Here is a 56550-nt window from a genome sequence, read left to right as displayed (position 1 = left end):
CCCCTTGGGCGTGTCGCTGCAGATCGTGCCGTGGAATTTCCCGGTATCCATCTGCGCCCGCTCCCTGGCCCCTGCCTTGGCGGCCGGCAACGCGGTAGTGATCAAGTCGCCGGAACTGTCGCCACTGGGCCTGTGCGTGCTGATGCAGGCCATCGAGCGTGCCGGCCTGCCACAGGGGGCCGTCAATCTGATCTGCGGCCGTGGTCGTGAAGTGGGTGCCTACCTGGCCGGCCATCGCGATGTCGACCAGATCGTCTTCACAGGTTCCGTCGGCACCGGCCAGAGCATTCTGCGCAGTGCCGCCGAACACGCGATTCCCAGCGTCATGGAGCTGGGCGGGAAGTCGGCGGCCCTAGTGTTCCCGGATGCCGATCGTGAGCAACTGATCAGTAGCGTTAAAAGCGGCATCTTCTTCAATGCCGGCCAGGTGTGCTCTGCCATGTCGCGCTTGCTGGTACATCGCTCTATCTACGACGAGGTTGTAGCTGACGTGGTAGCGATGGCCGAGGGGCTGACCGTGGGCCTGGGCCAGGACAACCCTGACCACACCCCCGTGATTTCTGCTGCTCAGCTCGAAGGCATCGAGGCCTTGTGCCGACGTGCCCAGCAGCAAGGCGCGGTGGTCGCAACCGGCGGCGAGGCCATCAGCGGCCTGAGCGGGCATTACATGGCGCCAACCGTATTGCGCGATGTGACTGCGCAGATGGAGATAGCCCAGACTGAAGTCTTCGGCCCTGTGCTGGCAGTAATTCCCTTCGACAGCGAAGAGGAGGCCCTCGCCATTGCCAACGGCACCGTGTTCGGTCTGGTGGCCGGCGTATTCACCCAGGACCTCAATCGCGCCCTGCGCTGTGCCCGGCGACTGTGCACCGGCCAGGTGTTCGTCAACGAATGGTATGCCGGTGGCATCGAAACGCCGTTCGGCGGCGTCGGGCTCTCGGGCTTCGGACGGGAAAAAGGCCAGGAGGCGCTCTACAGCTACGTCAGGACCAAGAACCTGGCCGTGCGTATCAAGGGCGAGTGAGGAGGCAGCATGATGAAAACCTGGCTCTGCATCATCTGTGGTCTGATCTACGACGAAGCCAAAGGTTGGCCCGACGACGGCATTGCCCCCGGTACCCGCTGGGAGGACGTGCCCGAAGACTGGCTATGCCCTGAGTGCAAGGTCGGCAAAGCCGACTTTGAAATGATCGAACTCAGCACCCCGATCGCAGCAGTGGCTACCGCGCCGGTTATCCAGGCGCAACCACTGGTTACCGCTCGTCCCGCCCAACCGGTGGTCATCATCGGTAGCGGCCATGCCGGCTACGGCCTGGCACAGGCCCTGCGCAAGGCCGCCCCGCAGTTGGAGATTCGCGTACTGACCCAGGAGTCGGGCCATCTTTATTCCAAGCCCGCGCTATCCATCGCCCTGGCTCAGGGGCGCACCGCCGCAGCCCTGGCCACCGAAACGCCGCTGGCGATCGAACAGAGGCTTGGCATTCGTATCTATACCGGCTGCAAAGTCGAACGCATCGATGCCCAGGCGCAGCGCTTGTACACCAGCCTCGGCGAAATGGACTACGGTCAACTGGTGCTAGCCAGTGGTGCTTCTCCCGTGCGGTTGCCTATCGAGGGCCGCGCCGAGGCACTGCTCAGTGTCAACAACCTGCAGGATTACCAGGCGTTCCGCCAACGCCTTGATGGCGTGCGCAGAGTGGCCATTCTGGGCGACGGTTTGATCGGCTGCGAGTTTGCCAACGACCTTGCGAGCAATGGCTATCAGGTTCGGGTAATCGGCCTGGGTGCCTGGCCCATGGAACGCCTGCTGCCCGAGGCGGCAGGCCAGCACTTGCAGCAAGCGCTATCGGGGTTGGGGGTGCAATGGAGCCTGCGTACCACCTTGCAGTGCATCGAGCCGGACGGCGAAGGCTACCGACTGACCCTTGCCGACGGTCAGGTCGTCGGTGCAGACCTGGTGCTCAGTGCAGTGGGCTTGCGCCCCAACCTTGAGCTGGCGCTGGAAGCCGGCCTGGACTGTGGCCGCGGGATCAAGGTCGACGCACAACTACAGACCTCACAACCGGGCATCTATGCCTTGGGCGATTGCGTCGAGATCAACGGCCAGTTGCTGCCTTACCTCGCGCCGATCAACGAAGGCATTCGTGCCCTCGCCAAGACCTTGCTGGGCCAACCGACCGCCGCCCACTACCCATTGGCGCCCGTGACGGTGAAAACCCCGGTCGCCCCTCTGTGCCTGCTGACACCTCCCGGTGGTTGCGAGGGCCAATGGCGCTGCGATGCGACCAGCGATGGATTGAGCGCTGCGTTTCATGACCACGCAGGTGCCCTGCGCGGGTTCGTGCTGCTCGGCCGTCAGGCACAAATGCAACGAAATACCTGGCTGCAAAACTGCCAGGACACCCAACAAAATGTGGCCTGAGGCTGAACCATGAACAGTATCGTCAATCTGCCTCACGATGACCGCAATTGCGGCTGGTATGCCGCGCTGCCTGAACAGGCGCCGAGCAAGCGCCTAAGTGGCGAACATAACGCCGATTATGTGGTGATCGGTGCTGGCTTTGCTGGGCTTGCCGCCGCACGGCGCCTGGCCGAGCACCTGCCGCAGTCGCGCATTGTTTTGGTAGATGCCCAGCGAATCGCCTACGGCGCCTCCGGGCGCAACTCGGGTTTCGTCATCGACCTGCCGCACAAATTCGCCCTCGAACATCCCGATCCTCAGCATAAACAACGGCTCTTGGGCCTAAACCGCTCAGCCATCGATCAACTGCAAACATTGATCGGCCGTCACGGCATCGAATGCCAGTGGTCCCATGCGGGAAAATACCAGGGCGCGGTGGGAGAACGTGGCCAGGGTTATCTGGATCACTTTGAAAAACTGATGGCCGACCTGGGTGAGCCCTATCGCGTGGTCGGGCGTGACGAACTAGCCGGTGTACTCGGTAGCCGCTACTACAGCCGCGCCATCTACACCCCCGGTTGCTACCTGATGCAGCCTGCTGCCCTGGTACGTGGCCTGGGTAATTCGCTTCCCGGCAACGTCGAAGTGCTTGAAGAGTCGCCAATCCGCACACTCCAGAAAGACCCCTGCGGCACGTGGCTGGTGCGGGGCGACAACGGGCTGATCCGGAGCCCGCAGGTATTGCTGGGCACGAGCATCTTCACCCAGGAGTTCGGCTACTTGCGCAACCGACTCCTGCCGGTGATGACCTTCGCCAGTTGGACGCGACCACTGAGCGACGTCGAGATGGCGACGGTTGGTGCCCAGGCCGACTGGGGCCTCACCCCTGCCGACCACGCCGGTACCACCGTACGAATGACCCAGGACCGGCGCCTGATCATCCGCAATACCTACAAGCATGTCCCTCGCTACGGTCGCAGCGTAACCGATGCTACCCGCAACAAGATTCGCGATGACCATCGCAAGGCCTTCGAGGCGCGCTATCCGCAACTGGCCCAAGTGCCGTTTACCCATACCTGGGGTGGGGTCTATGCGATCTCACGCAACTTTACCAACTATTTCGGCCAACTCGATCAGGGTGTTTACGCCACCGCCTGCGACAACGGCGTGGGCGCGGCCTGGGGCACCATTTCCGGAACGCTCCTGGCAGACATGGCGGTGGGGGCGGACTCCCAGCAATTGAGTGACATCCGCGCAGTGACTGGCCTGCCCTCCCGTAACCCGCCTGAGCCGTTCTTGGGTATGGGGGTGCGGGCCCGGATCCGCTGGGCCGCGTTCAACAGTAGGAGCGAAGTATGACCCGCACACTCAGCGGAAAAGGCCCGGTGCGTCTAGTCGACCACCGGAACCTGGACTTTGTCCACCGGGGCGGGCCGCCTGGCGGCGCCTCGGTAGCGCGTGCTGTCAGTAATGAGGTGTCGCCCAACCTGGGTATCGGCTTTGCCCGCTGGGAAGGTGCTGAAGTGGCCTGGACGGTGCTCTATGACGAAGTGATTTTTGTCATTGAGGGCTGTTTTGAACTCCAGGCCAACGGCGAGGTGTACCGCGTGTCGCCAGGTCAGGTGCTGTGGATTCCCGAAGGCACGGAGCTGGTGTACGCAGGCCACGCGCTGTTCGGTTATGTGGTGTACCCGGGTGATTGGAAACAGCGCCACGGCCTTGCCTGACTACCGACCACCCTGGTCTGGGGAATCCAATTGTTCGCATTATCCAAACGGTTCGGCACGATTTATGTCGCTGCCTTGTTGATGCAGCTGGGTTCCAGCCTGCTGATGACCTACCTGGCCCTGCGCCTGAATGCTTCCGGTGTGGCGCAGGTATGGGGTGGTGCGCTTATGGCCGCCAACGCGCTGGGCATGGTGTTGGGAGCCCGCTCCGGTTATTGGCTGATTGGCCTGGTCGGCCATGCTCGGGCCTTTGTGGTGAGCGCCGGGGTGATTGTCACTGCGGTGCTCTCGCACCAGCTCAGTGATGGCTTACTGCTGTGGCTTGCCCTGCGATTTGTCGTTGGTGCTGCAATGATGGGCCAATTGATGGTCATCGAGAGCTGGCTCAACGATTGCGCACCGGTCAGCCGGCGAGGCGGCGCCATGTCGCTGTACATGGTGGCCAGCTATGTCGGCATGATGCTAGGGCAATTGATGCTCAGTCTGGGAGATGGGCTGCACACCTTGGCGTTGACGGGCGTGGCCATGGCTTTTGCCATTGGTTTGATCCCCGTGGCTCTGCACAACGGTACCCAGCCGAGCAACATCAACCAGGCCCGGATCAAACCCTTGCTGTACCTGCGTAGACTTCCTCAATCGTTGTTCACGATTCTTGCCTCGGGATTGCTGAACGGTTGCCTGTATGGGCTGACGCCGATCTTTGCTGCGCAACTGGGCTTTAGTCCGGCGCAGGTCGGGCAGTTCATGGCTGTCAGCATTGCTGCCGGGCTTCTAGCACAACTACCGCTGGGTAAACTGTCGGATCATATTTCCCGCATCACCTTGATCCGCGCTACCGCTGCATTGCTGTGCATAGCCTATTTGCCGCTGGCCTTCGGGCTGGCATCAGGGCAGCTGTGGATCATGTTGGCCGGGGCTGCCATCGGCTTCTTGCAGTTCTGTTTGTATCCGCTGGGCGTTGCCCATGCCAATGACAACCTAGAGCCGGAACTGCGTGTATCGCTGGCCGGAGTGCTGCTGATGACCTTTGGTATCGGCGCGACCATCGGCCCGCTGGTTGCAGGGGCGATGATGGAGCATGCCGGTCCACAAGCACTGTATCTGTTCGGCATTGGTGTAACGGCTATGGTTGTTTGCTTTATAAGGAATAAATCCGGCGTTGATGTGTCATTGGCAAGGTTGTCATGAAACGTCGGAGCCCAGGGATATGTCCGCCTCACTCCATTTGATGTCCGAACCAGTTAATTGAGCCCTGTTTTCGCTCTCTATGGTTAAGCGGTGAAGTGCCCCTGGCACTGCACCCTACCCATAACAAGAGCAAAAGCAGGGACCATAATGACTATGACGACGTCTGGGAAAGCCAGCGATCAGTTGGCTCAGGGATTCAAGCCTCGACATGTGACCATGTTGTCGATTGCCGGTGTGATCGGCGCGGATTTGTTCGTAGGGTCCGAACAGGCGATCGCTGCGGCAGGTCCGGCAGCAATCATTGCCTATGCGCTTGCTGGCGCTCTGGTGGTGCTGGTAATGCGAATGCTTGGCGAGATGGCAGTGTCACCGCCGAAAACCATTCGATCATCGGCGGCCTGGGCGAAGCGGTGGCGGGCCTGCTGCTGCGCAACGGGGTAACGCCGACATTCCGCCAGATCGCCTTGCCCGATGCCTTCCTCGATGCCGGCGCTCTGCCGACGCTGCATGACCGCTACGGTATCTCCACCGATGCAGTGAGCGCGCAGATCAAGGCTTGGCTGTGACTTGATACCTGAAGATAGAGCCGGCCGGAATTGAAGGCGGCTCTATCCCTGTATGCCCGCAAAGCGAATGCCGAAGGCAAGGGCATGGCCTGACGCAGCGAATGGGGCTCGTCAGATTTGCATGGCCATGCCATCCACATTCATCGCCGCCTGGCGCAGGGCCTCGGAGCGTGTCGGGTGAGGGTGGCAGGTGAGGGCGATATCTTCTGCCGAGGCCGAGAACTCCATAGCCACGCAGAACTCACCAATCATCTCGCTGACGCTTGGGCCCACCAGGTGCACACCCAGTACTTCATCGGTTTCGGCATCGGCGATGACCTTGGCGAAGCCTTCGGTCTCGTGGTTGATCTTGGCACGGCTGTTGGCGGTGAAGGGGAACTTGCCAACCTTGTAGGCACGCCCTTCGGCCTTGAGCTGCTCTTCAGTCTTGCCCACAGTGGCCATCTCCGGGCGGGTATAGATCACCCCAGGGATGAGGTTGTAGTTGACCTCGTGGGGCTTGCCGGCGATGCGTTCGATACAGGCCACCGCTTCGTCTTCGGCCTTGTGCGCCAGCATCGGGCCCGAAGTGACGTCGCCAATCACCCAGACACCCGGCACCGAGGTACGGTGGTGCTCGTTGCCGAGCATGCCGCGCTTGTCGGCTTCCAGGCCCACGCTTTCCAGGTTCAGCCCTTTGGTATAAGGGCGGCGGCCGATAGCCACCAGCACGTAGTCGGCTTGCAGCGATTCTGCGGTACCCCCGGCGGCAGGCTCCAGCGTCAGGCTGACGCCATCGGCACCTGCGGTAGCCTGAGTCACTTTACTGCCCAGCTTGAACACCATGCCTTGCTTGGCGAGCGCCTTCTGCAGGGTCTTGGCCGTTTCCGTGTCAGTGCCTGGGCAGATGCGGTCCAGGTATTCGATGACAGTGACCTGGCTACCCAGGCGGCGCCAGACCGAACCCAGCTCAAGACCGATCACGCCAGCACCGATGACGACCAGGTGCTTGGGCACTTGCGGCAGCGACAGCGCGCCGGTCGAGTCGATGATGCGCTGGTTGTCGACGGTCACACCTGGCAGAGGGGTGGGCTCAGAGCCGGTGGCAATGACGATGTCCTTGGCCTGCAACGCGGTTTCGCTACCATCTTCGGCCTTGACCACGACCTTGCCGATGCCATCCAGGCGGCCCCAGCCTTTGATCCACTCGACCTTGTTCTTGCGAAACAGGTATTCGATGCCCTTGGTCAGGCCTGTCACGCTCTCGTCCTTCTGTTTCATCATCTGGGCGAGGTTGAGGGTGGGCTTTACTTCGATACCGAGGTGGGCGAACTCGTCACCGCTGGCAGCTTCGTAAAGCTCCGAAGCATGCAGCAGCGCCTTGGATGGCATGCAGCCGACGTTCAGGCAGGTACCGCCCAAGGTCGAGCGGCCTTCCACGCAGGCAACGCTCAGGCCCAACTGGCCAGCACGGATGGCTGCGTTGTAGCCGCCAGGGCCACCGCCGATGATCACCACGTCATAGGATTTCATGGGTTCAACTCCAGGATGTAGAAGCGCGAGAGGGCACAAGGTTAAGCTGAGATGCAGTGATTGTATACAATCTGCTGTGTGGATAAGATCAGTTGGTTCTAGACCAAGGTCTTGCTTAGAGGAAACATCCTACAGATGAACTACTCTGATCCGGTGACGTTCGAAATATTAGGCGTCGTGGCCAATTACGGACAGGAGGGGTGTTTCATGCTTGCTCAACTTCCACCTGCATTGCAGAGCTTGCATCTGCCGCTGAGGCTGAAGCTGTGGGACGGTAACCAGTTTGATCTTGGGCCTAGTCCTCAGGTCACCATTCTGGTGAAGGAGCCGCAGCTGATCAGCCAGTTGACCCACCCAAGCATGGACCAGCTAGGCACCGCATTCGTCGAAGGCAAGCTGGAGCTGGAAGGCGATATTGGTGAGGCCATCCGTGTGTGCGACGAGCTGAGCGAAGCGCTGCTGGCGGATGAGGATGATACGCCGCCGCCCCGTTTGTCTCATGACAAGAGCACCGACGCCAAAGCCATCTCCTACCACTATGACGTGTCCAACGCGTTCTACCAGCTTTGGCTGGACCAGGACATGGCCTATTCTTGCGCCTACTTCCGTGAGCCGGACAATACGCTCGACCAGGCGCAGCAGGACAAGTTTGACCACCTGTGCCGCAAGCTGCGTCTGGATGCCGGTGACTACCTGCTCGATGTTGGCTGTGGCTGGGGCGGGCTGGCGCGGTTCGCTGCCCGTGAATATGGCGCCAAGGTGTTCGGCATTACCCTGAGCAATGAGCAATTGAAGCTCGGCCGCAAGCGTGTGCAAGCGGAAGGGCTTGCCGACAAGGTCGACCTGCAGATTCTCGATTACCGCGATCTACCCCAGGATGGTCGCTTCGACAAGGTTGTCAGCGTGGGTATGTTCGAGCATGTCGGGCATGCCAACCTGGCGCTGTACTGCCAGAAGCTGTTCGGGGCGGTGAGGGAAGGGGGGCTAGTGATGAACCACGGCATCACTGCCAAGCACGTCGATGGCCGACCGGTCGGGCGCGGGGCGGGTGAGTTCATCGATCGTTATGTATTCCCCCACGGCGAACTGCCGCACCTGTCGATGATCAGCGCCAGTATCTGTGAAGCCGGGCTGGAGGTGGTGGACGTGGAGAGCCTGCGCCTGCACTACGCTAAAACCTTGCACCACTGGAGCGAGAACCTGGAGAACCAATTGCACAAGGCGGCAGCGCTGGTGCCTGAGAAGACCCTGCGGATCTGGCGTTTGTACTTGGCCGGGTGCGCCTACGCCTTTCAGAAGGGCTGGATCAACCTGCACCAGATATTGGCCGTGAAGCCATACGCCGACGGGCATCATGACTTGCCTTGGACGCGGGAAGACCTGTACCGCTGAAATCGTAAGTGTCACAGCGCTGATATGGCTTTGCAGGAGTGGCCTTGTGTTGCGAAAGGGCCGCAATGCGGCCCCTGCATTTCATCTGTGCAGCCTATATTGCTGGGGCCGCGTTACGGCCCTTTCGCGGTAAAGGTCGCTCTCACAACGGGCGTGCTCACCTTAAAGAATCGGCGATATCAGCCGCGCAATCCGCATCCCCAACTGCTGTAGTCGATGGGTGTCTTGGGTGTCTTCTGCAGTAATTTCCCGCGCGTGTTCGAAGTCTTCGTGGAGCATGTGCTCGACCTGGTCGGCGAAGCCGCGATCGACTGTCAGCAGGGTAATCTCGAAGTTCAGACGGAACGAGCGGTTGTCCAGGTTGGCACTCCCAATCGCGCTGACGTCATCATCCACCAGCACCACCTTCTGATGCAGAAACCCGGGTTGGTAACGGAACATACGTACCCCCGCGCGCACCGCTTCGAAGGCAAACAGGCTGGAGGCGGCGTAGACGATGCGGTGGTCCGGCCGTGACGGGATGAGCACCCGCACATCGACTCCTCGTAGTACCGCCAGCCGCAAGGCGGCGAACACGGCCTCGTCAGGGATGAAGTAGGGGCTGGTGATCCACACCCTGCGGGTGGCCGAATGAATCGCCTCAAGGAAGAACAGCGAGCAGGTTTCTTGTGGGTCTGCCGGGCCGCTGGCCAAGGCCTGACACAGCACTCCGTTGTCCGGGTACGTATCGGGCAGGATCAGCGGCGGTAGCTGGCGCGTGGCCCAATACCAGTCCTCGGCGAACGACTCTTGCAGGCAGGCCAGTACCGGCCCGCTGATCTGTACGTGGGTGTCACGCCAGGGTGAAAGCTGTGGGTGTTCACCCAAATACTCGTCTCCCACGTTGTGACCGCCAATGAAGCCGAGCAAGCCATCCACCACCACAATCTTGCGATGGTTGCGGAAGTTCACCTGGAAGCGGTTGAACCAGCCGCGACGGGTGGCGAATGCATGGATCTGCACGCCGCCGTCACGCAGCATCTGGCTGTAGCTGGCCGGCAAGGCGTGGCTGCCGACACGGTCGTACAGCACGAACACCTGCACGCCTTCGGCGGCTTTGCGTAGCAAAAGTTGCTGCAGTGCCTTGCCGAGGGTGTCGTCATGAATGATGAAGAACTGCACCAATACCACATCGCGTGCTTTTTCGATGGCTGCGAAGATGGCATCGAAGGTGGCCTTGCCATTGATCAGCAGTTTTACCTGGTTATTTGCCAGGCATGGCATGCGACCCAGCTTGGGCATCGCTCGCAACGCGGCGTAGCTTTCGGACTCGCGGGCGGTAAGGGCTTCTTCAACCCAAGGTCGCCAGTTGAGGTTGGCCATGGCCACGTGCATTTCCTGGTTGGCCTGACGCCGAGCCTTGATGTAGGCGTAGAACGAGCGGGCGCCGAAGATCAGGTAGGGGATCAAGGTGAGGTAGGGGATGAAGAGCAAGGGCATCGCCCACGCAATGGCACCCTGAGCTGTCCGCACGGTGAACAGCGCATGCAGTGCGGCGACTATACCCAGCAGATGGATCAGGCCGAGTAGGTAACCAAAGAAGTAGGGGCTGTGGTAATCCATATGCATCCTGCTTGCCGAGTACACTTGAGGTAACAGAACACGTTCCCGGTCCGCCTGCAACCCGCAGGCGGATTTGGCGTCTAAGGCTCAGTCCGGCCCGTTTGACCGGTTTTTTCCAGGAGCGTTCGTCCATGAAGATTCGTCTGCCACTGTTGGCGTTGGCCCTAGGCATGAGCAGTCCGCTGGTGCAAGCCCAGATGCTGCAACCGGGGTTGTGGGAGCTGACCACCAGCAACATGCAGGTCGATGGCAAGCCGCTACCCGACATGGAATTCATGCTTGGCCAGTTGAAGAACCTGCCGCCAGAGCAGCGCGCAATGATGGAGGGGGTGTTGGCCAAACAAGGGGTCAGTGTAGGTGGCAAGGGTGTGCGTTCGTGCCTGACACCAGAACAGGTGGCAACGAATGACATTCCGCTGCAGGACCCGAAATCGGGCTGCACTCAGAAGATTACCGACCGTACCGGTAACGTGTGGAAATTCCAGTTCAGCTGCCCGAAGGCACAGGGTAGTGGCCAGGCTACATTTCTCAGTGATCGGGAATTCACCACCCAGGTCAGTGGCACGTTCAACGCATCGGGTGTGCAGCAGCAAGGCAGCATGAACACGCGTGCGGTGTGGCTAGGCAATGACTGCGGTACGGTCAAACCGCGCAGCTGAAATCCCATTGCCACTGGCGGGTGGCAACCGCGTCGTGGGCATGCAGCCTCTGTTGCCGTTCGAGCAGCCGACCATGGCCAGTTCCAGAAGTCGGTAGGGAAACGAATAGTTCCACGTGGAACATTTCGTTTTCAATCCTTGCCTCGACGCGGTTAAGGCATAGCTTTTCGGCCTGAGAACGGCTGATCAAGGCAGGCGTTTTCAGCTAGCGCTCGAAGCTGATGTGCAAATAGGCGGCAGTAGAGGCAAAGCCTTCAAAACAAAAGAAGGCATCAACGGCAGCCCTCGATCAAGCTGCAATCCAGCTTGAAGCGCTCCCCACTGGAACTCGATACGCGGTTCAAGGTGGTCCAGCCTACTCGGCGGCTGTAACCCACCCAGGCCTCACCATTGCTGGCCAGGCCGGTAAAAAAAGTCAACGTGCCATAGCGGCTGTTGGTTTGTGCCCATAGTCGGCGGCTGCTGAAGTCATAGCCGCGAAGGTAGAACGTGCTGCCTTCGGTGCGCACGCTGTAGTAGTTGCCTTTGCCGTCCTGGCAAGCGAGCAGCGTCGCGCTTCGCGTACAAAGGGCCAATGCACCGTTTTGCGGCATGGCCAACAGCGAGGCAGGCATGGTGAGCACCAGCAATGCCATGACGCGTGGCAGATTCATTTTTCATCCCCTGTGAGCACTCGTCCGTCGAGAACCACTTGGCGAAATTGTATTGTTACTTTATAACATTGTGCAATGCATCGTTTCGAATGCGTCTGCCTGAAGGGGTTCGCCATGTCCAATCGTCTTCCCGTCACCGTGCTGTCCGGCTTTTTGGGCGCCGGCAAGAGCACGCTGCTCAACCATGTGCTGCGCAACCGCGACAACCTGCGGGTGGCGGTAATCGTCAACGATATGAGTGAAATCAACATCGATGCCAGTGAGGTGCAGCGCAATGTCAGCCTCAACCGCGCTGAAGAGAAACTGGTCGAGATGAGCAACGGCTGCATTTGCTGCACGTTGCGCGAAGACCTGCTTGAGGAGGTTGCACGGCTGGCCGAAGAGGGACGTTTCGATTATTTATTGATCGAATCCACCGGTATCTCTGAGCCACTGCCAGTGGCTGAGACCTTCACTTTCCGTGACGAGCTGGGTCGCAGTCTGTCCGATATGGCGCGACTGGACACCATGGTCACCGTGGTCGATGGCTTGAACTTCCTGCGCGACTATCAAGCAGCAGAGAGCCTGGCCAGCCGTGGTGAAACGTTGGGCGAAGAAGACGAGCGGTCGATCAGTGATTTGCTGATCGAACAGGTCGAGTTCGCAGATGTACTGCTGCTGAGCAAGATCGACCTGATCAGCCAACATGAGCGCGAAGAACTCATCGCCATTTTGCGCAGCCTCAATGCCCGGGCGCAGATCGTACCCATGGTCATGGGCCAAGTGCCGCTGGCACGGATCCTCAACACCGGGCTGTTCGACTTCGATCAAGCGGCCCAGGCACCAGGCTGGTTGCAGGAGCTGCGCGGTGAACATGTACCAGAAACCGAAGAGTACGGTATCGCGGCCATGACCTGGCAGGCTCGACGCCCGCTTCATCCACAGCGCTTTTACGACTTTATCCACAAGGACTGGGAAAACGGAAGGCTGCTGCGTTCCAAAGGGTTTTTCTGGTTGGCCAGCAAATATCAGGAAGCTGGCAGCTGGTCGCAAGCGGGCGGCATGATGCGCCATGGTCTGGCTGGCCGCTGGTGGCGCTTCGTGCCACGCGAGCAGTGGCCACAGGATGTGGATAACACGAATGCGATCTTGAAACACTGGACCGCCGACACCGGTGACTGCCGGCAGGAGTTGGTGTTTATTGGGCAGAATATCGACGTCGAAAAATTATCCACAGCCCTGGATGCATGCCTGTTGACGGATCAAGAAATGGGCTTGGGTCACATGGGCTGGCTGCGTTTACCTGACCCATTTGGCCCATGGCATGAGGAAGCGGCAGCATGAACCTGGCTCACCGACCTGTGGATATCTTTCAGGTGTTTGGCGAGACGCCTCAAGTGCTGGCCGAAGTGCTGCAGGATGGCGTGAACCTGGCTGTCTGGCGGCGGCGCTTGCCGGCACAACTGGAGGACTTTGCCGCACTGGTGATCAGCCTTGGCCAGCCCTTGGCTGATCAGCGGGTGATTGATGTGAACGAGGAGCAGAAGCCGGTATTGCCAGATCTGCTGCGTGAAGCGGCGGATTTGCATGGGTATGAAGCTTTCGTTGCTGATGTGACGTGGTTGGTGGCGGCTTATACCTGTCTGGTTGGCGCACGACGGGTCGGTTTGCGCTTGCGCGTGTTGAACGCTCCGATGTGCCCACGCTTCCATGTGGATAACGTACCGTTGCGCTTGCTCACCACTTACGTCGGCCCAGGTAGTGAGTGGTTGCAAGAGCGGGATAGCTGTCGTGGAGAGTTACACACAGCTCAGCCACCTGTGGATAACATCCAACACCTGCAGGCCGCCGAGGTTGCGGTACTTAAAGGCGAAAAATGGCAGGGTAACGAAGGGGCAGGCCTGGTGCATCGGTCCCCTTCTACGCAGCGGGGGCGTTTGCTGCTCAGCCTTGACTGGCTGGCCTGACGGCGCATAGTGAGGCATCACCGCCGCCTGAAGCCACCCCATGCTGCAGAACATTCCCACCCATGTAATTGCCGGCCCGCTTGGTGCTGGCAAGACCACGCTGATCCGTCACTTGCTGGCTCAGCGCCCAGCCAACGAGCGCTGGGCGGTATTGATCAACGAGTTCGGCCTTGTCGGCCTGGATGCGGCCTTACTCAGCCGTGACGAAGACGGCATCGCCATCGGCGAGGTCGCAGGCGGCTGCCTGTGCTGCGTCAACGGCATGCCGTTCCAGGTGGGCCTGGGACGACTGCTGCGCAAATCGCGGCCTGACCGGCTGTTTATCGAACCTTCCGGCCTGGGCCATCCCTTGCAGCTGCTGGCTCAGCTGCAACAAGCGCCTTGGGTTGGAGTGCTGACAATTCAGCCACTCATCATGGTTGTGGATGCCCAGGCCATGGCTCGAAACGAGCCTCTTCCAGAGTCTCAACAGCAGGCTTTCAACGCCTCTGAAAGCGTGGTTTTCAATAAGTCAGAGGCTGTGGATGAAATACATAAGTTCTTGATAAGTAATAAATTTAAAGAAAAGAAGATCATGTGGACCGTGCAGGGGCAGTTGCCTTTGTCCGGCCTCCCGACGGTATCTCCACAGATTGTTGACAGCCCATTCTTGAAAAACAGGATTGTCGACAATCCTGGAATCGCTCCAGCAGCACTGTGGGCTGACCCGAGTCAACCGATTTGCCTTGCCCAGCAGGGGGAGGGTGGTTGGAGTATTGGCTGGCGGTGGCACCCTGGCCAACAGTTTTATCCACAGCGGCTAAAGGCTTTCTTGTGTGCTTGGCCATGGCGACGGGCCAAGGGAGTTATCCACAGCATGGAGGGCTGGTGGTCATTCAATGGGCTGAATGGGGATATGCCCGCTTGGCAGCCCAGCGACTGGCGGAAGGACACGCGTATCGAGCTGATTTTCGATCAGCCGCAACCGCAACCCGCATTGCAAGCCGGGTTGGATGAATGTCGCGTCAGTTGATCAGTTGCGCCAGCGGTTATGCTCCTGGCGCCATTGCTGCATCTCTATGACGTTGCCGGCGCGCGGTGGGGTCTTGATTTCGAACGGGTAGGGCGCCAGCTCGATCTGCACACTGTGGGCGCCGAACTGGGTCGCGGTGCCGGGGTGACGTTGCTCACCCGTGACGGTGAATTCGAAGGCATAGACGCGTGCCAGGCGCTTGCGGCCATTGGCATCCCGGACAAAGGCGATGCGCTTGAGCGCTACGGCATCGTCAAGCAACTCCAGGTCGAGTTTGGCGCAATGCTGTTTGACCCGTTCCAGGGCCTTTTCACGCAACCCATGGTTATGCCACAACCAGGCGCCTGCCGTGGCTACCAGCATCAGGACGAAGAGGTTCTCCAGGGTCAACATTTGCATATGCTCCAAACAGGTAGATCCAGCTTAACTGCGTTCCTGGCCTGTCGTACAGGTAGCAATCGAGTTCATACTGCGCTGCGCACAATCCTAGAAACAGCTTTGGAAACCTCCCGCATGAAACGTACCCCGCACCTGCTCGCCATTCAGTCCCACGTGGTGTTCGGCCACGCCGGCAACAGCGCCGCGGTATTCCCCATGCAGCGTATCGGGGTCAATGCCTGGCCACTCAATACCGTGCAGTTCTCCAATCACACACAGTATGGCCAGTGGGCGGGCGAAGTGCTTGCCCCAGCGCAAATTCCTGCGTTGGTGGAAGGCATTTCCAACATCGGCGAGCTGGGCCACTGCGATGCGGTGCTTTCCGGCTACCTGGGCAGTGCCGAACAAGGGCGAGCGATCCTGGCCGGCGTCGAGCGGATCAAGGCGGTAAACCCAAAAGCGTTATACCTGTGCGACCCGGTCATGGGGCACCCGGAAAAGGGCTGCATCGTGCCGCCCGAAGTCAGTGAGTTCCTGCTTGACGAGGCTGCAGCCACGGCGGACATCCTGTGCCCCAACCAGCTGGAGTTGGACAGCTTCTGTGGGCGCCGCGCCCAGTCGCTGGAGGATTGCGTGAACATGGCGCGCAGCCTGCTGCAGCGTGGGCCGCAGGTTGTACTGGTCAAGCACCTGGCGTACCCCGGGCGGGCCGAAGAACAGTTCGAAATGCTGCTGGTGACCGCCGAGCACAGCTGGCACTTGCGCCGCCCACTGCTGGCGTTTCCGCGTCAGCCGGTGGGGGTGGGTGACCTGACCTCAGGCTTGTTCCTGGCGCGTGTGCTGCTGGGCGACAGCTGGGTGCAGGCATTCGAATTCACGGCTGCGGCAGTGCATGAAGTGTTGCTGGAAACCCAGGCCTGCGCCAGCTACGAATTGCAGTTGGTACGGGCCCAGGACCGCATTGCGCACCCACGGGTGCGCTTCGAAGCGCAGTTACTGGCGCTTTAAATGGCGTCGGTTTTCAAGTCCTGATAGCGCTTTTCCAGTTCCTGGCGGATCTGCCGGCGCTGCTGGCCTTGCAGGAAGCGGCGCTTTTCTTCGCTGCTGTGCGGCTGGCGTGGCGGCACCGGCACCGGGCGGCGGTTGTCGTCGACCGCGACCATGGTGAAGAAGCAACTGTTGGAATGGCGCACCGAGCGCTCGCGAATGTTCTCGGTCACGACTTTGATGCCAACTTCCATCGAAGTGTTGCCGGTGTAGTTGACCGACGCCAGGAAGGTTACCAGTTCACCCACGTGCACGGGTTCACGGAAGATTACCTGGTCGACCGACAGTGTTACCACATAACTGCCGGCATAACGGCTGGCGCATGCATAAGCCACTTCGTCGAGGTACTTGAGCAGGGTGCCGCCATGTACGTTGCCAGAAAAGTTGGCCATGTCCGGGGTCATCAGGACGGTCATGCTCAGCTGGGCGTTTCCAGGTTCCATAGTGTGCTCACGGTGAGGTTGCGCTGAATCGGGCGAATGGAGGGCGTTATCTGCTGACACTGCTGTTCCCCTCTTTTGAATGTGCCTTGCTGATACGGGACGTTGGCTGGCGCATCATCGTCACGCTGATCATGCCATCAGCGGCGCTTTTCCAGCCGATCTGTTTCTGCATATTGCACTGGCTTTTTGCGGCGGGGTGCGATGTTAACCTGAGTACGCCCATGCAACGTGGGTGTTCCCGGATTCAATACAGTATGTACTTGCTGCTCGCTCAGGTTTGCCTCGGCAGAGGAGCGGTCTGCCCAGGCATTCACAAGACGAGAAAAGGAGTATCACGCCATGCATGCCATCAGCTTCATCCAGGACCTGGCAGTCATCATGCTGGTCGCTGGCGTGGTCACCATTCTTTTTCACCGTTTCAAGCAGCCGGTGGTGCTGGGCTACATTGTCGCCGGCTTCATCATTGGCCCGCACACTCCGCCGTTCGGCCTGATTCATGACGAAGACACCATCAAGACCCTCGCCGAACTGGGGGTGATCTTCCTGATGTTCTGCCTGGGGCTCGAGTTCAGCTTGCGCAAGCTGTTCAAGGTCGGTGCCACGGCGTTTATCGCAGCGTTCCTGGAAATCGTCCTGATGATCTGGATCGGTTTCGAGATTGGCCGCTGGTTTGGCTGGAGCACCATGGATTCACTGTTCCTGGGCGCCATCCTGGCCATTTCCTCCACCACCATCATCGTCAAAGCGCTCAACGACTTGAAGATGAAGAACGAGCGCTTTGCCCAGCTGATCTTCGGCGTACTGATCGTCGAGGACATTCTGGGTATCGGTATCATTGCCCTGCTGTCGGGCATCGCGGTCAGCGGCACGGTCAGCTCGGGCGAAGTGTTCTCCACTGTCGGCAAGCTGTCGCTGTTCATGATCGTCGCCTTGGTCATCGGTATTTTGCTGGTGCCGCGGTTACTGGCCTATGTCGCCAAGTTCGAAAGCAACGAAATGTTGCTGATCACTGTTCTGGGCCTGTGTTTCGGCTTCTGCCTGCTGGTTGTGAAGCTGGAGTACAGCATGGTGCTAGGCGCTTTCCTGATTGGCGCAATCATGGCCGAATCACGCCAGTTGCTGAAGATCGAACGTCTGATCGAGCCTGTACGCGACCTGTTCAGTGCCATCTTCTTCGTCGCCATCGGCCTGATGATCGACCCTCAGGTACTGATCGACTATGCCTGGCCTATCGTTGTCATCACTCTGGCGGTGGTGCTGGGCAAAATGCTGTCTTGCGGCATGGGGGCGTTCATTGCTGGCAATGACGGGCGTACGTCTTTGCGTGTGGGCATGGGGCTTTCGCAGATCGGCGAGTTCTCCTTCATCATTGCCGCGCTGGGCATGACCCTGCAGGTGACCAGCGACTTCCTTTACCCGGTGGCGGTGGCGGTATCGGCAATCACCACGTTGCTGACACCCTATCTGATCCGCGCGGCTGACCCGTTGTCGCAGAAACTGGGCAATGTGGTGCCCGCCCGCCTCGCACGCGTGTTGTCGTTGTATGGCGAGTGGTTACGCAACATCCAGCCGCAGGGCGAGAGTGCCATGCTGGCGGCGATGATCCGGCGTATCCTGTTGCAGGTCGGGGTGAACCTGGCGCTGGTGATCGCCATCTTCTTCAGTGGCGGCTACTTTGCAGGGCGTATCGGCAATTGGCTCAGTGAGTGGGTCAGCGATGTCAGCCAGCAGAAGGCCGTCATATGGGGGGCTGCTTTGTTGCTGTCACTGCCATTCCTGATCGCTGCGTACCGCAAGCTAAAGGCACTCTCGATGCTGCTGGCAGAGATGGGCGTGAAGCCGGAAATGGCCGGGCGACATACCCAGCGCGTGCGCCGTGTGATCGCCGAAGTGATCCCGCTGTTGTCGTTGCTGGTGATTTTCCTGCTGCTGTCGGCATTGTCCGCCAGCATTCTGCCCACCAGCGAATTGCTGCTGGTGATTGCCGTGGTAGCTGCGGTGGTGGTGGCGTTGTTGTGGCGCTGGTTTATCCGCGTGCACACGCGCATGCAGATCGCGTTGCTGGAGACGCTGGAGAACAGTCGCGAGAACTCGCACTGAGGGGGTTACGCCCTGGGCAAGGTATCTCGCCCGCCCGAGGAGATGGGGCTATGGCGATGTCGCCAGGCGCAAAAAGCCTGGCGATTTTAACGACCTTGAGGCGCTGAGACGTCATTGTTACTGACTCAGATCGCGAGCTTCTCTATAGGTGCTAGCGATCAGCTCTCCAGCCAAACATCTCGCGCCCAGTGCCACACCGATTCCCAACTGTCTTCGCCGACAATTTCCTCTTCGGCATCCCACAGCACCACGGTGCCGTCCTCTTCGACGCAATAGTAATTGTCGCCGTCCTGGCACAGCGGAATCAGGTCACGCGGTACGCCGGCATCCCAGGCGTTGGAGGCCACATCTGGCAGGTAGGTGTGCGACTGCGGATCAGTGACGGTAACAGGCTCAAGGGAGCCGTAAACCACATCACTTACGGTCAGCAGAAACTCTTTGAACACGAATGGAATATTGATGAACAGCTGTTCTTCGATCTCTACCAGCTGGTCTTCATCGGGAAGCTCCAGGGGCACTGGTACTGGCTCATTCGCTTCACGGAGTTGTTCGATCACTTCTTCCACGGTTCACTTCCTCTGACCTAGATGACAACGCTGCGCCTTATACCCTAGTAGCCCACTTTGGCAAAAGCAAAAACCCCGGGCAAGCCCGGGGTTCTCTGTTTAGCACGCAGCGATTAGCCGTTTTGACGGATACCGGCTACCAGCCAAGGCTGGTTCTCGCCTTGGGCGCGAACCATGTGCCAGCTTTCGCTGAACACTTCGCCCTGGTCGAAGCGCGAATTCTTCGACACGCCACGGAAGGTCAGGGTCGCGTCGGTGCGGTCGGCGCGGTCATCGACACCGTCCAGTTGCACTTCCAGGTTATCGATGTAGGTAGACTGGAAGCCATCACCCAGTTCAGCACGCTCACGCTTGAGGAACTCAAGCATTTGCGGGGTAACGAACTCGCTGATCTTGTCCATTTCATTGGCATCCCAGTGCTGCTGCAGCGACTGGAAGTGGTTACGGGCTGCCGCCAGGAAGCTCTGCTCGTTGAACCAGGCCGGGGCGTTGATCACCGGTGCGGCTGCGGCAGCAGGTGCGGCCGAACCACCGAAAATCGAAGGCTGGGCAGGCTGCGCGTGAGCCTCACGCTGCATCGGCGCATGGCCTGGCATGGCCATTTGTGGCTGCTGCTGGCGGCGGCGCGCGGCGATGAAGCGGAACACGAGGAAGGCGATGAGCGCCACGATCAGGAAGTCCATGATCTGGAAGCCTTCGAAACCGTCGCCCATGAACATGGAAGCCAGCAGGCCACCGGCGGCGAGGCCGGCCAGTGGGCCCAACCAGCGCGAAGCACCGCTGGCGGCAGCCGGTGCACGGCCAGGTGCGGTCGGCGCGGCAGCAGGCGTGGTTGGCGTAGCCTGGCGGGTCTGGTGGATAGGCGCGGAGCCCGAGCTCTTGCCGCCGCCGAAACGCTTGGCGCTGGCGTCCAGGCTCAGCGTCAGGCCGACGCAGAGCGCCAGTGCGATGCTAAGAAAACGTTGCATAAGTGGGATATCCCCTGTTGTGGATTGCACGCGCGTCATGGTGCACAGGTTCCCGGGCACATGACCAGCGACATAGTGTTTCGAGCTTTTGCCTGATGTTACAAAGTTGGCAGGCCCGACCCTTGTGGGCTTTAGACCGCCTCGAGCTTGGCATACCCCAGCATCAGCCATTTGCTACCTTCGGCAAAATTCACCTGCACCCGCGCCTGAGCGCCAGAACCCTCGAAGTTGAGGATTACGCCTTCGCCGAATACTGCATGCTGCACACGCTGGCCAAGGTTGAACGCGGTCTGCGGAATGCTGGCATTGGCGAACAGGTTGCTGTTGGTGGCCGTCTTGGCCCCGCCGAACGGGCGGCTGACGCTGTTGGACAGGCGTACTTCCTGAACCAGGCCTGCCGGAATTTCACGCACGAAACGCGACACCTTGTTGTAAGTCTCGCTGCCATAAAGGCGGCGTGTTTCGGCGTAGGTCATGACCAGCTGGCGCATGGCGCGGGTGATGCCTACATAGGCCAGGCGTCGTTCCTCTTCCAGGCGGCCGGGTTCTTCCAGGCTCATCTTGTGCGGGAACAAGCCTTCTTCCATGCCCACCAGGAACACATAGGGGAACTCCAGGCCTTTGGCGCTGTGCAGGGTCATCAGCTGGATGCTGTCTTCATGCTCGTCAGCCTGAGTATCGCCAGCTTCGAGTGAGGCGTGGCCAAGGAAGGCCGAGAGCGGAGACAGGTCGGCGTCTTCGTCGGTGGACTCGAAGTTGCGTGCCGCACTGACCAGTTCCTCAAGGTTTTCTACGCGTGCCTGGCCCTTTTCACCTTTTTCTTCCTGGTGATAGGTGATCAGGCCGGACTGTTCGATGGTGGTCTGGGTCATGGTATGCAGCGGCATGTCCACAACCTTGGCGGCCAGCCCCTCGATCAGCTCGATAAAGGCCCCCAGGGCACTGGCGGCGCGGCCCTTCAGGGCCTTGGCGGCGAGCAGCTGGCACATGGCCTCCCACATGGACAGCTGGCTGTGACGGGCGTGCTCGCGGATGGCTTCGACGGTTTTTTCGCCAATACCGCGCGGCGGCACGTTGATCACCCGCTCCAGAGCGGCATCGTTGCCACGCCCTTCGATCAGGCGCAGGTAAGCCATGGCATTCTTGATTTCGGCGCGCTCGAAGAAGCGCTGGCCGCCATAGATGCGGTAGGGGATGCGCTCGCGCAGCAGGGCCTCTTCCAGCACGCGCGACTGGGCGTTGGAGCGGTACAGGATGGCAATCTCGTTGCGCGCATTGCCCTGCTTGACCAGGCTCTCGATGGTTTCCACGACATAGCGCGCTTCGTCGTGCTCGTTGTAGGCCGCGTACAGGGTCAGTGGTTCGCCTTCGCCCATGTCGGTCCACAGTTCTTTGCCCAGGCGCCCGCTGTTGTTGGCGATCAGCGCGTTGGCCGCCTTGAGGATGCCGCCGGTGGAGCGGTAGTTCTGCTCCAGGCGGATCATTTCGGCGTCGGGGAAATCGGCGGTGTACTGGTGGATGTTTTCGATCTTGGCGCCGCGCCAGCCGTAGATCGACTGGTCGTCATCGCCTACCGCCATCAGGCTGTCGCCACCGCGTGCCAGCAGGCGCAACCAGGCGTACTGCACGGCGTTGGTATCCTGGAACTCGTCCACCAGCACGTGGCGGAAGCGTCGTTGATAGTGCTCCAGCAGGCCCGGATGGTCACGCCACAGGTCCAGGGCGCGAAGCAGCAGCTCGGAGAAATCGATGACACCGGCGCGCTCGCACGCCTGCTCGTAGGCCGTATAGACCTCGCGCATGGTCGCCAGGAACAGGTCGCCCCCCGCCTGGATATGCTGCGGGCGCAGGCCTTCGTCTTTCTGCCCATTGATGAACCACTGGGCCTGGCGTGCCGGCCACTTCTGCTCGTCCAGGCCCAACTCGCGCATGACCCGCTTGATCAGGCGCTGCTGGTCGTCGCTGTCGAGGATCTGGAAGTTCTGCACCAGCCGCGCTTCCTGCCAGTGGGCCCGCAACAGGCGATGGGCCAGGCCGTGGAAGGTGCCGACCCACATGCCTGCCGGGTTGATGCCCAACAGTTGCTCGATCCGCTGGCGCATTTCTGCTGCGGCCTTGTTGGTGAACGTCACCGACAGGATCGAGTGCGGTGATGCCTGCTCGACCTGGATCAGCCAGGCGATGCGGTGTACCAGCACGCGGGTTTTACCGGAACCGGCGCCGGCAAGCACCAGTTGACGCCCGAGCGTGGCCGCTACGGCCTGGCGTTGGGCATCGTTGAGGGAATTCAGCAGGAGAGAGAGGTCGTCTGTGCGCATCGGGCCATTCTAGGGCGATGCCGGGTAAGGGGCAAATATCTACTGTATGAATATTCACCTGGCGGCATCCCGCTCATCGGTCCGGGGCCAGGTCACGGCCTGCGCAAGCTGGCTGAGGCATCGTTAGTCGAAGGCCTTCACGTTATGGATTTCGCACCTTCGAAATTCATCTGCTGCTGTTTCAGATTAAAGGTCGCGCCATCGCGCAGGTCATTCAGCCATGCCAGTGCCTGCCATGCCTGGCGAGCAGGCTGTTGGCTTGCTCGGGCCCGAAACTGCCAGCCGGGTAGGGGCGGGGCGCCTGGAAGTGCTCTTCACAGCCCTTGATGATTGGATCTACCCAGGCCCAGGCTGCTTCCACTTCATCGCGGCGCATGAACAGCGTCGAATCACCTTCGAGCACATCCAGCAGCAGACGCTCGTAGGCTTCCCAGCGGCGAGTCTGGCTGAACACCTGGGCCAGATTAAGGTCCAGGTCCACGGGTTCCAGACGCATGCCTTTGCCTGGGCTCTTGGTCATCATGCGAAGGCTGATGCGTTCGTCCGGTTGCAGCTGTATCAGTAACTGGTTGACCTGGCCGCCGCTGAACAGTTCGTGAGGCACTGGCTTGAACTGGATGACGATCTGCGAAGCGCGCCGCGCCATGCGTTTGCCGGTGCGCAGATAGAAAGGCACGCCCGCCCAGCGCCAGTTGTCGATGTGCGCCTCGATGGCAACGAAAGTTTCGGTATCGCTGTCGTTGTCGACGTCCTTTTCAAAGTAGTAGGCCGGCACTTCCTGGCCGCCGATACGCCCGGCACCATACTGGCCACGTACCGTCTTGTCCTGCACATCCTGGCCGGTGATTGGCTTGAGGGCGCGCAGGATTTTCACCTTTTCGTCGCGTACCGCTTCTGCCTCGAATTGCGCGGGTGGCTCCATGGCCACCAGGCACAGCAGTTGCAGCAGGTGGTTCTGCAGCATGTCGCGAATAGCCCCGGCGCGATCGTAGTAGGCACCGCGGTTTTCTACGCCCAGTGTCTCGCAAACGCTGATCTGTACATGGTCGACCTGGTTGTTGCGCCACACCGGCTCCAGCAGGGCATTGGCAAAACGCAGGGCCATCAGGTTCTGCACGGTTTCCTTGCCCAGGTAGTGGTCGATGCGGAACACCTGTCTTTCTTCGAATACCGTGCCAATGGCTTCATTGATGGCAGTGGCGGATTCCAGGGAATGGCCGATCGGTTTTTCCAGCACGATGCGCGCTTCGGTGTCGGCCAGCCCGGCAATGCGCAGGTGGTTGGCAATTGGCACGAACAGGTTGGGGGCGGTGGCCAGGTAGAAGATGCGCGTCAGCCCGCCGGGTTCACCCAGGTAGCGTGCCAGGCGGCCAAAATCGGCGCTCTGTGAAGCATCCATCGGGAAGTAGTCGACCCGCGCGGAAAACCGCTGCCACACCTCTTCGTCGAAGTCGCTGCGGGCAATCTGTGCCCGACAATGGCGTTCGGCGAGCTTGAGATAGTCGATGCGTGGCAGGTTGCGTCTGGCCAGTGCGATGACCCGCACGGCAGGGTTCAGACGGGCCTCGCGAAACAGGTGGTAGAGCGCCGGAAGTAATTTGTGCAGGGCCAGATCACCGGTGCCGCCGAAGACCAGAATGTCGCAAGGAATAGTCAAACCACCACTCTCCACGTTCGTTTAACTGGGCGGGTTGGCGTCCATGTAGTATAACTACAAGAAAGCTACAACCCGGCACGCCGATCATAACCGAGTCCAGCCTGTGAATCTGTTGCAACATATCGCCCAATCGCGCCACCTGCTGCGCAAATCGGAACTGAAAGTGGCCGACCACGTGCTGCTCGACCCGGCTGCCGTCATGCACAGCTCCATGGCCGATTTGGCGCACAGCGTGGGTATCAGTGAGCCGACCATCGTGCGTTTCTGCCGGGCCATAGGCTGCTCGGGCTTCCAGGACCTGAAGCTGAAGCTGGCGCAAAGCCTGGCTGCCGGGGCCAGCTTTGGTCAGTTCGCTATCCACGAAGACGATTCGGTCGCCGACTACAGTCTGAAGATCTTCGACACCACCCTGCACACCCTGATGGAAGTGCGCGAGCACCTTGATCCGCAGGCACTGCAACAAGCCGTGAGCGCCATGGCCCAGGCGCAACGGGTAGAGTTTTATGGCTTTGGCGCGTCCGGTGCCGTTGCGGCCGATGCCCAGCACAAGTTCTTCCGCCTGCTGCTCAGCGCGGCAGCGTATTCCGACCCCCACATGCAAGCGATGTCGGCCGTTACCCTGAAACCGGGTGATGTGGCGGTGTGTATTTCCCAATCGGGCCGTTCCAAGGACCTGCTGATCACTGCCAACCTGGTCCGTGAGAGCGGCGCCAACCTGATTACCCTGTGCCCCAGCCAGACGCCGCTGGCCGAGCTATCGACGGTCAACCTGGCGATCGACGTACATGAAGACACCGAGATCTACACCCCACTGACCTCGCGTATTGCCCACCTGGTGGTGATCGACGTGCTGGCCATGGGCGTTGCCATGGCGCGCGGGCCTAGCCTGGTCAACCACCTGAAGAGCGTGAAACGCAGTCTGCGCAGCTTGCGTCTGTCGCCCAAGTCGATCAAGGCTACCGACGACTGAATTCAACCTGCACTGGCCTCTTCGCGGGCTTGCCCGCTCCCACAGGTACTGTGCTCCTCTATAAATCGGTGCAATTCCTGTGGGAGCGGGTAAGCCTGCGAAGAGGCCGGTACAGGCAGTGAAAATTCACGATTCTGTCACCATTCCACCGCCAAACGGTAAACCACCCAGGCCAGTCTGAAACTCCCGCATACTATCTGGGAGACAGGCAATGGCTCGTGACTTCGACGGTACGTACCAACCCAACGCCAAGGCTCGCAAGCAGCAGGAAAAAGATCAGCGTCGCATGGAATACCGCCGCGCGATCGAGAGCTATTGCGACCAACGTCAACTGCTCCGCGACCTGGCGGACTACCCCGAGCTGCAAGCACTCACGGTATGGCAGTCGTCGGCGGCAGTTTCCCCGAAAAACGTTCAACAAGCGCGCTGATCAATGCACGTTCACCGCGGATGAATGCAAGAAACGCCAAGGCCACCGGCGACTGCCGCTTGGCCTTGGCCTGCACCACGCACCAGCTACGGTACAGCGGTAGCTCCTCGACCGGTAATTCCTTCAGCATCCCGGTAGCCAGCTCCAGGTTGACTGCGTGACGGGTCAACAGGGCGATCCCCAGCCCGGCGATCACGCATTCGCGCTGGGCGTCGGCCGAGGCTACTTCAAGCGTTTGGGCGAAATGCACACGCTTATCCTTGAAGTACTCTTCGCAAGCCTTGCGTGTTCCCGAACCTTGCTCGCGGACCAGCAGCGTATGAGGCTCCAGGTCCTGCATGCGCAACTGGTCCAGCTTGCACAGTGGGTGCTGTGGCGGCGCAACCGCAACGATCGGGTTGTTGAGGAACGGCAGAAACTCCAGGCCCATGTCTTGCGGCACCATCGACATGATGATCAGGTCGTCGCGGTTATCGGAAAGGCGGCGGATGGCTTGGGCCCGGTTGACTACCGTCAGGGTCAGGTTGACTTCCGGGTGACGCTGCTTGAAGGCGGCGAACAGGTGTGGCACGAAGTACTTGGCACTGGACTCGATCGCCAGTTTCAACTGACCCTGCAGTGAGCCCTGCATGTCCGACAGCTGCATGTCCAGGCTCTCCAGGCGCCCGAAGATATCGTGGCTGGCGCGCTGCAGGGCCTCGGCCGCCTCGGTCAGGTAGAGCTTCTTGCCCACGTACTCGAACAATGGCTGGCCGATCAGCTCTTCAAGCTGACGGATCTGTAGACTAACGGCGGGTTGCGTCAGCGCCATCTCCTCCGCAGCACGGCTGTACGACCGCAAATCGCACACCTCATTGAAGATCTGGAGTTGACGCAATGTCATACGCATCAAGGACTTACGCATTTTAATCAGCTCTTCGGCAACACCTTGTTACCCAACTATAAGCTTTTGCTAATACAGCCTCTAACAAATATTGATTTTTGTTTATCGACCTACAGCGCTAGGGTGAATACGCGACTGGCCAGCATCGTCTGGTCACGCGCCGACCGGTAGAACCGGCTCGACTGTTCCTACGGCTTTGGGAAGACTCCAGTGATAAAAAAAATCCTGATCGCCAACCGAGGTGAAATCGCAGTTCGGATCGTGCGTGCTTGCGCCGAGATGGGCATTCGCTCGGTAGCGATCTTTTCCGACGCCGACCGGCATGCCTTGCACGTCAAGCGCGCTGACGAAGCACACAGCATCGGTGCCGAGCCGCTGGCCGGTTACCTGAACCCGCGCAAGCTGGTGAACCTGGCTGTGGAAACCGGCTGTGATGCCCTGCACCCGGGCTATGGTTTCCTTTCGGAAAACGCTGAACTGGCAGAAATTTGCGCCGAGCGCGGGATCAAGTTCATTGGCCCGGCCGCCGACGTGATTCGCCGTATGGGCGACAAGACCGAAGCGCGCCGCACCATGATCGCCGCCGGTGTGCCGGTAACCCCGGGCACCGAAGGCAACGTTGCCGATATTCATGAAGCCCTGAGCGAAGGTGATCGCATCGGTTATCCGGTGATGCTCAAGGCTACCTCCGGTGGTGGCGGCCGTGGTATTCGCCGTTGCAATAGCCGCGAAGAACTGGAACAGAACTTCCCGCGGGTCATTTCCGAGGCGACCAAGGCATTCGGTTCTGCCGAAGTGTTCCTGGAGAAATGCATCGTCAACCCGAAGCACATCGAGGCGCAAATTCTCGGTGACAGCTTCGGTAACGTAGTGCACCTGTTCGAGCGCGACTGCTCTATCCAGCGTCGTAACCAGAAGCTCATCGAAATTGCCCCGAGCCCACAGCTCACTCCTGAGCAGCGCGCCTACATCGGCGACCTGGCGGTGCGTGCGGCCAAAGCGGTGAATTACGAGAACGCCGGTACCGTGGAGTTCCTGCTCGCCGATGGCGAAGTGTACTTCATGGAAATGAACACCCGGGTGCAGGTGGAACACACCATTACCGAGGAAATCACCGGTATCGACATCGTGCGTGAGCAGATCCGCATCGCCTCGGGGCTGCCACTGTCGGTCAAGCAGGAAGACATTCAGCACCGCGGCTATGCCTTGCAGTTCCGTATCAATGCTGAAGATCCGAAAAACAACTTCCTGCCCAGCTTCGGCAAGATCACCCGTTACTACGCCCCCGGCGGCCCGGGCGTGCGCACCGACACGGCGATCTACACCGGCTATACCATTCCACCGTTCTACGACTCCATGTGCCTGAAACTGGTGGTGTGGGCGTTGACCTGGGAAGAAGCCATGGACCGCGGCCTGCGGGCCCTGGACGACATGCGCGTGCAAGGGGTGAAGACCACCGCCGCGTACTACCAGGAAATCCTGCGCAATCCGGAATTCCGTAGCGGCCAGTTCAATACCAGCTTTGTCGAAAGCCACCCTGAATTGACCAACTACTCGATCAAGCGCAAACCCGAAGAGCTGGCCTTGGCCATCGCCGCCGCCATCGCCGCCCACGCAGGCCTGTGAGGAACCCTATAATGTCCAAGAAAATTCACGTAACCGACACGATCCTGCGCGACGCTCACCAGTCCCTGCTGGCTACCCGCATGCGTACCGAAGACATGCTGCCGATCTGCGACAAGCTCGACAAGGTTGGCTACTGGTCGCTGGAAGTCTGGGGTGGTGCCACCTTCGACGCCTGCGTGCGCTTCCTCAAGGAAGACCCGTGGGAGCGCCTGCGCAAGCTGCGCGCAGCGCTGCCAAACACCCGCTTGCAAATGCTGCTGCGCGGCCAGAACCTGTTGGGCTACCGCCACTACAGCGACGACGTGGTCAAGGCCTTCGTCGCCAAGGCGGCGGTCAACGGCATCGATGTGTTCCGCATTTTCGACGCCATGAACGACGTGCGTAACCTGCGCGTGGCCATCGAAGCGGTCAAGGCCGCCGGTAAGCACGCCCAGGGCACTATCGCTTACACCACAAGCCCGGTACACACCATCGAAGCCTTCGTGAACCAGGCCAAGCAGATGGAAGCCATGGGTTGCGACTCGGTGGCGATCAAGGACATGGCTGGCCTGTTGACCCCGTTCGCCACTGGCGAGCTGGTCAAGGCGCTGAAGGCTGAACAGTCGCTGCCGGTGTTCATCCACTCTCACGATACCGCCGGCCTGGCTGCCATGTGCCAGCTCAAAGCTGTGGAAAATGGCGCGGACCACATCGATACCGCCATCTCCAGCTTCGCCTGGGGCACCAGCCATCCGGGTACCGAGTCGATGGTTGCTGCGCTCAAGGGCAGCGAGTTCGACACCGGCCTGGACCTGGAGCTTCTGCAGGAGATCGGCTTGTACTTCTACGCCGTGCGCAAGAAGTACCACCAGTTCGAAAGCGAGTTCACCGCGGTGGACACCCGGGTGCAGGTGAACCAGGTACCGGGCGGCATGATTTCCAACCTGGCCAACCAGCTCAAGGAGCAGGGCGCCCTCAACCGCATGAACGAAGTGCTGGCCGAAATCCCGCGTGTGCGTGAAGACCTCGGCTTCCCGCCGCTGGTCACCCCGACCTCGCAGATCGTCGGCACCCAGGCCTTCTTCAACGTGCTGGCGGGTGAGCGCTACAAGACCATCACCAATGAGGTGAAGCTGTACCTGCAAGGTGGCTATGGCAAGGCCCCGGGTGTGGTCAACGAGCAACTGCGTCGCCAGGCTATCGGCAGCGAAGAAGTGATCGATGTGCGCCCGGCTGACCTGCTGAAGCCGGAAATGGCCAAGTTGCGTAGCGACATCGGTGCCCTGGCCCGTTGCGAAGAAGACGTGCTGACCTTTGCCATGTTCCCGGACATTGGCCGCAAGTTCCTCGAAGAACGCGAAGCTGGCACCTTGACGCCTGAAGTTCTGCTGCCGATTCCGGAAGCCGGTGCCGTGGCTGCCCCAGGCGGTGAAGGCGTGCCGACCGAGTTCGTCATCGACGTACACGGCGAAACCTACCGCGTCGACATCACCGGTGTGGGCGTGAAGGCCGAAGGCAAGCGTCACTTCTATCTGTCGATCGACGGCATGCCGGAGGAAGTGGTCTTCGAGCCACTCAACGAGTTCGTCAGCGGTGGCGGCAGCAAGCGCAAGCAGGCTACTGACCCTGGCCACGTAAGCACCACCATGCCGGGGAACATCGTTGATGTGCTGGTCAAGGAAGGTGACATGGTCAAGGCCGGCCAGGCGGTCTTGATCACCGAAGCCATGAAGATGGAAACCGAAGTGCAGGCGGCCATCGCAGGCAAGGTCGTGGCCATCCATGTGGCCAAGGGTGATCGCGTGACGCCAGGTGAGATCCTGATCGAGATCGAGGGCTGATTTAAGCCCTCATCTACAACTGGTTAACCTCTGGGGGGCGGATGCTCCCCTTTTTTTGTGCCGGAATCACTAGCCTCTGCGCGGGTAGACCCGCACCTCACAACGCGCATCCCTGTAGGGGCGGTTCACCTGCGAAGAGGCCAGCTAATTCAGCACACCGTTCAACCTCTGCGGCACACCTCAAGGCTTTCCACCTGGCCACCCGGCTGCTGGTTCTCTTCACTCAACCACCGCTCAAACCCGGCAGCCACCGCCGGCCATTCATCATCGGTAATCGAATACCACGCCGTATCGCGGTTATGGTCTTTCACCACCAAGTGCTTGCGGAACACCCCTTCGTAGACGAAGCCGAATCGCTCTGCCGCACGTTTGGAACGGGCATTGGCGTTATTGCACTTCCACTCCAGCCGTCGATTACCCAGCGCGAAGCCCAGCTTGCCCAGCAGGTACACCGCCTCGGTACCCTTGGGCGTACGCTGCATGGCGGCGCCGAAGGCAATGTGGCCGATCTCGATCCGGCCGTGGTCAGGCACGATCGACATCAGGCTGAGGATGCCTTGGGCCTGGCCGCTGGCGCGGTCGATGACGGTGTAGAAAAGCGGGTCGCGGCCAGCAGCGTTGCCTTCCAGCCAGCGGTCAAAGGCGGCACGTTCGGCGAACGGGCCGTACGGCAGGTAGTCCCACAGCACCGGATCGGAGGCCGGACCCTGCAGCACTTCCCAGAGGTCTTCGCCATGGCGCCCTGGATCGAGCTTCTCCAGGCGGATGAAGCGGCCTTCAATGGGCTCGGCCTTGGGGGTTGCGGCGGGTTTCCAGTTCAATGCGTCTGTCATGTTCGGCCTACAAGCCTTTGCGGAATTGGATGAAGCCCGAGCGCTCGGCAACCTGCTGGTACAGGCTGATGGCGGTGGCGTTGGTTTCGTGGGTCAGCCAGTGCACCTTGATGCAGTTGTCGGCTTTGGCAGTGGTGTAGACGTGCTCGATCAACTGTCGACCAATGCCCAGGCCACGTTGCGTGCTGTCCACATACAGGTCCTGCAGGTAGCAGGAATTCTCGATGCTCCAGTTGGAACGATGGTAGATGAAGTTGACCATCCCCACCGCCTTGCCGTCGACCCAGGCCAGTGCCGAATGGGTTGGCTCGCTGGGGTCGAGCAGGCGTTGCCAAGTGCTCAGGCTGACGGCATCGGCCAGCTCGGTCTCGTAGAAGTGCAAGTAGGCCTGCCACAGGGCGTGCCAGGCCGCGTGATCTTGGGCAGTGACAGGGCGTAGGGTAAGGTTGGGCATGGGCTATTCCTTCAGAGTTGGCGCATGTGCGCCGCGAGTTGATTGTCCAGTTGATCGGGGCTGGCGCTCAGGCCTTCGCGCACACCAGCGATGTCTTGCCCGGAGCGGTTCTGGCTGAGCTTGCGTGCACCTTGCAGGCGCGCGATGGGCAGACGGATACCAACGATGGCGCGGAGCATGCCCTCGATGTAGTCGGCAGGGGCATCGGTGACTTTCCAGGGTTCGCTGCGACCCTGTTCGTGGCGGTCGGTCAGGCGGCTTACGATAGCCAGTAGCGGCTCGGCCTCATGGATAACTTCGGCCGTGCCATAAGCGTGCACCGCCAGGTAGTTCCAGGTCGGCACCACCTTGGGGTTTTCGGCCTTGCTTGGGTAATAGCCGGGGCTGACATAGGCATCGGCGCCGGGGAATACCAGCAGTGCTTCGCCGCCGTGCTGCAGGTCTTGCCATTGGCGGTTGGCCCGGGCCAGGTGGGCATACACAGTGCCAAAATCGCCCTCGGCGGTATCGACCAGCACCGGCAGGTGCGTGGCCAGAAGGCCCTGTTCGCCCTGGCTGACCAGAACGGCCAGGCGGGTGTCTAGCATGTGCTGGTGCAACCGAGTGAGGTCGTGTTCCTGATGCGACTTACTGTTGTACATGGCGGGATCCTTGTCGAATGGCTCCATCCTAGGCAGGCTATTGGTTCTGGGTAAGATCCATTAATGCCTGTTTTCATAGGTCCAATATCATGCGCGAGTCGCCCCCCATACTGCCTTTCGACCCTGCCGGGATCGCGCTCGACCGCAGTCGCGGGCTTAGCCAGCAGCTATATCAGGCGTTGCGAGCGCGGGTGCTGGATGGGCGCCTGAGCAGTGGTACTCGTCTGCCGGCTACGCGCGACCTGGCTGCCATGTTGGCGCTTTCACGCAACAGCGTGGTGCGCGCGTACGATCAACTGTATGCCGAGGGCTTCATCGAAAGCCGGGTCGGTGATGGCACCTACGTTAGCCGGCTGCCAAAACTGTCCACACAAGTATCCACAGGGTTATCCCTGGGCTTATCAACAGGTTTATCCACATTTCGTGAAGAAAATACTGAGGATTTATCCAGCGGGAGGCTTTTAGGCGCACCTCTGCAGCGCCTGAAAAATAACCATTTGCCATCGCCCAGAAGCGGTGCGCCGCGTGCTTTTCGCGTTGGCATTCCGGCGTTTGACCTGTTCCCGTTTGACGTCTGGGCCAAGCTACAGGCGGGTTTCTGGCGCAACCCGTCCCCTGCGCAACTGGGTTATGGTGACCCCGCTGGCGAGCCGGCTTTGCGCGAACTGATAGCGGCCTATCTACGCCGCTCGCGGGGGCTGAGCTGTACGGCTGAACAAATTGTGATCACAAGCGGTGCGCAGCAGGCCATCAGCCTTTGTGCACAGTTGCTGCTGCAACCGGGCGACGGTGTGGCTGTGGAAAACCCAGGCTATCGGGCGGCCGCTCATGCTTTTACGCTCGCGGGCGGTCGGGTGTGTGGCGTGCCTGTGGATGAAGACGGGCTGGACTGCAGCCGGCTGGAACAATTGACGGATTGCCGACTGACCTATGTCACGCCTGCGCACCAATACCCGACCGGGGTGACCATGAGCCTTGCACGTCGCCTGGCATTGCTGGCCTGGGCTGAACGCAGTGACGGCTGGATCATCGAGGACGACTACGACGGCGAGTATCGCTACAGCGGTGCACCGCTGGCCCCGCTGGCAGCGCTCGACCGGCACGGGCGGGTGCTGTATGTCGGTACCTTCGGCAAGATCGCCTTCCCGGCGTTACGCCTGGGCTACCTGGTGCTTCCGTCGAAGCTGGTGCAGGCTTTCAGCCAAGGCAAAGCGTTGGCGGTGCGGCATTCGGAGGTCAGCAGCCAGTGCGTGATGGCCGAGTTCATGGCCCGTGGCCATTTTCAGCGGCATATCCGCCGTATGCGCAAGGCGGCATTGAAGCGGCGCGATGTGCTCAAGGCCGGTTGGCCTGTGGATATTCCGGGGTTGGGCGCAATGCCGGAAGTGGCGGCTGGGCTGCATGTGAAGGTCGATGTGGATAACTTTGCTCGGGAGCAGGAGTTGGTGGCCAAGGCTGAGGCGGTGGGGGTGGAAGTGACACCACTGAGCAATTTCTGGTTGGCGGACTGCGAGGTGCCTGTGGATAAGCGGGCAGGGCTGGTGCTGGGCTTTGCGGCAGTGCCGGAGGGCGAGATTGCCGAGGCCTTGATGAAACTACGCAAAGTCTGGAAAAAATGAGTGGGGCTGCAAAGCAGCCCCCGGTTCAACATCAGGTACCGGACTTTATCCGCGTCCAGGCGCGGGTCCTGGCTCGTTCGGCATCTCGCGTCAAAGGCTTGAGGGTATACAGCTTGGCCATCGCCTCTGCTGTCGGATACAGGTTGGGGTTGTTGCGAATCGTCGGATTCACCTTGTCGGTCGCATCCTTGTTCGGGTTCGGATACCCCACGAAGTCGCTGATCGGCGCAATCACCTCTGGCCGCAGCAGGTAATTGATGAACGTATGCGCATCCTCCGGGTTTGCTGCGCCCTTTGGAATCGCCAGCATGTCGAACCAGATCGGCGCGCCTTCCTTGGGCAGGCGCATGTCCACCACCACGCCGTTGTTCGCCTCACGGGCGCGGTTGGCTGCCTGCGAGAAGCTGCCGCTGTAGCCCACTGCCACACAGATGTCGCCATTGGCGATGTCTGCCATGTACTTCGAGGAGTGGAAGTAGGTGATATGCGGACGAATCTTCAGCATCAGCTCCTCGGCCTTCTTGTAGTCAGCCGGTTTGTCGCTGTTCGGCGGCAAGCCCAAGTACTGCAGGGCCAGCGGTAGAATCTCCGACGGCGAGTCGAGCAGGGCCACGCCGCACTGCTTGAGCTTGGCGATGTTCTCTTCCTTGAAGATCAGGTCCCAGCTGTCCACCGGCGCGTTGTCGCCGAGTGCAGCCTTGACCTTGGCCGGGTTGAAGCCGATCAGCACGGTGCCGTACATATACGGCACGGCAAACTTGTTGCCCGGGTCGTTAGCTTCGATCAGCTTCATCAGTGCCGGGTCCAGGTGTTGCCAGTTCGACAGCTTGCTGCGATCCAGCGGCTGGAACACCCCGGCTTCGATCTGCTTGGCGAGGAACACGTTGGACGGTACTACCACGTCATAGCCGGAGTTGCCGGTTAGCAGCTTGGCTTCCAATGCCTCATTGGTGTCGAAGATGTCGTACACCAGCTTCACGCCGCTGTCCTTCTGGAAGGCAGTCAAGGTCTGCGGGGTGATGTAATCGAACCAGTTATATACACGCAGGGTTCGCTGCTCGGCTTGCGCATTCAGGGCGCCCGCGAACAGGGTGGCAGCGATGAACGGGGCGAGCAGACGTTTGAGTCGGACCATTATCGGGCTCCTGGCTGGGCGCGCTGGAAGCCTTCCAGCACATTGACCGCGTTGATGCCGATTTCCTCCACAGCGTAGCCGCCTTCCATCACGAACAGGGTCGGCTTGCCGAGTTGGCCGATGCGCTTGCCCATTTCCAGGTAGTCCGGGCTGTCCAGCTTGAACTGCGAGATGGGGTCGTCCTTGAAGGTGTCCACACCCAGTGAGATGACCAGCACGTCGGCGTCATAGCTGGCGATGCGCTTGCAGGCATCCTCCAGGGCTGCGCTCCAGGCGGCCCAGTCGCTACCGGCCGGCAAGGGGTAGTTGATGTTGTAGCCCTGGCCTGCGCCTTCGCCTGTTTCATCGGCATAGCCGAGGAAGAACGGGAATTCGTCCTGCGGGTCGCCGTGGATCGAGGCGAAGAACACGTCATCGCGGCTGTAGAAGATGTCCTGGGTACCGTTGCCGTGGTGGTAGTCGACGTCAAGGATGGCGACCTTGCGTCGGCCTTGGTCGAGGAAGGCCTGGGCAGCGATGGCGGCGTTATTCAGATAGCAGTAGCCGCCCATCACTTCGCCGGCAGCGTGGTGCCCTGGCGGACGGCAAAGGGCGAACGCCGCATGGGCGCCTTGCTGAATCGCTGCCTGGGCGGTCAGGGCAACTTGTGCAGCACTATAGGCCGCCTGCCAGGTACCCGCGGTGATGGGGGCGCCGGCATCGAAGCTGTAGTAACCCAGTTCGCCATGCAGGCCGGTCGGCTTGACCTGGCGCAGTGTGCGGGCTGGCCAGGTGAAGGGCAGCAGGTCACCCTCTTGGCCCAGTGCAGCCCAGCGCGCCCAGGCGCCTTCGAAGAAATCCAGGTAATCGGCGCTGTGGACGCGCAACAGCGGCGCACGGCCGAAGTCGGTCGGGCCCTGGATGTCGCCGAGGTTGCGTTTTTTCACTTGGTCGAGCACATGGTCGGCGCGCGAAGGCATTTCGAAACAGGGCATCAGCTTGCCATCGATCAGCTCGCAGCGGCCGTGGTGCAGGCGGTGGTCATCGGAATAGATCGTCAGCATTGTTGTTCTCCGGTGGGACTGGCGTGGGTCCATTGTCATGGGCTGATCAGCAGGGGAGAACGACGCAAACGGCCAAAAGGGGATCGATATGGCCAAGGTCTTTGGCCAGATGGGTGGTGACCTATCCCAGCCTCGTCGCGGGTAAGGCAGCGGCGGCAACGGTGAACGGCCTTTGGACATTGGCCGGCAGGCCCGGCCCTTTCGCGGGTGAACCCGCTCCTACAATGGCCACCAGGGCGTCAGGGGTTGTGACGCCCCTGTAGGAGCGGGTTTACCCGCGAAGAGGCCAGAACAGGTCAACCACGAAAATGGCTGGGCGCCACGCCACTCCAGCGCTGGAAGGCATGCCGAAAACTGGCTGTCTCACTGAACCCCAAAGTCTCCGCAATCCGGTAGATCGGCATCTGTTCATCGGCCAGTAACTGCTTGGCCCGCTCGAACCTCAGCTCGTCCAGCAGCTGTTGATAACTGCTGCCCAACGCCTGCAAATGCCGGCGGAGGGTGCGCGACGAGCAGTTCATCTGCCGCGCAAGCCCTTCCAGCCCAGGTGCTGCGTCCAGTTGCTGCGCCAGCAGCTGGCGAATCCGTCCCAGCCATGCCTGGCGACCGGTGAATTCAAGGTTCAGGCGCCGGCAGCGCTCGCTCATGGCTTTGTGAGTAATCGGGTCGGCCAGCGGCAGCGGCATATCCAGCCATCGCCGTTCGAAGGCAAAGGCATTGTCCTCGGCGGCGAAACCGATCGGGCATTGAAACGCTTCGGCATAGAGCGCGTGGTAACCAGGGCGAGGGTGTTCGAAGCGTGCGCCAAGCAGCGGCAACGGCCGGCCAAGCAGGTCGTCACAGATGACTTTCAGCGACACCAGGCAGAACTCGGCGTTGAAAGCGCTCAGCGCCGGGCTGTCCTGGTAATCGCTGGCGCTGAACCAGACACGTTGGCCGTCGTCGAGCAAGCGCAGCTTGAAGACTGTTCCCAGCAGTGCCGGATACTGCAGCGCCAGGCGTAAGGCGTCACCCAAAGTGGCACTGGAGAGCAGCGCGTAACCGAGCATGCCGTAGCACGACACACGCATGCGCTGGCCCAGTTCCAGGCCAATGTCCTCGCGCCGGGCCACAGCATTGGCGCAAACCTGCAGCTCCTGCTGGGTGGTGATGCGCGCATCGGCATGCCCCAGGTCTGCCGGGCCAATGCCGCTGCCGGCCAGCAACGCCGACGCCTCGCAACCGTCTGCCTGGAAGACGTTGAGGATCAGCGAAACTGCGTTGAGGGTGGTCAGGTGGCTGTGCAGCATGCTGGGTAATCCCGTTTGGCTGGGACGCATTATGGAGCAAGTTGTGTGCCGATATCCGGGGCTGCAGGCAAACCACATACCCTGCCGGCGCGGCCGGGTGTTGCGAAGGCCTGCATAGCGGCCTCCAAAACCTTCAGGCAAAAAAAAGGCCCGAAGCAAGCGCTCGGGCCTTGGAAAGGTTGAGAGGTGTCTAGTCCCTCGACCTGGTGAGACTGTTTACAGCGGCCTGATTACGCTTTCAGCGGAACCAGACGTGGAGCGATCATGTTTTCCGGACGCAGGATGTCGTCGAGCATCGCGTCGTCCAGCAGCTTCTCTTCGCGCACCAGTTCCAGTACGCCGCGGCCGCTTTCCAGGGCAACGCGGGCGATACGGGTGGCGTTCTCGTAGCCGATGTACGGGTTCAGTGCGGTAACCAGGCCGATCGAGTGCTCGACCAGTTCACGGCAGCGCTGTTCGTTGGCGGTGATGCCGACGATGCAGTGCTCGCGCAGCATGTCCATGGCGCGTTGCAGCAGGCGGATCGAGTCGAAGATCTTGTACGCGATCAGCGGCTCCATCACGTTCAGCTGCAGCTGACCACCTTCGGCGGCGACGGTCAGGGCCAGGTCGTTGCCCATGATGGCGAAGGCCACCTGGTTCACAGCTTCTGGAATAACCGGGTTGACCTTGCCTGGCATGATCGAGCTGCCTGGCTGACGCGCTGGCAGGTTGATCTCGTTGATGCCGGTACGCGGGCCGCTGGACAGCAGGCGCAGGTCGTTGCAGATCTTCGACAGCTTGACCGCGGTGCGCTTGAGCATGCCGGAGAACAGCACAAAGGCGCCCATGTCGGAGGTGGCTTCGATCAGGTCGGCAGCCGGTACCAGCGGGTGGCCGCTGATGGTGGCCAGGCGCTGTACGGCCAAGGCCTGGTAGCCAGGGTCGGCGTTGATGCCAGTACCGATGGCGGTACCGCCCAGGTTGATTTCGGTCAGCAGTTCCGGAGCCAGCGAGCGCAGGCGCTGCAGGTCTTCAGTCATGGTGGTGGCGAAGGCGCGGAATTCCTGGCCCAGGGTCATCGGTACGGCGTCCTGCAGCTGGGTACGGCCCATCTTCAGTACGTGGTCGAATTCTTTACCCTTGGCAGCGAAGGCCTGGATCAGGCTATCAAGGCTGGCCAGCAGCGCGTCGTGACCCAGCAACAGGCCCAGGCGGATTGCGGTCGGGTAGGCGTCGTTGGTCGACTGCGCCATGTTCACGTCGTTGTTAGGGTGCAGGTACTTGTACTCACCCTTCTGGTGGCCCATGGCCTCCAGCGCAACGTTGGCAATGACTTCGTTGGCGTTCATGTTGGTAGAAGTACCAGCGCCGCCCTGGATCATGTCAACCACGAACTGGTCGTGGAAATCGCCTTTGATCAGGCGGGCGCAGGCTGCGGAAATGGCAGCGTGCTTGGCATCGCTCAGGTGACCCAGCTCACGGTTGGCGTCGGCAGCGGCCTGCTTGACCATGGCCAGGGCCACGACCAGCTTCGGGTAGTGCGACAGCGGAACACCGGAGAGGTGGAAGTTGTTGGCAGCGCGCAGGGTCTGGATGCCGTAGTAGGCATCTGCAGGAACTTCAAGGGTACCCAACAAGTCTTTTTCGACGCGGAACGATGCAGCAGAGGACATGATGTATATCATCTCGATTTTGACCCGGCACATGCCGGAATGGCGCCAATCCTAGGCCTGAAGGTGTTTTTGCGGCCAATGCTATTGCACGCTAACCTATGCACAAACGGCATAGTGTTTCATGTGACGCCAATTGATATTCGAGCGTGTTCCATTTTGGTGCGCGCCGGGAGATGTGCTTCGTGAACCTTGAAAGCAAATGGCTGGAAGACTTCAGTGCTCTGGCCGCTACCCGCAGTTTTTCCCAGGCCGCAGAGCGGCGTTTCGTGACCCAACCGGCCTTCAGCCGGCGCATTCGCAGCCTTGAGGCGGCGTTAGGCCTGCAACTGGTGAACCGCTCTCGCACACCCATCGAGCTGACCGAGGCAGGTCAGCTATTTCTCGTCACAGCGCGTACTGTTGTCGACCAGTTGAGCGAAATTCTCCGCCATTTGCATCACTTGGAAGGCGGGCAGGGCGAAGTGGTGCAGGTAGCTGCGGCACACTCCTTGGCGTCGGGTTTCTTCCCCCGTTGGGTGGCCCAGCTGCGCAACGACGGTTTGAACATCGCCACCCGCCTGGTTGCGACTAACGTCGGAGATGCTGTGCATGCACTGCGCGAAGGCGGCTGCGACCTGATGCTGGCGTTCTATGACCCGGACGCGGCCTTGCAGATGGATGCCGAGATCTTCCCGTCGCTGCACATGGGCACCACTGAAATGCTGCCGGTGTGCGCCGTGGATGCCGATGGCAAGCCGTTGTTCGACCTGGAGGGCGAGGGCAGTGTGCCGTTGCTAGCCTACACCGCCGGCGCATTCCTCGGCCGCTCGGTCAACTTGCTGTTGCGCCAGCGCAACCTGCGTTATACCACCGTCTACGAAACCGCCATGGCCGACAGCCTCAAGAGCATGGCCCTGGAGGGCATGGGCATCGCTTGGGTGCCGCGCCTGTCGATGCGTGGCGAGCTCGAACGCGGTGAACTGGCGATCTGCGGCGGTAGCCAATGGCATGTGCCGCTGGAAATCCGCCTGTACCGCTGTGCTTTGGTGCGTAAGGCTAACGTACGCTTGCTATGGCGCAAGCTGGAGTCGTCTGGCGCACAAGGTGAAGCGTCAATTTGAGTTGTATGTCAGGTAATCAGTGATATTTGCACGATTCCTGTCGCTGTAGCGGTAGCAGTTGGATCGTGCCGGTACACGGGGGTGCGTGTACGTTTCGCACACCCAGCCATTGAACTTCAGTTCGGCGTCTTCATGCGTGGCGCCTAGCAGATGGCCAATTTCATGAGCGGCAGCACCGTATGCGGCCACAGAGGCAATGGCCGTTTTCTGCTTGAAATAGGCCAAGCCGGCGTTGTAGTTCAGGCCGCTATGATCGTAGCTGTTGCGAGTGAGCAGGAGATGTTTGTCCATGAGTGAGTAGAGCCGGTGTCGCTGTTGTGCATACACCTGCTGGCTGAAAGCTTCCAGGAGCTTTTCGGACGGCATTCCTGCATAAGCAATATCGGTTATGTGTTTTACATTGCGTTGAAATATCACTTCGATGGGATGTTGGCTGAAACGGCGCATTTCGTTCAGCCAATGCTGGAAGAAGTCTTCGTTCAATTGCCCGTCGTGCATATCGGCCAGGTCGTCGTGCACATAGACGGTGACGGTGAGCGAGTGGGCCGCCGAAGCACTTGGCAATTGCAAGCTGAGTACCAGGCCAAACGAAAGTGCGAAAAAGCATGGAGTTTTCATGTAGACGTACCAAAGTGCGCGAGTTAAGGGCTGCGAGCGTGCAGCACTCGTCGACCCCGAGGCAGCAGGAAAAAGTTGTCCCACGAGACAGCTTGCCCTTTGATCCGGCATGTGCTTGTAGGGGTGGGCGGCCAGCCTTTAAATACGTTACAATCCCGCGCCTTCGGCCGACCTGGTCGATTCAGAATCCGTATGACAAGCCACGCCGGCCCACCTGCGTGGCTTGTTGCTTTTAGCGCGCCAGAAGGCGCTTGCAGGAGAGGCTCGACGATGAGTGCACTGGTTGGCGTGATCATGGGCTCCAAGTCCGATTGGTCCACCCTTAGCCACACCGCCGATATGCTGGAAAAACTCGGCATTCCCTACGAAGTGAAGGTGGTTTCCGCCCACCGCACCCCGGATCTGCTGTTCCAGTATGCCGAGGAGGCTGAGGGCCGTGGCATCGAGGTGATCATCGCCGGTGCCGGTGGCGCAGCCCACCTGCCAGGCATGTGCGCCGCCAAGACCCACCTGCCGGTGCTGGGCGTGCCGGTGCAGTCGTCGATGCTGTCGGGCGTCGATTCGCTGCTGTCGATCGTGCAGATGCCAGCCGGTGTGCCGGTTGCCACCCTGGCCATCGGCCGTGCCGGTGCGGTCAACGCTGCCCTGTTGTCGGCCAGCATTCTGGGCGCCAAGTACCCGCAGTACCACGCGGCGTTGAAGCAGTTCCGCACGGAACAGACCGACACCGTGCTGGACAACCCAGACCCGCGCCAGGCTTGAGGCTCAACCCATGAAGATCGGTGTAATCGGTGGCGGCCAGCTGGGCCGCATGCTGGCCTTGGCGGGTACCCCGCTGGGCATGAACTTCGCCTTCCTCGACCCGGCACCGGACGCCTGCGCTGCGCCCCTGGGCGAACACCTGCGTGCCGACTACGGCGATCAGGACCACCTGCGTCAGCTGGCCGACGAAGTCGACCTGGTCACCTTCGAGTTCGAAAGCGTCCCGGCCGAGACCGTGGCCTTCCTCTCGCAGTTCGTGCCCGTGTACCCCAGCGCCGAATCGCTGCGCATCGCCCGTGACCGCCTGTTCGAAAAGAGCATGTTCCGCGACCTGGGCATCCCCACCCCGGCCTTCGCCGACATCCTCTCGCAGGCAGATCTGGACGCCGCGGTGGCCAGCATCGGCCTGCCGGCCGTGCTGAAAACCCGCACGCTGGGTTACGACGGCAAGGGCCAGAAGGTGCTGCGCACGCCAGAAGACGTGGTGGGTACCTTCGCCGAGCTGGGCAGCGTGCCATGCCTGCTGGAGGGCTTCGTGCCGTTCACCGGCGAGGTGTCGCTGGTGGCCGTGCGTGGCCGCGATGGTGAAACCCGCTTCTACCCGCTGGTGCACAATACCCACGAGAGCGGCATTCTGCGCTTGTCGGTAGCCAGCCAGGGACACCCGCTGCAGGCTCTGGCCGAAGATTACGTCGGCCGCGTGTTGCAGAAGCTGGATTACGTTGGCGTGATGGCCTTCGAGTTCTTCGAGGTTGACGGTGGCTTGAAGGCCAACGAAATCGCCCCGCGCGTGCACAACTCCGGGCACTGGACCATCGAAGGCGCCGAGTGCAGCCAGTTCGAGAACCATCTGCGTGCCGTTGCCGGCCTGCCACTTGGCTCGACCGCCAAGGTGGGCGAGAGCGCGATGCTCAACTTCATCGGTGAAGTGCCGGCCGTGGACAAGGTTGTCGCCATCGGCGACTGTCACCTGCACCACTACGGCAAGGCCTTCAAGGTTGGCCGCAAGGTAGGACACGCCACCCTGCGCTGCCCTGACATGGCCACCCTCGAGCGCAAGATTGCCGAAGTAGAGGCGCTGATCAGCAACTGATCGGGCTTCGAACCGAACTTCCGCAAGCGGCATGCCCTCTGAATATGGCAACAAGCCGAAGCCCGTCTAGGCTTTGGCTTGTTCCAACTTCACTGCAGAGGGATTGCCATGGGTATCATTGGAACCATCTTCATCGGCCTCATCGTCGGCCTGCTGGCCCGCTTCATCAAACCGGGCGATGACAGCATGGGCTGGATCATGACCATCCTGCTGGGTATTGCCGGCTCCTTGTTGGCTACCTATGGCGGCCAGGCACTGGGTATATACCAGGCTGGGCAAGCGGCAGGCTTCCTTGGCGCGCTGGTCGGTGCCGTGGTGCTGCTGGTGATCTACGGATTCATCAAGAAACGCTGATTACTGGTTAGAATGCTCGGCAATTCTTTCGAGTTGCCGAGCATTTCCATGCGTGCCTTTTTCCTTGTCCCCTTGCTGTTGGCCAGTACCCTGGCCCATGCCGAACTGCCCGAAACCGACTGGCTGGAGCTGATGCCCAGGTCGGACCAGAAGGCACTCGAACAAATGCCTGAAATCGACCACAACTCACCGGAAGCCATGGGCACCTTTACCGCCAAGGGAGGCCTCAAGCAGAGCAAGGGCCTGCCTGCGGTGATGTACTCGACCAAGACCGTTGCAGCCATGAATGGCAAGGATATCCGCCTAGGTGGCTACCCTGTGCCGCTGGAGAGTGACGCCAAGGGCAACAGTACGTTGTTCTTCCTGGTGCCGTACCCAGGGGCGTGCATCCATGTGCCGCCACCGCCGCCGAACCAGCTGGTGCTTGTGCGCTACCCGAAAGGGTTGAAGATCGAAGACATCTACACACCGCTGTGGGTCAGCGGCAAGCTGAAGGTGGAGAAGGTCAGCAATGACCTGGCCGACGCGGCCTATGCGCTGGATGCGGGGAAGGTGAGGGTGGTGGAAGACGCAGACCTTTGATAATTCCCCCGGCCTCTTCGCGGGCTTGCCCGCTCCCACAGGTAACCCACAATTTCGAGGTTTGTGGAGAACCTGTGGGAGCGGGCAAGCCCGCGAAGAGGCCGGTAATAAAAGAGCAGGGCTCAGATATTTTCACAACCGATCTGGACGCCCAGCGAATGACTCGCCCCAGGCTTCAACTCCACCAGGTCATCCCACACATTCGCCGTCTCGATGCACAACATCCGCTGCCAGCCATCATCAGCCATGTCCGCCAAGTCTTTGGCTCGCTCGGTCCACGGGTTCCAGATCACCGCCGAGCGCGAGCCGCTGCTGGCCAAGGTAATCCGCCGATTCCAATGCGGGTCGACGATGCTGAGGGTCTGCGGGGTGTTCAGGTAGATCCGGTCCGTCTCCCCGGCAAACATCAGTGCCCCTTGCTGCTGGCGCTGTCCCCAGCCCGCCAGGGTCTCGATATAACCCAGCCCGTCGACACCCTCGACCCGCGCCTGGCGCACATCGCTGACCGCGAAGTAGCTATGCAGGGCCTGGCTGATGGTCACGGGGGTATTGCCCATGTTGCGGCTGGTCAGGCTCAGTGTCAGGTCTGCGCCCATCTCCACCAACAGTTTCAGCTCGACATCATGGGGCCAACCGGGCAGGTCGCCGCGCGCTTCAGGCAGTTCGAACTCGATCCGCAGGGCCTCGCCCACTTCTTCGATACCCAGCAATTTCCAGTCACGCGTGCGCGCAAGCCCGTGGGCAGGCGCCGGTGTTCCCTGGTACATGGCCTGGACGGCCTGAGGGTTGCGCTGCAGGTTGCCAAACCATGGCCAGCACACCGGTACCCCGGCGCGTACCGACTTGCCCTGGCGGAAGATGGCCTGGTCGCTCAGCCACAGCAGCGGCGGTTCGCCCACCTGCTGGTAGCTGAGGACCTGTGCGCCCTGCTGGGCGATCAGGAGTTCGGCACGGTCACTGCTGATACGCCAGCAGTTGAGTTCGCCATGTTGCTCGGTTACGACCTGAAAGGTAGCCATTGCGTTCTTCTCATTGATTCCCAGTGGGCCTTGGACCCGGGCAGATGCAATGAGTTTACCGCCAGCGTGGCTCAGCGACGAGGCACCGAGCGGGTACGACCACTGCCGTCGATGGCGACGAAGACGAATACCGCTTCTGTGACCTTGCGCCATTCGCTGGACAGCGGGTCGTCGCTCCACACTTCGACCATCATCTGGATCGAGCTGCGGCCGATTTCCAAGGTCTGGGTATAGAAAGACAGCTGTGCGCCGACCGCGACGGGCACCAGGAAGGCCATGCGGTCGATGGCGACGGTGGCTACGCGGCCGCCGGCGACACGGCTGGCCATGGCCGTGCCTGCCAGGTCCATCTGCGCAACCAGCCAACCGCCGAAAATATCGCCAAACCCATTGGTTTCTCGCGGCAATGCGGTGATTTGCAAGGCCAGGTCGCCTTGCGGGATTGGATCTTCTTGTTCGAGCTCAATCATGCGATGGGGCCTCTGACCCGTGACGCTTTTCGTTGGTGTGGCGCAAAGGCCGGGTAAACGATTCAGCTTGAAACATACTACGCCGATTTCGTTTCACTGGGCGGCCGTAGGGAAACTCTGCGAAACCGCCTGACAATAGTGACCGGCGTTTTCGCACAACATCCCACGTTAGGAGCAACATAATCCTACGAATTGCCAGTATATAGGGCATAACGGCCAGCGACTACCGCGCATTCACGAATATCTGTGTGGATTTTGTATCGCTTTCGGCGTAGCTCGGCAATTTGCTATCTTCGCCTGTCTCCAATCCAGAAGCCGCGCGCCAAGCGGCCTGCATGCCCTACAAAGAGAACAACGAGCGATGACTTCCGTGCCCAGCAGTATCGAGCAGCCCTCGCGGCCCCTGACCCGCAGCGACTACAAGACCCTCTCACTGTCCGCCCTGGGCGGTGCGCTGGAATTCTACGATTTCATCATCTTCGTGTTCTTCGCCACGGTGGTGGGCAAGTTGTTCTTCCCGGCCGACATGCCCGAGTGGCTGCGGCTGATGCAAACATTCGGCATCTTCGCCGCCGGCTACCTGGCGCGGCCGCTGGGCGGCATCATCATGGCCCACTTCGGCGACTTGCTCGGGCGCAAGAAGATGTTCACCCTGAGCATCTTCATGATGGCCCTGCCGACCCTGATCATGGGCCTGCTGCCGACGTATGCGCAGATCGGCATGTGGGCACCGATCCTGCTGTTGCTGATGCGCGTGATCCAGGGCGCGGCAATCGGTGGCGAAGTACCGGGCGCATGGGTGTTCGTCTCTGAACATGTGCCGGCTCGCAATACCGGCTATGCCTGCGGCACCCTGACCGCCGGCCTGACTGCCGGCATTCTGCTGGGCTCGCTGGTAGCGACCCTGATCAACAGCGTGTACAGCGCGGAAGAAGTGGCTGACTACGCCTGGCGTATCCCGTTCCTGCTTGGCGGTGTGTTCGGCCTGTTCTCGGTGTACCTGCGCCGTTGGCTGCACGAAACCCCGGTGTTCGCCGAAATGCAGCAACGCAAGGCACTGGCCGAGGAGCTGCCGCTGCGCGCTGTGCTGCGCGATCACCGTGGTCCGATCATCCTGTCCATGCTGCTGACCTGGATGCTTTCTGCCGGCATCGTGGTGGTCATCCTGATGACCCCGGCGCTGCTGCAGAGCTTCTACCACATCAGCCCGACCGACTCGCTCAAAGCCAACAGCCTGGCCATCGTGTTGCTCAGCTTTGGTTGTATAGGTGCCGGCAGCCTGGCCGACCGCTTTGGTGCAGGCCGCGTGTTCGTGATCGGCAGCCTGCTGCTGCTGGCCAGCTCCTGGACCTTCTACCACAGCCTGCCGACCCGCCCCGAGTTGCTGTTCCCGCTGTATGCCGTGACCGGCCTGTGCGTGGGGGTGATTGGCGCAGTGCCTTATGTAATGGTCAAGGCGTTCCCGGCGGTGGTGCGTTTCAGCGGGTTGTCGTTCTCGTACAACGTGGCCTACGCCATCTTTGGCGGGCTGACGCCGATGGTGGTGACCGCACTGCTGAAGGTGAGCCCGATGGCGCCTGCCTACTACGTGGCAGGCCTGTGCGCCGTCGGTCTGGCCGTGGGCCTGTACCTGCTCGCCAACAAGCGCTGATCTGCGCTACGGCTACTGGCCTCTTCGCGGCTAAAGCCGCTCCTACAGGGTTTGGCACAGGCCTCAAGGCCGACACCGAACCTGTAGGAGCGGCTTTGGCCGCGAAGAGGCCACACCTGCTTTCAGTGATGGCCTTTCATCCAATTGTCATAATGAAGTCATATCGTGTTCATGCGGCCTGCCGATACTTGGGCCCGTTCCATCCAACACCCCAATATTCCTGCTAGGAGCAAGGCATGAAACTGAAGCGTTTGATGGCGGCCCTTACCTTTGCCGCCGCTGGCGTTGCAACCGCCAACGCGGTAGCCGCTGTCGATCCTGCGATCCCGACCTACACCAAGACCACGGGTGTTTCGGGCAACCTCTCCAGCGTCGGTTCCGACACCCTCGCGAACCTCATGACTCTGTGGGCCGAGGCCTACAAGAAGGAATATCCGAACGTAAACATCCAGATCCAGGCTGCCGGCTCCTCTACCGCGCCACCCGCGCTGACCGAAGGCACCGCCAACCTCGGCCCGATGAGCCGCAAGATGAAGGACGTCGAGCTGCAAGCCTTCGAGCAGAAGTACGGCTACAAGCCGACCGCCATCCCGGTCGCCGTCGACGCCCTGGCAGTGTTCGTGCACAAGGACAACCCAATCAAGGGCCTGACCATGGCTCAGGTTGACGCCATCTTCTCTTCCACTCGCCTGTGCGGTGGCAAGGCCGAGATCAAGACCTGGGGCGACGTCGGTGTGACCGGCGACCTGGCCAACAAGCCAATCCAGCTGTTCGGCCGCAACTCGGTATCGGGCACCTACGGCTACTTCAAGGAAGAAGCCCTGTGCAAAGGCGACTTCAAGCCTAACGTCAACGAACAGCCTGGCTCGGCTTCGGTCGTGCAGTCGATCAGCTCCTCGCTGAACGGCATCGGCTACTCGGGCATCGGTTACAAGACCGCCAGCGTGAAGACCGTAGCCCTGGCCAAGAAAGACGGCGGTGAGTTTATTGAAGACAATGAAGCCAACGCCCTGAACGGCACCTACCCGCTGTCGCGCTTCCTGTACGTCTACGTCAACAAGGCGCCGAACAAGCCTCTGGCCCCGCTGGAAGCCGAGTTCGTCAAGCTGGTGCTGTCGCAAGCGGGCCAGCAGGTGGTGGTGAAGGATGGCTACATCCCGCTGCCGGCCAAAGTCGTCGACAAGACTCTGGCTGACCTGGGCCTGTCGCACGCCGGTAACGTTGCAAAGAAGTAAGTAATTAAGAGGAGGCCGGTGCCACAGCCCGGCCTCTTCCACGAATTTCCAGTCCGAAGCCAGGTTCCCTGTGCGGCGGGCTTTCGCGCGTCACCACTTTGTAATGTTTTTGTCACACGGGACCGCTAGGGTGTGCGCATGAATGATCTGGCCAATTCCAACATGACCCAAAACTCCCAGCCCGTGCGCATTGATTTCAATACGCCCGAGTTGCAACGCAAGCGCCGCATGCGCGCGCTCAAGGACCGCCTGACCCGCTGGTATGTGCTGGTAGGCGGGCTTGCCGTATTGGCGGCAATCACGTTGATCTTCTTCTACCTGGCTTATGTGGTGTTGCCACTGTTCCAGGGCGCCGAGCTGACCAGCAAGAAAGCCCTGGAGCCGACATGGCTGCAGCAGGATGCCGGTAAGCCACTGATGATCGCGCTTGAAGAGCAGAATCAGGTGGGGATGCGTGTTTCGGACAAGGGCCAGGCATTGTTCTTCGATACCAAGACCGGTAACGAACTCAAGCGTGTCGATCTGGCAGTGCCGGCGGACACCCAGGTCACGTCCATCAGTACTGACCAGCCGGGCAGCGCGCTGGTGGTGCTGGGCTTGTCCAATGGTCAGGCCCTGGTGTTCCACCACACCTACAAGATCACCTACCCGGACAACAAGAAAACCATCACCCCTGGCATCGACTATCCGTACGGCGAGCAATCGTTCGTGCTCGACGAGCAGGGGCGCGCGCTGGACCACGTCAGCGTCAACATCAATGGTGACACCCTGCTGCTGGCCGGCTCTACCGGTGCTCAGCTGCAGGTGGTCGAGCTGACGCGCACGGAAAACATGATGACCGAAGAGGTCACCACCGAGCAGAACCGCATCGAACTGCCGCAAATGACCGAGACGGTGAAGAATATCTTCATCGACCCACGCCAGCACTGGCTGTACGTGATCAACGGCCGCGCCACGGCCGACGTGTTCAGCCTGCGCGACAAGAGCCTCAACGGCCGTTACAAGTTGTCTGATAGCGCCGACACCGAAATTACTGCCACGGCCCAGCTGGTTGGCGGCATTTCGCTGATCATCGGTGACTCCAAGGGCGGGCTGGCCCAGTGGTTCATGGCCCGCGACCCGGATGGCGAATCGCGCTTCAAGCAGATCCGTACCTTCCAGATGGGCAAGGCGCCGATCGTGCAGATCGACGCCGAAGAGCGCCGCAAGGGCTTCATCGCCCTCGACGCCGAAGGCAAACTGGGCGTGTTCCACAGCACTGCACACCGAACCCTGCTGGTAGAGCCGGCTGCCGAAGGCCCTGGCACGCTGGCCCTGTCGCCACGCGCCAACCGCATCATCATCGAAGAAGGCGGCAAGTTGTTGCCGTTTAGCCTGCGCAACCCGCACCCGGAAGTTTCGTTCAGCGCGCTGTGGGGCAAGGTGTGGTACGAGAACTACGACGAGCCGAAGTACGTCTGGCAATCGACCGCGTCGAACACTGACTTCGAGCCCAAACTGAGCCTGTCGCCGCTGACCTTCGGAACCCTGAAGGCCGCGTTCTACGCCATGATCCTGGCCGCCCCGCTGGCCATTGCCGCAGCCATCTACACCGCCTACTTCATGGCCCCGCGCATGCGCCGCAAGGTCAAGCCGGTGATCGAGCTGATGGAAGCGATGCCGACGGTGATCCTCGGCTTCTTCGCCGGCCTGTTCCTGGCCCCGTACCTGGAAGGCCACCTGCCCGGTGTGTTCAGCCTGTTCCTGCTGATGCCGATCGGTATCCTGCTGGCCGGCTTCTTCTGGAGCCGGCTGCCGGAGTCGATCCGCCTGCGTGTACCGGATGGTTGGGAAGCGGCGATCCTGATTCCGGTCATCCTGTTCACCGGCTGGTTCGCCCTGACCATGAGCCCGCACCTGGAAAGCTGGTTCTTCGGCGGCGACATGCGCCTGTGGATCACCAACGATTTAGGCATCACCTACGACCAGCGCAACGCCCTGGTAGTCGGTATCGCCATGGGCTTCGCGGTCATCCCGAACATCTACTCGATTGCCGAAGATGCCGTGTTCAGTGTGCCGCGCAGTCTGACCCTGGGCTCGCTGGCACTGGGCGCGACGCCTTGGCAGACCCTGACTCGCGTGGTCATCCTCACCGCCAGCCCGGGCATCTTCTCGGCGTTGATGATCGGCTTGGGCCGTGCGGTCGGCGAGACCATGATCGTGCTGATGGCCACCGGCAACACACCGGTGATGGAGATGAACCTGTTCGAGGGCATGCGCACCCTGGCCGCCAACGTGGCCGTGGAAATGCCGGAGTCGGAAGTCGGTGGCAGCCACTATCGCGTGCTGTTCCTGGCCGCCCTGGTGCTGCTGATGTTCACCTTCATCATGAACACCTTGGCCGAGCTGATTCGCCAGCGTCTGCGCAAGAAATACTCGTCGCTTTGATAGAAAGGTAGCGATCCGTGAAAAAGGATTCCCTCAAAGGCTGGTTCAAGAGCGGCGCCCCAGGCGTCTGGATGAGCGGCGGCGCGGTGGCCATGGCCGTGATCATGACCGTCGGCCTGCTGGCGGTGATCGCCGTGCGCGGCCTGGGCCACTTCTGGCCAGCCGATCTTGTCCAGGCCACCTACAAGGTGCCGGGCCAGGCCGATCACGTTGTCATTGGCGAAGTGGTGCAGAAGGAGGAAGTACCCCGAGCTCGTCTGAAGGGTGCTGGCCTGCCGGTACCGGACCAGGGCCCGGAGTTCATGACCCGGGAGCTGATCAAGGTGGGTAACCGCGACCTCAACGGCAGCGACTTTACCTGGGTGGTCGGCGACTGGCTGGTCGACGAACAGCGTCCGGCTGACCTGATGGCCCTTGAGCGCCGCGAGTGGGGCAACTTCTATGGCTACCTGGTCAGCGTCAAGGAACAGGGCCGTGTGGTTGCCGAAGGCCCCGCTGCCTGGAACGAACTGCAGGCCCGCCTCAAGCGTGCCAACCAGCTCAACAGCGAGCTGCAGCAGCTGGAGAAGAAGGACATCGGTGCCATCAACCATGGCCTTGAGCGCCTGCGCCTGCAAGCGCGCAAGCTGGAGCTGGACGGCAAGCTGGACGCCGCCGCCCAGGCCGACATGGACGCCGACCGTGCCGAACTGAACAGCCGCTACAAGGCTATCGAAGAACGCCTGACCGGCCTGCACCAGGCTTTCTCCCGCGACAGCCTGGTGGCCCGGGATGGCAACGGCCGTGAAGTGGAAATCAACCTGAGCAAGGTGGTGCATGCCGTTCAGCCGAACGGCATGTCGGCGTTTACCAAGCTGGGCACCTACTTCGGCAAGGTCTGGGAGTTCCTCAGCGACGACCCGCGTGAAGCCAACACCGAGGGCGGTATCTTCCCGGCCATCTTCGGTACCGTGATGATGACCCTGATCATGGCCGTGATCGTTACCCCGTTTGGCGTGCTGGCTGCCGTGTACTTGCGTGAATACGCCAGGCAGGGCCCGGTCACCCGGCTTATCCGCATTGCGGTGAACAACCTGGCCGGTGTTCCTGCGATCGTCTACGGTGTGTTCGGTCTGGGCTTCTTCGTCTATGTGCTGGGCGGCTCGATCGACCGCCTGTTCTTCCCCGAAGCGTTGCCGGCGCCGACCCTGGGTACCCCGGGCCTGCTGTGGGCATCGCTGACCCTGGCATTGCTGGCGGTACCGGTGGTGATCGTGGCCACCGAAGAAGGCCTGGCGCGAATTCCGCGCACCGTGCGTGAGGGCTCGCTGGCGTTGGGCGCAACCAAGGCCGAGACCCTGTGGAAAATCGTCCTGCCCATGGCCAGCCCGGCCATGATGACTGGCATGATCCTCGCCGTGGCCCGTGCCGCCGGCGAAGTGGCGCCGCTGATGCTGGTGGGTGTGGTGAAGCTGGCGCCGTCGCTGCCGGTGGATGGTAACTACCCGTACCTGCACCTGGACCAGAAGATCATGCACCTGGGCTTCCACATCTATGACGTCGGCTTCCAGAGCCCGAACGTCGAAGCTGCGCGGCCGCTGGTTTATGCCACTGCGCTGCTGCTGGTGCTGGTGATCGCGACCCTCAACCTCTCTGCCGTGTGGATTCGCAACCACCTGCGCGAGAAGTACAAGGCGCTGGACGGCTGACCCTGATTGCAAGCGTGCCGCCCGTAAGCCGGGCGGCCCTTTGAAACGACTTGATAGCGTATGGAGTTGACCATGCAGCAAGATTCCCACACCCATGGCATCGACATGTCTGCCCTGGGCCGCAACAAGCAAAGCCTGCGAATGGCTGAAGAAACCGTGGCCATCGAAGTGCCGGGCCTGAGCCTGTTCTATGGCGACAAGCAAGCGCTGTTCGACGTGCAGATGAACATCCCGAAGCAGCGTGTGACCGCCTTCATCGGCCCATCCGGCTGCGGCAAGTCGACCCTGCTGCGCACCTTCAACCGGATGAACGACCTGGTTGACGGTTGCCGTGTGGAAGGTGCCATCAACCTGTACGGCAACAACATCTACCGCAAGGGCGAAGACGTTGCCGAACTGCGCCGGCGTGTGGGCATGGTGTTCCAGAAGCCGAACCCGTTCCCCAAGACCATCTACGAGAACGTGGTCTACGGCCTGCGCATCCAGGGCATCAACAAGAAGCGCGTGCTTGATGAGGCCGTCGAGTGGGCGTTGAAGGGTGCGGCCTTGTGGGACGAGGTCAAGGACCGTCTGCACGAGTCGGCGCTGGGCCTGTCCGGTGGCCAGCAGCAGCGTCTGGTCATCGCCCGCACCATTGCCGTGGAGCCGGAGGTGCTGCTGCTTGACGAACCGTGCTCGGCGCTGGACCCGATCTCGACCTTGAAGGTCGAAGAACTGATCTATGAATTGAAATCCAAGTACACCATCGTCATCGTGACCCACAACATGCAGCAAGCGGCGCGTGTTTCGGATTACACCGCGTTCATGTACATGGGCAAACTGGTCGAATTCGGGGATACCGATACCCTGTTCACCAACCCGGCGAAGAAGCAGACCGAAGACTACATCACCGGTCGCTACGGCTAAGCGCCGCTCGCGAAACAGGCACCTCGGTGTCTGGCACCGGCGTTGCCGGTGTTCGCGGGTGAACCCGCTCCTACAGGGCCGCGCTACCAAAGGACAAAACGATGATCAACAAAGAAAGCCTTACCCATCACATTTCCCAGCAGTTCAACGCCGAGCTGGAAGAGGTGCGCAGCCACCTGCTGGCCATGGGCGGGCTGGTGGAAAAGCAGGTCAACGACGCGGTTACCGCGCTGATCGAAGCCGACTCTGGTCTGGCCCAGCAGGTGCGCGAGGTTGACGAGCAGATCAACCAGATGGAGCGCAACATCGACGAGGAGTGCTTGCGCATCCTCGCCCGCCGCCAGCCAGCGGCCTCGGACCTGCGCCTGATCATCAGCATTTCCAAGTCGGTGATCGACCTGGAACGCATCGGTGACGAGTCGACCAAGATCGCCCGCCGCGCCATCCAGCTGTGCGAAGAGGGCGAGTCGCCACGTGGTTATGTCGAGGTGCGCCACATTGGCGACCAGGTGCGCAACATGGTCCGGGATGCGCTGGACGCCTTTGCCCGCTTCGACGCCGACCTGGCGCTGTCGGTGGCCCAGTACGACAAGACCATCGACCGCGAATACAAGACCGCGCTGCGTGAGCTGGTGACCTACATGATGGAAGACCCGCGCTCTATCTCGCGGGTGCTGAGCGTGATCTGGGTGCTGCGCTCGCTGGAGCGTATTGGCGACCATGCGCGCAACATCTCCGAACTGGTGATCTACCTGGTGCGCGGTACCGACGTGCGCCACATGGGCCTCAAGCGCATGACGGCAGAAGTGCAGGGCACTGCCGTCGCCAACGGCGAAAAGGCTAATGTTCCGGGTGAATCTGACGATAAGTAAGGTTGCTCCCGAGCATCGACGCCCGGCCTTGGCCGGGCGTTTTCGTTTGCGGTCGAGAGCCGGCAGGCACCCGCGAACGATGTGAAGAAGTCCCGGCGTGACCAGGTTGTAGCAAATGGCCATTATTTGGCAGTAGGCTAGTCGGGATTCATAAGGAGTATCGATGAGTAAAGTGAATGTGCTGGTCGTGGATGACGCCCCGTTTATCCGTGATCTGGTCCGCAAGTGTCTGCGCAACGCCTTCCCGGGTATGGCCATCGACGACGCGGTCAACGGTCGCAAGGCCATGGCCATGCTCGGCAAGGAAGCGTTCGATCTGGTCCTCTGCGACTGGGAAATGCCGGAAATGTCAGGCCTGGAACTGCTGACCTGGTGCCGTCAGCAGCCTGCACTGAAGAACCTGCAGTTCATCATGGTGACCAGCCGTGGCGACAAGGAAAACGTCATTCAGGCGATCCAGGCGGGCGTTTCCGATTTTGTAGGCAAGCCGTTCACCAACGAGCAACTGCTGACCAAGGTAAAAAAAGCCCTGACCAAGATCGGTAAGCTCGACAGCCTGATGGCCACCGGCCCGGCGCGAGCCAACCCGGCGTTTGCCAACGATTCGTTGAACGCGCTGACTGCGGGCAAGCCCGAAGCGGTCAAGGTTGCGGCGCCGGTACCGGCCAAGCCTTTGGTCGCCGCACCCGCACCTGCTGCCCCCGCGCCGAGCGGCCGTGGCCAGGGCCAGCTGCGCCTGGCCAGTGGCATGCAGCCATGCGTGATCAAGGCGTTGAGCCTGAAAGAGGCACTGCTGGTGGTACGCCGCAGCGAAGTGCTGCCACAGGTGCTGGAAGGTGCGGTGCTGGACCTGGAGCAGGGCGAAAGTGCCGAAGTTGCTCGCCTGAACGGCTACCTGCATGCGGTGGCGGCGCTGGAGCCAAAACCTGACAGCGACTGGTTGCAGTTGACGTTCAAGTTTGTCGACCAGGATGCCCAGAAGCTCGACTACCTGTCTCGGTTGATTGCCCGCGGCACTGCGCAGAAGCACTTCACCCCCGGTGCCTGACCCCGGCCCCGCGTCATGCTTTGGGCAGGAGCAGCACACGGGTGCTCCTGCCCAAGCCCGAGTTGCCCCATCCGACCAACTGCAATACCTACCGTAAAACCCGCTGCTAGGCTTCGACAGATCATAACTGTCAAAAAGCCACTATCATGCCCGCGCGCCTGCTGCTGTTCTGTGCATTGCTCATGGCCTCGGCGTCGAGCCAGGGCGTGACGCTCTACAAGATCACTGACGATTCCGGTGTCGTCTCCTATTCCGACCGCCCTGGCCCCGGCGCCAAGCCCTTGGTGTTGCTCGAGCCCATGGTCGAAACGCTCGAAGGCCAGGTACTGCTGAACGCGAAAACCTTCGACGGTGGCGTGAGCTTTTCGGCACGAAACGAGCTGCATGTGCCGGTAGAGGTAGAGTTGCGGCTGGACAACCTTGTCAACGCACAAGGCGGTGATGCCCCGCGTATCGTGCGCCGGCTGCTGCCGCCGCGCACCACGCAGATGCTCAGTGTGCTCAGGGGGCGGCCCGGGCTGCTGCTGAACTACCGTTCGACCCTGCTGCAGGCCATGGGTGACCCGGGCAAACGGCCGCTAGGCTTCCGCTATGCGTTCCCGTGGATTGGCGGGCCGTTCCGCGTCACTCAGGGCCCCAATGGCCGTGTCAGTCATTTTGGGCCCCGAGGGCGCTACGCCATGGATATCGCCATGCCCGAAGGCACCCCCATCATCGCGGCGCGGGAAGGGGTGGTGGTGAAGACGCAGAACAGCCAGAGCGGGCGCGGCCCCAACCCCTCGGGTAACTTTGTCAGGATTTTGCACCCGGACGGCACCATGGGCGTCTACCTTCACCTGATGCGTGGTTCGGTGATGGTGGCGGAGGGGCAACGGGTACGGCAGGGCCAGATGCTGGCCAAGTCGGGCAATACCGGCAACAGCACTGGGCCGCACCTGCATTTTGTGGTGCAGCGCAATGTGGGGTTGGCGCTGGAGTCGATACCTTACCGCTTCGACAGGCCGATCAGCGGGATGCCGGATTTCACTGCCGGCAACCCCTGACCGATTGGGCCATCAATCCAGCTTCAGCACCTTGGCCAGTACGATCTTGGGCCCTTTCATCTTCTTGATGATGATGCGCAGCCCTTCGACCTCCAGCACTTCCTCTTCTTCAGGCACGCGCTTGAGCGTCTCGTAGATCAACCCGGCCAGGGTTTCGGCCTCGATGTGGTCAAGGTCGATACCCAGCAGGCGCTCGACCTTGAACAGTGGGGTGTCGCCGCGCACCAGCAACTTGCCCGGCTGGTAGGCGAGAATGCCACGCTCGGTCTTGCGGTGCTCGTCCTGGATGTCGCCCACCAGCACTTCCAGCACGTCTTCCATGGTCAGGTAGCCGATCACCTTGCCATCGGCTTCCTCTACCAGCACGAAGTGCGCGCCGCCCTTACGGAACTGCTCCAGCAACTGGGCCAGCGGCATGTGCCGCGACACGCGTTCGAGTGGCCGGGCAAGGTCCTCCAGGTCGATGGTCTCTGGCAAGTGCTCCAGCTCAGCCAGCTCCAGTAGCAGGTCCTTGATGTGCAGCAGGCCGGTGAATTCTTCGCGCTCGGCGTCGTACACCGGGTAGCGGCTGAACTTGTGGCGGCGCACCAGGGCCAGGATCTGCTTCAGAGGCGCATGGGCGTCGATGCTGATCATGTCCTCACGCGAGTTGGCCCAGTCGACCACTTCCAGCTCGCCCATTTCCACGGCCGAGGCCAGCACGCGCATGCCTTGGTCGCTTGGGTCCTGGCCACGGCTGGAGTGCAGGATCAGCTTAAGTTCTTCGCGGCTGTAGTGGTGCTCGTGGTGCGGGCCAGGCTCGCCCTGGCCGGCAATACGCAGGATGGTATTGGCGCTGGCATTGAGCAGGTAGATGGCCGGGTACATCGCCCAGTAGAACAGGTAAAGCGGCACGGCGGTCCACAGCGACAGCAGCTCTGGCTTACGGATAGCCCAGGACTTGGGGGCCAGCTCGCCGACCACGATGTGCAGGTACGAGATGACGAAGAAGGCGACGAAGAACGAGATCGCCTTGACCAGCTCGGCGCTGTCCACGCCGAAATAGGCCAGCAATGGTTCCAGTAGGTGGGCGAAGGCGGGCTCACCCACCCAGCCCAGGCCCAGCGAGGCGAGGGTGATGCCCAATTGGCAGGCCGACAGGTAGGCGTC

At 61.0% G+C, this 56550-nt stretch carries 51 protein-coding genes and 3 pseudogenes (2 of these 54 cut by a window edge); 33 read left to right on the top strand and 21 right to left on the bottom strand.

Going from position 1 to position 56550, the window contains the following annotated elements; all coding sequences use genetic code 11:
• The 8 genes and pseudogenes from REH59_RS28535 to REH59_RS28500 form a co-directional block, all read left to right on the top strand.
• A protein-coding gene (locus REH59_RS28535; RefSeq protein ID WP_014861157.1) for an aldehyde dehydrogenase family protein crosses the window boundary here: on the top strand, nucleotides 1–1024 show its 3' portion. Its footprint begins 422 nt before the window's first position; the window shows 1024 of its 1446 coding nt (coding positions 423–1446); its start codon lies beyond the left edge, outside the window; its stop codon occupies nucleotides 1022–1024.
• A gap of 12 nt (nucleotides 1025–1036) precedes the next feature.
• Nucleotides 1037–1198: pseudogene (locus tag REH59_RS28530) on the top strand (rubredoxin); the annotation flags it as partial.
• Nucleotides 1187–2422, top strand: coding sequence for an NAD(P)/FAD-dependent oxidoreductase (locus REH59_RS28525; protein WP_223817420.1), 1236 nt, complete (start codon nucleotides 1187–1189; stop codon nucleotides 2420–2422). The pseudogene REH59_RS28530 and the gene REH59_RS28525, both read left to right, overlap by 12 nt.
• Nucleotides 2423–2431: 9 nt before the next feature.
• Entirely contained in the window at nucleotides 2432–3760 is a 1329-nt protein-coding gene (locus REH59_RS28520; protein WP_003253234.1) for an NAD(P)/FAD-dependent oxidoreductase, read from the top strand.
• A complete protein-coding gene (locus REH59_RS28515) occupies nucleotides 3757–4128 on the top strand; it encodes an ethanolamine utilization protein EutQ (RefSeq protein WP_003253236.1) in 372 nt (123 codons plus the stop codon). The genes REH59_RS28520 and REH59_RS28515 overlap by 4 nt, the downstream gene beginning before the upstream one ends.
• A 30-nt stretch (nucleotides 4129–4158) precedes the next feature.
• The gene (locus REH59_RS28510; RefSeq protein WP_014861159.1) at nucleotides 4159–5316 is read left to right on the top strand and encodes an MFS transporter; all 1158 of its coding nucleotides are present in this window, start codon (nucleotides 4159–4161) and stop codon (nucleotides 5314–5316) included.
• A 147-nt stretch (nucleotides 5317–5463) separates the two neighbouring features.
• A pseudogene (locus REH59_RS28505) lies at nucleotides 5464–5697 on the top strand (GABA permease); the annotation flags it as partial.
• Nucleotides 5682–5882, top strand: a pseudogene (locus tag REH59_RS28500) (transketolase family protein); the annotation flags it as partial. The pseudogenes REH59_RS28505 and REH59_RS28500, both read left to right, overlap by 16 nt.
• Before the next feature lie 111 nt (nucleotides 5883–5993).
• Here the strand turns inward: REH59_RS28500 and lpdA are convergent.
• Nucleotides 5994–7394: a dihydrolipoyl dehydrogenase gene (gene lpdA / locus REH59_RS28495; protein ID WP_014589177.1), complete on the bottom strand. Its 1401-nt coding sequence runs from the start codon at nucleotides 7392–7394 to the stop codon at nucleotides 5994–5996.
• Between the two features lie 207 nt (nucleotides 7395–7601).
• Between lpdA and cfaB the strand changes: the two genes are divergently transcribed.
• Complete coding sequence (gene cfaB, locus REH59_RS28490; RefSeq protein WP_014861162.1) at nucleotides 7602–8786, top strand: C17 cyclopropane fatty acid synthase CfaB; 1185 nt, start codon at nucleotides 7602–7604, stop codon at nucleotides 8784–8786.
• 162 nt (nucleotides 8787–8948) lie between these two features.
• Here cfaB and cls read toward each other — a convergent pair whose 3' ends face one another.
• The gene (cls, locus tag REH59_RS28485; protein WP_003253247.1) at nucleotides 8949–10388 is read right to left on the bottom strand and encodes a cardiolipin synthase; all 1440 of its coding nucleotides are present in this window, start codon (nucleotides 10386–10388) and stop codon (nucleotides 8949–8951) included.
• A gap of 131 nt (nucleotides 10389–10519) precedes the next feature.
• Here cls and REH59_RS28480 point away from each other — a divergent pair, with 131 nt between their 5' ends.
• Nucleotides 10520–11047, top strand: a complete 528-nt coding sequence (locus REH59_RS28480) for a DUF3617 domain-containing protein (RefSeq protein ID WP_003253248.1) — start codon at nucleotides 10520–10522, stop codon at nucleotides 11045–11047.
• Nucleotides 11048–11319: 272 nt separating this feature from the next.
• Here the strand turns inward: REH59_RS28480 and REH59_RS28475 are convergent, their stop codons facing one another.
• A complete protein-coding gene (locus REH59_RS28475; RefSeq protein WP_128573776.1) occupies nucleotides 11320–11700 on the bottom strand; it encodes a glutamine synthetase in 381 nt (126 codons plus the stop codon).
• A gap of 114 nt (nucleotides 11701–11814) precedes the next feature.
• On the opposite strand from REH59_RS28475, the gene zigA reads away from it, so the two are divergent.
• Genes zigA through REH59_RS28460 form a run of 3 tightly spaced genes read left to right on the top strand, consistent with a single transcriptional unit; the run spans nucleotide 11815 to nucleotide 14658 of the window.
• Entirely contained in the window at nucleotides 11815–13023 is a 1209-nt protein-coding gene (zigA, locus tag REH59_RS28470; RefSeq protein WP_003253252.1) for a zinc metallochaperone GTPase ZigA, read from the top strand.
• The gene (locus REH59_RS28465) at nucleotides 13020–13646 is read left to right on the top strand and encodes a DUF1826 domain-containing protein (RefSeq protein WP_012054130.1); all 627 of its coding nucleotides are present in this window, start codon (nucleotides 13020–13022) and stop codon (nucleotides 13644–13646) included. Before zigA ends, REH59_RS28465 begins: the two co-directional genes overlap by 4 nt.
• 40 nt (nucleotides 13647–13686) lie before the next feature.
• Nucleotides 13687–14658 (top strand): CobW family GTP-binding protein, encoded by a 972-nt coding sequence (locus REH59_RS28460; protein WP_014861166.1) that lies wholly within the window; start codon nucleotides 13687–13689, stop codon nucleotides 14656–14658.
• On the opposite strand, the gene REH59_RS28455 is transcribed toward REH59_RS28460, so the two are convergent.
• The gene (locus REH59_RS28455) at nucleotides 14659–15051 is read right to left on the bottom strand and encodes a DUF3301 domain-containing protein (RefSeq protein ID WP_014861167.1); all 393 of its coding nucleotides are present in this window, start codon (nucleotides 15049–15051) and stop codon (nucleotides 14659–14661) included.
• 120 nt (nucleotides 15052–15171) lie between these two features.
• Between REH59_RS28455 and pdxY the strand changes: the two genes are divergently transcribed.
• Complete coding sequence (gene pdxY, locus REH59_RS28450; RefSeq protein WP_003253261.1) at nucleotides 15172–16044, top strand: pyridoxal kinase PdxY; 873 nt, start codon at nucleotides 15172–15174, stop codon at nucleotides 16042–16044.
• On the opposite strand, the gene REH59_RS28445 is transcribed toward pdxY, so the two are convergent.
• Nucleotides 16041–16526 carry an acyl-CoA thioesterase gene (locus tag REH59_RS28445; RefSeq protein WP_003253263.1) on the bottom strand — a complete coding sequence of 162 codons (486 nt, stop codon included), beginning with the start codon at nucleotides 16524–16526 and terminating at the stop codon, nucleotides 16041–16043. The genes pdxY and REH59_RS28445 overlap by 4 nt on opposite strands.
• 339 nt (nucleotides 16527–16865) lie before the next feature.
• Here REH59_RS28445 and REH59_RS28440 point away from each other — a divergent pair, with 339 nt between their 5' ends.
• Nucleotides 16866–18626, top strand: a complete 1761-nt coding sequence (locus REH59_RS28440; RefSeq protein ID WP_003253264.1) for a cation:proton antiporter — start codon at nucleotides 16866–16868, stop codon at nucleotides 18624–18626.
• Between the two features lie 158 nt (nucleotides 18627–18784).
• On the opposite strand, the gene REH59_RS28435 is transcribed toward REH59_RS28440, so the two are convergent.
• The 4 genes from REH59_RS28435 to zwf all read right to left on the bottom strand — a co-directional run bounded on the left by REH59_RS28435 (nucleotide 18785) and on the right by zwf (nucleotide 24135).
• Nucleotides 18785–19192, bottom strand: coding sequence for an SMI1/KNR4 family protein (locus REH59_RS28435; protein ID WP_003253266.1), 408 nt, complete (start codon nucleotides 19190–19192; stop codon nucleotides 18785–18787).
• A gap of 113 nt (nucleotides 19193–19305) precedes the next feature.
• Nucleotides 19306–20160 (bottom strand): Tim44 domain-containing protein, encoded by an 855-nt coding sequence (locus REH59_RS28430; RefSeq protein ID WP_003253268.1) that lies wholly within the window; start codon nucleotides 20158–20160, stop codon nucleotides 19306–19308.
• A gap of 131 nt (nucleotides 20161–20291) precedes the next feature.
• Nucleotides 20292–22478: a DNA helicase II gene (uvrD, locus tag REH59_RS28425; RefSeq protein ID WP_004575197.1), complete on the bottom strand. Its 2187-nt coding sequence runs from the start codon at nucleotides 22476–22478 to the stop codon at nucleotides 20292–20294.
• 214 nt (nucleotides 22479–22692) lie between these two features.
• Complete coding sequence (zwf, locus tag REH59_RS28420; protein WP_003253271.1) at nucleotides 22693–24135, bottom strand: glucose-6-phosphate dehydrogenase; 1443 nt, start codon at nucleotides 24133–24135, stop codon at nucleotides 22693–22695.
• A gap of 103 nt (nucleotides 24136–24238) precedes the next feature.
• Between zwf and hexR the strand changes: the two genes are divergently transcribed.
• Both hexR and REH59_RS28410 read left to right on the top strand, forming a co-directional pair.
• Nucleotides 24239–25105: a transcriptional regulator HexR gene (gene hexR / locus REH59_RS28415; RefSeq protein ID WP_003253273.1), complete on the top strand. Its 867-nt coding sequence runs from the start codon at nucleotides 24239–24241 to the stop codon at nucleotides 25103–25105.
• A gap of 211 nt (nucleotides 25106–25316) precedes the next feature.
• Nucleotides 25317–25535 (top strand): PA3496 family putative envelope integrity protein, encoded by a 219-nt coding sequence (locus REH59_RS28410; protein WP_003253275.1) that lies wholly within the window; start codon nucleotides 25317–25319, stop codon nucleotides 25533–25535.
• Here the strand turns inward: REH59_RS28410 and REH59_RS28405 are convergent.
• On the bottom strand, nucleotides 25477–26439 hold the full coding sequence (locus tag REH59_RS28405) for a LysR family transcriptional regulator (protein WP_003253277.1): 963 nt from the start codon (nucleotides 26437–26439) through the stop codon (nucleotides 25477–25479). The two genes, REH59_RS28410 and REH59_RS28405, sit on opposite strands and share 59 nt — an antisense overlap.
• Nucleotides 26440–26628: 189 nt before the next feature.
• On the opposite strand from REH59_RS28405, the gene REH59_RS28400 reads away from it, so the two are divergent.
• Both REH59_RS28400 and oadA read left to right on the top strand, forming a co-directional pair.
• Entirely contained in the window at nucleotides 26629–28044 is a 1416-nt protein-coding gene (locus REH59_RS28400; RefSeq protein WP_003253279.1) for an acetyl-CoA carboxylase biotin carboxylase subunit, read from the top strand.
• Between the two features lie 11 nt (nucleotides 28045–28055).
• Complete coding sequence (gene oadA, locus REH59_RS28395; protein ID WP_003253282.1) at nucleotides 28056–29864, top strand: sodium-extruding oxaloacetate decarboxylase subunit alpha; 1809 nt, start codon at nucleotides 28056–28058, stop codon at nucleotides 29862–29864.
• Between the two features lie 161 nt (nucleotides 29865–30025).
• Here oadA and REH59_RS28390 read toward each other — a convergent pair whose 3' ends face one another.
• The 3 genes from REH59_RS28390 to REH59_RS28380 are packed head-to-tail and all read right to left on the bottom strand — an operon-like array spanning nucleotide 30026 to nucleotide 31792.
• Nucleotides 30026–30697: a GNAT family N-acetyltransferase gene (locus tag REH59_RS28390; RefSeq protein ID WP_004575198.1), complete on the bottom strand. Its 672-nt coding sequence runs from the start codon at nucleotides 30695–30697 to the stop codon at nucleotides 30026–30028.
• A gap of 7 nt (nucleotides 30698–30704) precedes the next feature.
• Nucleotides 30705–31151, bottom strand: a complete 447-nt coding sequence (locus REH59_RS28385) for a GNAT family N-acetyltransferase (RefSeq protein ID WP_003253286.1) — start codon at nucleotides 31149–31151, stop codon at nucleotides 30705–30707.
• Nucleotides 31152–31162: 11 nt separating this feature from the next.
• On the bottom strand, nucleotides 31163–31792 hold the full coding sequence (locus REH59_RS28380; protein ID WP_014861168.1) for an FMN-binding negative transcriptional regulator: 630 nt from the start codon (nucleotides 31790–31792) through the stop codon (nucleotides 31163–31165).
• Between the two features lie 89 nt (nucleotides 31793–31881).
• On the opposite strand from REH59_RS28380, the gene REH59_RS28375 reads away from it, so the two are divergent.
• Nucleotides 31882–33411, top strand: coding sequence for a PLP-dependent aminotransferase family protein (locus REH59_RS28375; protein ID WP_014861169.1), 1530 nt, complete (start codon nucleotides 31882–31884; stop codon nucleotides 33409–33411).
• Between the two features lie 31 nt (nucleotides 33412–33442).
• Here the strand turns inward: REH59_RS28375 and REH59_RS28370 are convergent, their stop codons facing one another.
• The 4 genes from REH59_RS28370 to aspA all read right to left on the bottom strand — a co-directional run bounded on the left by REH59_RS28370 (nucleotide 33443) and on the right by aspA (nucleotide 38533).
• The gene (locus REH59_RS28370; RefSeq protein ID WP_014861170.1) at nucleotides 33443–34546 is read right to left on the bottom strand and encodes a polyamine ABC transporter substrate-binding protein; all 1104 of its coding nucleotides are present in this window, start codon (nucleotides 34544–34546) and stop codon (nucleotides 33443–33445) included.
• The gene (locus tag REH59_RS28365; RefSeq protein WP_004575200.1) at nucleotides 34546–35589 is read right to left on the bottom strand and encodes a histone deacetylase family protein; all 1044 of its coding nucleotides are present in this window, start codon (nucleotides 35587–35589) and stop codon (nucleotides 34546–34548) included. Before REH59_RS28365 ends, REH59_RS28370 begins: the two co-directional genes overlap by 1 nt.
• 296 nt (nucleotides 35590–35885) lie before the next feature.
• On the bottom strand, nucleotides 35886–36878 hold the full coding sequence (locus tag REH59_RS28360) for an AraC family transcriptional regulator (RefSeq protein WP_003253295.1): 993 nt from the start codon (nucleotides 36876–36878) through the stop codon (nucleotides 35886–35888).
• Between the two features lie 230 nt (nucleotides 36879–37108).
• Nucleotides 37109–38533: an aspartate ammonia-lyase gene (gene aspA, locus REH59_RS28355; protein WP_003253297.1), complete on the bottom strand. Its 1425-nt coding sequence runs from the start codon at nucleotides 38531–38533 to the stop codon at nucleotides 37109–37111.
• Nucleotides 38534–38715: 182 nt separating this feature from the next.
• Between aspA and REH59_RS28350 the strand changes: the two genes are divergently transcribed.
• A complete protein-coding gene (locus tag REH59_RS28350) occupies nucleotides 38716–39633 on the top strand; it encodes a LysR substrate-binding domain-containing protein (RefSeq protein WP_003253299.1) in 918 nt (305 codons plus the stop codon).
• On the opposite strand, the gene REH59_RS28345 is transcribed toward REH59_RS28350, so the two are convergent.
• Nucleotides 39625–40251, bottom strand: a complete 627-nt coding sequence (locus REH59_RS28345) for a zinc-dependent metalloprotease family protein (protein ID WP_003253301.1) — start codon at nucleotides 40249–40251, stop codon at nucleotides 39625–39627. The genes REH59_RS28350 and REH59_RS28345 overlap by 9 nt on opposite strands.
• Before the next feature lie 270 nt (nucleotides 40252–40521).
• Between REH59_RS28345 and purE the strand changes: the two genes are divergently transcribed.
• The 4 genes from purE to REH59_RS28325 all read left to right on the top strand — a co-directional run bounded on the left by purE (nucleotide 40522) and on the right by REH59_RS28325 (nucleotide 43042).
• Entirely contained in the window at nucleotides 40522–41013 is a 492-nt protein-coding gene (gene purE / locus REH59_RS28340) for a 5-(carboxyamino)imidazole ribonucleotide mutase (RefSeq protein ID WP_003253304.1), read from the top strand.
• 10 nt (nucleotides 41014–41023) lie between these two features.
• The gene (locus tag REH59_RS28335) at nucleotides 41024–42106 is read left to right on the top strand and encodes a 5-(carboxyamino)imidazole ribonucleotide synthase (protein WP_003253306.1); all 1083 of its coding nucleotides are present in this window, start codon (nucleotides 41024–41026) and stop codon (nucleotides 42104–42106) included.
• Nucleotides 42107–42214: 108 nt separating this feature from the next.
• Complete coding sequence (locus tag REH59_RS28330; RefSeq protein ID WP_003253308.1) at nucleotides 42215–42460, top strand: GlsB/YeaQ/YmgE family stress response membrane protein; 246 nt, start codon at nucleotides 42215–42217, stop codon at nucleotides 42458–42460.
• A 48-nt stretch (nucleotides 42461–42508) separates the two neighbouring features.
• A complete protein-coding gene (locus REH59_RS28325) occupies nucleotides 42509–43042 on the top strand; it encodes a DUF3299 domain-containing protein (RefSeq protein ID WP_265536572.1) in 534 nt (177 codons plus the stop codon).
• A 122-nt stretch (nucleotides 43043–43164) separates the two neighbouring features.
• Here the strand turns inward: REH59_RS28325 and REH59_RS28320 are convergent, their stop codons facing one another.
• Nucleotides 43165–44061, bottom strand: a complete 897-nt coding sequence (locus tag REH59_RS28320; protein WP_014861172.1) for a D-hexose-6-phosphate mutarotase — start codon at nucleotides 44059–44061, stop codon at nucleotides 43165–43167.
• A gap of 71 nt (nucleotides 44062–44132) precedes the next feature.
• Entirely contained in the window at nucleotides 44133–44531 is a 399-nt protein-coding gene (locus REH59_RS28315; protein ID WP_003253317.1) for an acyl-CoA thioesterase, read from the bottom strand.
• A 361-nt stretch (nucleotides 44532–44892) separates the two neighbouring features.
• On the opposite strand from REH59_RS28315, the gene REH59_RS28310 reads away from it, so the two are divergent.
• From REH59_RS28310 to REH59_RS28275, 8 genes are all read left to right on the top strand, one after another.
• Nucleotides 44893–46182: an MFS transporter gene (locus REH59_RS28310; RefSeq protein WP_003253318.1), complete on the top strand. Its 1290-nt coding sequence runs from the start codon at nucleotides 44893–44895 to the stop codon at nucleotides 46180–46182.
• A 236-nt stretch (nucleotides 46183–46418) separates the two neighbouring features.
• The gene (locus REH59_RS28305; protein ID WP_014861173.1) at nucleotides 46419–47417 is read left to right on the top strand and encodes a phosphate ABC transporter substrate-binding protein PstS; all 999 of its coding nucleotides are present in this window, start codon (nucleotides 46419–46421) and stop codon (nucleotides 47415–47417) included.
• A gap of 138 nt (nucleotides 47418–47555) precedes the next feature.
• A complete protein-coding gene (locus tag REH59_RS28300; RefSeq protein WP_014861174.1) occupies nucleotides 47556–49844 on the top strand; it encodes an ABC transporter permease subunit in 2289 nt (762 codons plus the stop codon).
• Nucleotides 49845–49915: 71 nt separating this feature from the next.
• Nucleotides 49916–51532 (top strand): phosphate ABC transporter permease PstA, encoded by a 1617-nt coding sequence (gene pstA / locus REH59_RS28295; RefSeq protein ID WP_173881456.1) that lies wholly within the window; start codon nucleotides 49916–49918, stop codon nucleotides 51530–51532.
• 72 nt (nucleotides 51533–51604) lie between these two features.
• Nucleotides 51605–52438, top strand: coding sequence for a phosphate ABC transporter ATP-binding protein PstB (gene pstB / locus REH59_RS28290; protein ID WP_003253327.1), 834 nt, complete (start codon nucleotides 51605–51607; stop codon nucleotides 52436–52438).
• Nucleotides 52439–52539: 101 nt separating this feature from the next.
• Nucleotides 52540–53310, top strand: a complete 771-nt coding sequence (phoU, locus tag REH59_RS28285; protein ID WP_003253329.1) for a phosphate signaling complex protein PhoU — start codon at nucleotides 52540–52542, stop codon at nucleotides 53308–53310.
• A 163-nt stretch (nucleotides 53311–53473) separates the two neighbouring features.
• Nucleotides 53474–54358 (top strand): response regulator, encoded by an 885-nt coding sequence (locus REH59_RS28280; protein WP_003253331.1) that lies wholly within the window; start codon nucleotides 53474–53476, stop codon nucleotides 54356–54358.
• A 146-nt stretch (nucleotides 54359–54504) separates the two neighbouring features.
• Nucleotides 54505–55401: a peptidoglycan DD-metalloendopeptidase family protein gene (locus REH59_RS28275; protein ID WP_003253334.1), complete on the top strand. Its 897-nt coding sequence runs from the start codon at nucleotides 54505–54507 to the stop codon at nucleotides 55399–55401.
• A gap of 12 nt (nucleotides 55402–55413) precedes the next feature.
• Here the strand turns inward: REH59_RS28275 and REH59_RS28270 are convergent, their stop codons facing one another.
• Nucleotides 55414–56550: the 3' portion of a hemolysin family protein gene (locus tag REH59_RS28270; RefSeq protein WP_003253336.1), read on the bottom strand. Its footprint extends 204 nt past the window's final position; 1137 of the gene's 1341 nt are visible here — the last part of the coding sequence; its start codon lies off the right edge, out of view — the gene reads right to left on this strand; the stop codon is at nucleotides 55414–55416.

Origin of the sequence: Pseudomonas sp. BO3-4, assembly GCF_034044115.1 — a bacterium.
In the GTDB taxonomy this organism is placed as follows: Bacteria; Pseudomonadota; Gammaproteobacteria; order Pseudomonadales; family Pseudomonadaceae; genus Aquipseudomonas; species Aquipseudomonas alloputida.
The sequence above is the reverse complement of the archived record's forward strand: the minus strand, read 5'-3'. Positions and strand labels throughout refer to the sequence as shown.

Bases quoted from the DNA above. Each gene is read 5' to 3' on its own strand.
- REH59_RS28465 (WP_012054130.1), top strand. From the start codon at position 13,020: ATGAACCTGGCTCACCGACCTGTGGATATCTTTCAGGTGTTTGGCGAG.
- REH59_RS28525 (WP_223817420.1), top strand. From the start codon at position 1,187: ATGATCGAACTCAGCACCCCGATCGCAGCAGTGGCTACCGCGCCGGTT.
- REH59_RS28390 (WP_004575198.1), bottom strand. From the start codon at position 30,697: ATGACAGACGCATTGAACTGGAAACCCGCCGCAACCCCCAAGGCCGAG.
- REH59_RS28345 (WP_003253301.1), bottom strand. From the start codon at position 40,251: ATGAAAACTCCATGCTTTTTCGCACTTTCGTTTGGCCTGGTACTCAGC.
- zigA (WP_003253252.1), top strand. From the start codon at position 11,815: ATGTCCAATCGTCTTCCCGTCACCGTGCTGTCCGGCTTTTTGGGCGCC.
- REH59_RS28480 (WP_003253248.1), top strand. From the start codon at position 10,520: ATGAAGATTCGTCTGCCACTGTTGGCGTTGGCCCTAGGCATGAGCAGT.
- REH59_RS28455 (WP_014861167.1), bottom strand. From the start codon at position 15,051: ATGTTGACCCTGGAGAACCTCTTCGTCCTGATGCTGGTAGCCACGGCA.
- REH59_RS28430 (WP_003253268.1), bottom strand. From the start codon at position 20,160: ATGCAACGTTTTCTTAGCATCGCACTGGCGCTCTGCGTCGGCCTGACG.
- REH59_RS28520 (WP_003253234.1), top strand. From the start codon at position 2,432: ATGAACAGTATCGTCAATCTGCCTCACGATGACCGCAATTGCGGCTGG.
- REH59_RS28335 (WP_003253306.1), top strand. From the start codon at position 41,024: ATGAAGATCGGTGTAATCGGTGGCGGCCAGCTGGGCCGCATGCTGGCC.
- pstA (WP_173881456.1), top strand. From the start codon at position 49,916: ATGAGCGGCGGCGCGGTGGCCATGGCCGTGATCATGACCGTCGGCCTG.
- REH59_RS28375 (WP_014861169.1), top strand. From the start codon at position 31,882: ATGCGCGAGTCGCCCCCCATACTGCCTTTCGACCCTGCCGGGATCGCG.
- REH59_RS28405 (WP_003253277.1), bottom strand. From the start codon at position 26,439: ATGCGTAAGTCCTTGATGCGTATGACATTGCGTCAACTCCAGATCTTC.
- REH59_RS28325 (WP_265536572.1), top strand. From the start codon at position 42,509: ATGCGTGCCTTTTTCCTTGTCCCCTTGCTGTTGGCCAGTACCCTGGCC.
- cfaB (WP_014861162.1), top strand. From the start codon at position 7,602: ATGCTTGCTCAACTTCCACCTGCATTGCAGAGCTTGCATCTGCCGCTG.
- phoU (WP_003253329.1), top strand. From the start codon at position 52,540: ATGATCAACAAAGAAAGCCTTACCCATCACATTTCCCAGCAGTTCAAC.
- uvrD (WP_004575197.1), bottom strand. From the start codon at position 22,478: ATGCGCACAGACGACCTCTCTCTCCTGCTGAATTCCCTCAACGATGCC.
- REH59_RS28460 (WP_014861166.1), top strand. From the start codon at position 13,687: ATGCTGCAGAACATTCCCACCCATGTAATTGCCGGCCCGCTTGGTGCT.
- REH59_RS28515 (WP_003253236.1), top strand. From the start codon at position 3,757: ATGACCCGCACACTCAGCGGAAAAGGCCCGGTGCGTCTAGTCGACCAC.
- REH59_RS28410 (WP_003253275.1), top strand. From the start codon at position 25,317: ATGGCTCGTGACTTCGACGGTACGTACCAACCCAACGCCAAGGCTCGC.
- REH59_RS28280 (WP_003253331.1), top strand. From the start codon at position 53,474: ATGAGTAAAGTGAATGTGCTGGTCGTGGATGACGCCCCGTTTATCCGT.
- REH59_RS28330 (WP_003253308.1), top strand. From the start codon at position 42,215: ATGGGTATCATTGGAACCATCTTCATCGGCCTCATCGTCGGCCTGCTG.
- lpdA (WP_014589177.1), bottom strand. From the start codon at position 7,394: ATGAAATCCTATGACGTGGTGATCATCGGCGGTGGCCCTGGCGGCTAC.
- REH59_RS28440 (WP_003253264.1), top strand. From the start codon at position 16,866: ATGCATGCCATCAGCTTCATCCAGGACCTGGCAGTCATCATGCTGGTC.
- REH59_RS28305 (WP_014861173.1), top strand. From the start codon at position 46,419: ATGAAACTGAAGCGTTTGATGGCGGCCCTTACCTTTGCCGCCGCTGGC.
- REH59_RS28310 (WP_003253318.1), top strand. From the start codon at position 44,893: ATGACTTCCGTGCCCAGCAGTATCGAGCAGCCCTCGCGGCCCCTGACC.
- REH59_RS28300 (WP_014861174.1), top strand. From the start codon at position 47,556: ATGAATGATCTGGCCAATTCCAACATGACCCAAAACTCCCAGCCCGTG.
- REH59_RS28320 (WP_014861172.1), bottom strand. From the start codon at position 44,061: ATGGCTACCTTTCAGGTCGTAACCGAGCAACATGGCGAACTCAACTGC.
- REH59_RS28445 (WP_003253263.1), bottom strand. From the start codon at position 16,526: ATGGAACCTGGAAACGCCCAGCTGAGCATGACCGTCCTGATGACCCCG.
- REH59_RS28370 (WP_014861170.1), bottom strand. From the start codon at position 34,546: ATGGTCCGACTCAAACGTCTGCTCGCCCCGTTCATCGCTGCCACCCTG.
- cls (WP_003253247.1), bottom strand. From the start codon at position 10,388: ATGGATTACCACAGCCCCTACTTCTTTGGTTACCTACTCGGCCTGATC.
- REH59_RS28365 (WP_004575200.1), bottom strand. From the start codon at position 35,589: ATGCTGACGATCTATTCCGATGACCACCGCCTGCACCACGGCCGCTGC.
- REH59_RS28315 (WP_003253317.1), bottom strand. From the start codon at position 44,531: ATGATTGAGCTCGAACAAGAAGATCCAATCCCGCAAGGCGACCTGGCC.
- REH59_RS28275 (WP_003253334.1), top strand. From the start codon at position 54,505: ATGCCCGCGCGCCTGCTGCTGTTCTGTGCATTGCTCATGGCCTCGGCG.
- oadA (WP_003253282.1), top strand. From the start codon at position 28,056: ATGTCCAAGAAAATTCACGTAACCGACACGATCCTGCGCGACGCTCAC.
- pdxY (WP_003253261.1), top strand. From the start codon at position 15,172: ATGAAACGTACCCCGCACCTGCTCGCCATTCAGTCCCACGTGGTGTTC.
- REH59_RS28380 (WP_014861168.1), bottom strand. From the start codon at position 31,792: ATGTACAACAGTAAGTCGCATCAGGAACACGACCTCACTCGGTTGCAC.
- REH59_RS28385 (WP_003253286.1), bottom strand. From the start codon at position 31,151: ATGCCCAACCTTACCCTACGCCCTGTCACTGCCCAAGATCACGCGGCC.
- aspA (WP_003253297.1), bottom strand. From the start codon at position 38,533: ATGTCCTCTGCTGCATCGTTCCGCGTCGAAAAAGACTTGTTGGGTACC.
- pstB (WP_003253327.1), top strand. From the start codon at position 51,605: ATGCAGCAAGATTCCCACACCCATGGCATCGACATGTCTGCCCTGGGC.
- purE (WP_003253304.1), top strand. From the start codon at position 40,522: ATGAGTGCACTGGTTGGCGTGATCATGGGCTCCAAGTCCGATTGGTCC.
- REH59_RS28360 (WP_003253295.1), bottom strand. From the start codon at position 36,878: ATGCTGCACAGCCACCTGACCACCCTCAACGCAGTTTCGCTGATCCTC.
- REH59_RS28475 (WP_128573776.1), bottom strand. From the start codon at position 11,700: ATGAATCTGCCACGCGTCATGGCATTGCTGGTGCTCACCATGCCTGCC.